Source organism: Billgrantia campisalis (assembly GCF_022341425.1).
GTDB classification, from domain to species: domain Bacteria; phylum Pseudomonadota; class Gammaproteobacteria; order Pseudomonadales; family Halomonadaceae; genus Halomonas; species Halomonas campisalis.
In genome coordinates this window covers 1-54,899 of the sequence record NZ_JABFUC010000005.1, presented here as the reverse complement: position 1 = coordinate 54,899, position 54,899 = coordinate 1, and the positions used below count along the sequence as shown (strand labels likewise).

Genomic DNA, 54,899 nt, shown 5'->3' with positions numbered 1-54,899 from the left:
CGGCAACGTCAACGTCTCGAAGTTCGGCCCGCGCCTGGCCGGGGCCGGCGGTTTCATCAATATCAGCCAGAACGCCCGCCGAGTGGTGTTCATGGGGACCTTCACGGTCACCAGCGAGGCCCTCGAGATCGTCGACGGCCAGCTGCGCCTGCCCGAGGGCGGCCATCCCAAGTTCGTCGCCGAGGTGGAGCACCGCACCTTCAGCGGCGAACTGGCCGCCGCCGACGGCAAGCCGGTGCTCTACGTGACCGAGCGCTGCGTGTTCGCGCTGACCCCGCAGGGCATCGCCCTCACCGAGATCGCCCCGGGGGTAGACCTCGAGCGCGACATCCTGGCCCAGATGGCCTTCACGCCCTTGATGCCCGAGCCGCCACGGCCGATGGACGAGCGCATCTTCCGCGAGCAACCCATGGGCCTGCGCGAGGATCTGCTCACCCTGCCACTCGCCCAACGCTTCCACTTCGACGCCGCCGAGGACATCTTCTTTATCAACTTCGAAAACCTGAAGATCGCCTCCCACGCCGACATCGACGCCATACGCGACACCGTGGAGCGCCATCTGACACCGCTGGGCCGCCGCGTCTACGCCATCGTCAACTACGACCACTTTCGCATCGACGAGGCGCTGCTGGACGCCTATACGGCCATGGTCAGCGACCTGGAGCGGCGCTTCTATCACCAGGTCACCCGCTATACCACCAGCAGTTTCATGCGTAAGAAGCTCGGTCACGCCCTGGAAGCACGCGCCGTGCCGCCGCATATCTATGAGAGCGCCGAGGAAGCCCGGGAGCATCTGAAGGACCCCGACTGAGGCTGGGGGCGGCCGAAGAATGCGCCGGCAACCCAGCGGCAGGCAAGCTGGCGATTGCTGCCGGGGCCGCGAGGGTCCACCCTAAAAGGACCCTAAGCCGCCCTCAAGTGCCAGGATATCAAGCACATGGATGATGTCGCCAGCCAGTTCATCGCCGCCAACGAGACCGCCATCCAACTGACGGTGGCGCTGCTGCTGGGCGCCCTGATCGGCATCGAGCGGGGCTGGGTGGCGCGCGGCAAGAAGTCGGGGGAGCGAGTGGCCGGGATACGCACCCACTCGCTGGTGGGGCTGCTCGGCGGCATCGCCGCCCTGCTCGCCGAGACCGTCACCGTCTGGATCCTGCCGCTGGCCTTCCTGGCCGTGGCGCTCATTGCTCTGGTGGCCTACCGGGCACGCATGGAGCAGAGCCAGGACTACAGCATCACCGGCCTGGTGGGGCTGCTGCTGACCTTCTGTTTCGGTGCCGTGGCCGTCGCCGTGGATCTGGTGCTGGCGACCGCCTGTGCGGTGGTGACCGCGGTGGTGCTCGACAACAAGCAGGAGATCCACGGCCTGTTGAACAAGCTGCAGGCCCATGAGCTGGATGCCGGCCTCAAGCTGCTACTGATCAGCGCCGTCATGCTGCCGCTGTTGCCCAACCGCGGCATGGGGCCCGGCGAGGTACTCAACCCCTACGAGATCTGGTGGCTGGTGGTGCTGATCGCCTCGATCTCCTTCGTCGGCTACTTCGCCATTCGCGTGGGCGGCACCGAGAAGGGCATCCTGTTCACCGGGCTGTTCGCCGGGCTCAGCTCCTCCACGGCCCTGACCCTGCACTTCGCTCGCCAATCCCGCCGCAACCCGGTGCTCAGCCCGATGCTGGCCGCCGGCATCCTGCTCGCCTGCGGCACCATGTTTCCCCGCATCCTACTCTACGCCACGGTGATCAGCCCCGGCCTGGTCCCCCAGCTGCTGCTGCCGATAGCGCTGATGGGCCTGACGCTCTACGTGCCGGCCCTGGTGATCTGGTATCGCCAACGGCAGGCCCTCAAGGTCGACCATCCGCTGAGCCAGAACCCGCTGGAGCTGCGCGTGGCGCTGCTGTTCGGCGCCCTGCTGGCGCTGATCATGGTACTCGGTGAATGGCTGCGCGAACTGCTGGGCGAGGCCGGCATCTATCTGCTGGCCGCCTCCTCCGGCCTGGCCGACGTGGATGCCATCACCCTGTCGCTGAGCCGCATGTCGCTGACCACCATCGATGCCAGCACCGCCGTGCTGGGCATCATCATCGCTGCGGCGGTGAACAACCTGGTCAAGGCGGGCATGGCGATCACCGTGGGCACGCCGCCGGTCGGCCGACGCGTCGCGGTGCCGATGCTGCTGTCGCTGGTGGTGGGCCTGACCGTGGCCTGGCTAGTCTGAGCCCGCGGCAAGACGGCGGCAGGCTCAGTCATGGGCCGCCGCCAGCAGCCGCGCCCCGAGACGCCGCGCCAGCCCCACGGCGCCGTCGCGCATCACCGCGTGGTGGCTCCAGGCGAACAGCGGTCGCGCCACCGGCGCGATCAGGTTCATCCAGCGCCGGGTCGTGAAGACCCGCCACTCGTAGCGCACCTGGGTCACCGCCCCCTCCTCGATCAGCCGCCATCGCCCAATGCCCTGCACATCGCCGCTGGCCTCCCCTTCGATCAGCCAGGGGGACTCCACCCGGGTCACGCGGATATCGAAGCGCAGGCGATAGCCCAGGCGGCTCTTCCACACATAGCGATAGACCCGCCCGACGCCGCGCTCATCCCCCGGCGCCAGCTGCTCAACCGCGGTGACGCTGGGCCACCAGGCCGGCCAGCGGTGTGCTTCGCTCAGCACGCGATAGACCTCCTCGATCGGCGCCTCGAACCGCCAGGTGGTCACGAAGTGATAGCGTGTCACAGCTGCCGGGAGCCTGTCAGGGCAAGAAGTGGTCGGGAGGCAGCGCCGGGTCAGCTGATAGGCCGCTGACCTGCTCGACGCGCTCAAGCGCCGCCACCAGCGGGTCGGCGTCAGGGTTCACGGCCATGGTCAGGCGCTATGCCTCTTGTTCTGGCTCCTCCTCATAGGGGAAGGGGCGCGCCCAGACTTCATCCGGCTCGTGGCGCCGAAGAATCTCTTCCGCCTCCGGCTTGGAGGTGTCCGGGATGATCACCTTGACCTGACTGGTCTCCTTGTCGAAATAGAGCTTCTCGCGGGGGAAGCCCTCGGCCACCAGCTCATCGAAGGCGTTGCGGGCCTTATCAATGCTGTCATAGCTCGCGGTAACCGTCTGCGTCATATCATCCTCCCAAGGATTCTGAACATGGCTGAGTGATACCACTATCGCGCTGTCGCACCTGTCGCCGACGCCACTGCATCCGCGCCGGTCTGCTCCCAGCATAGAAGGTTATCGCCACCTCAACAGACAATGCCGATGCGTCAAACCGTCACAAGCGGGCGCCGATTCGGCTGCGACCGGCTCACATCGCCACCTCCACCGGACTGGCCAGACGTTCGAAGGCGCTATAGGCCAGCTGCATCACTTCGCTGTGGCTGCCGGCATTGAAGGCAATCAGATCCGCCTGGGTCAGGTGCGGCGAGACGAAGACCTCCATGCCGAAGAGATTGCCGAAGGGCGGCATGGCGCCCAGCTCGCACTCCGGAAAGCGGTCCTGGAAGTCCGCCTCCTCCGCCAGTTCGACGGCCCGGGCGCCGGTGGACTTGCCCAGTCGGTCCAGGTCGACCTGGTCGGTCGCCGGCAAGACCGCCATGGCCAGTCGACCGTCGATCTTCACCATCACGCACTTGGCGAAGTGCCTGCCGGGCACATGCACCGCCTCGGCCACCTCCTGGGCGGTATAGGCCTCGGAGTGCTGCATGATGACGTATTTCACGCTCTGCTCATCGAGATGCTGTTTCACTTTCGCCATGGACATGACCGTTACTCCCCGCAGTTGCTGATCACATGGGAACTCACCATAAGGATAGTCAGCCTCGGCGCCGAGCGGAGTACTAACTCAGCCAGATGCCGCCCGAGGCCTCCAGCGGCGCCACCAGCTCGTGGAAGAAGCGCAGCGCCAGCGCCGGCTCCAGCCAGAACATGAACGCCACGCCCCAGGCACCGCCCCACAGGTGGGCGCTGTGGTTGACGTTGTCGCCCCCGTGGCGTTGGGCACGAAAGGAGTAGACGATGTAGGCGGCGGCGAACAGGATCGCCGGCACCGGGATGAAGAACACGAACAGCAGCGACCAGGGCCGCAGCAGGATGTAGGCGAAGAGCATCGCCGAGACGGCACCCGAGGCGCCCAGGCTGCGAAAGCGGGGATTGCGACGCTGCCTGAGGTGGGTCGGCAGGATCGCCACCAGCAGGCCGGAGAGATAGAAGAGCACGAAGCCCAGGGGGCCGATGCGCGGCGTCAGCACCAGCTCCATCACCGTACCGAAGAAGTAGAGGGTGATCATGTTGAAGAGCAGGTGGGTGCCGTTTGAGTGTATGAAACCGTGCCCCAGCAGCCGCCACCACTGTCCCCGGGCAACGCCGGGCGGCCAGTAGATCAGCGCATCGAACAGGCGCGGCCAGCGCCACGCCAGCAGGCTCACCGCCGTGGTGACGGCCACCAGTGCCAGGGTCATGCTCATGGGCGGCAGGGTCGACAAACGGTCATCGCGTCTCCTTGAGCGCTTGCTTGATGAGACGTTGCTATCGCCACTTGTGACAGGTCAGGCCGCACTTGGTGCCCCAGGCGGGGCGGACGGTGTGCCGGACAGCCGACACACCGTTCGCTGCCGGCTCAGGATGCCCGCGACTCCGCCGCCGGTGCGGCATCTTCCTCGTTCATCTTGCGCGCCATCTCCTCGCGCTCGGCGGCTTCGTCGGCCAGCGAGCGCTTGGGCAGCACCAGGTTGAGGGTGAAGGCCACCCCCGCCGCCACCACGATGGGCGAGCCACCCACCACCAGCTGCAGCATCTCCGGGAAGGCTTCGATCGCCTCGGGCACCGCATAGATGCCCATGCTCAGCGCCAGCGCCAGGCTGGCGATGGTCATGTTGCGGGCCGACAGCTCATCCTTGGTGATCAACTGAATCCCGGTCATGGTGATCATGCCGAACACCGTGATGGTGGCCCCGCCCAGCACCGGGTAGGGAATGGTGGTCATGATGGCGCCGAACTTGGGCATCAGCCCCGCCACCAGCATGAAGACCGCCGCCAGCGCCAGTACGAAGCGACAGGTCACCTTGGTCATGGCCACGATTCCCACGTTCTGGCTGTAGGAGGAGGTCGGCATGGCGCCGAACAGCGAGCCCACCGCCGTGGTGGCGCCGTTGCCCATCAGCCCGCCAAACAGCTCGCGGGTGGTCGGCTCACGATTCATCCCCCCCACCGAAGTGGCCGACAGGTCGCCGATGGTCTGCACCGAGTTGACCACGCAGATGATCACCACTGAGATGATCGCCGCCAGGTGGAACTCCAGCTCGAAGGGCATCAGCCGCGGCGCGCTGACCCAGCCGGCATCACGCACCGGGCTGAAGTCAACCATCCCCAGCATCAGCGCCAGCACATAGCCCACGCCGATGCCGCAGATGATTGCCGCCAGCTTCATGAAGCCGCGGGCGAACTGGGAAACGCCCAGCACCACCAGCAGGGTGACGATGGCCACCAGCCAGTTGCGCGGGTCGCCGTAGTCGCTGGCACCGACGCCGCCCGACATGTAGTGGATGGCGATATCGTAGAGCGACAGGCCGATCACCAGCACCACGGTTCCCGCCACGATGGGCGGAAACAGGTGGCGAATCCGGGTGATGAACAGCCCCACCAGCATCATGGTCACCCCGCCGATGATCTGCGCGCCGAGGATGCCGCCGATGCCGTACTGGGCGCCCACCGCCACCAGCGTTGGCACATAGGCGAAGCCCACGCCGAAGATGGTCGGCAGCCTGGCCCCGAAGCGGCCGATGCCATAGAGCTGGATCAGGGTGGAGATACCCGCGGCGATCAGCGATATCTGGATCAGCAGCATCTGCTCGGCGAGGCTGCCGCCCACCGCACCGATCACGATGATCGGCACGGTGACCGTGCCCATGATCATCGCCAGGATGTGCTGGAAGGAGAGCGGCAAGGCCTTGCCCAGCGAAGGCTTGCCGTAGAAGTCGAAGACCGACTGGTTGGGTTGTGTTGTGCTCATCTCAGGTCTCGTGGCTTTTTATGTATACAATATTAGTCAACAAAGCATCCTAATATAAACAATATAAGTACACAATTTCTGTATACATAAAGCGCGCCCCATGCCGTCGTTCAGCACTCCCCGAGCCGCCAGTCGTTGTCGGTCAGCGCCTCGCCGCCGGCCGGGGTGACACGCACGGTGTCGCTGATGCCGATGCCCCACTGCCCGGGCAGGCGCAGGCACAGCGGCAGGTGAAATACCATGTCGGCGACGAACTCGCGCTGCTGACCGGCGGCAATGAAGCCGCTGCCCTCGACCCAACTGGGCGGGAACTGGGCGCCCACCGCATAGCCGAACACTCCGGAGAAGAACAGCCGCTCGGCGTGGGGGGCGAGCACCCGCTCGGCGGCGCGGGCGGCAGCGTCGAAGCTGTTGCCCGGGCGCATCGCCTCGAGCAGCGTCTCGTAGAGGTCGCGACACAGGTCACGAACCGACTGCATCTCGGGGCTGGCGCGGCCGGCCACCGCGGTGCGCATCATCGGCGCCGTGTAGCGCTGATAGGCCGAGCCGAACTCCAGGAACACCGGGTCGTCCGCCTCGATCAGGGTACGCTTGTGGTTGACGTGGATGATGCTGATACGGCGCCCGCTGGTGACGATCGGCTGCAGGCTCATGAACTCCCCGCCGGCGGCGAGCATGGCCCGCGCCCCTTCGGCGGCCACCTGGTTGTCGGTCACCCCCGGGGCGATCACCGCCTCGGCGGCGGCGAGGCCGGCCGCGGTGATCCGTGCGCTCTCGCGCAGGCAGTCGAGCTCCGCCGACGACTTGACGATGCGCAGCCGGTCGAGCAGCTCCCCGCCGTCGTCGCGAAAGCGCTCGGCGCCCAGTCGCGCCTGCAGGGCACGGATCACCCCGAAGCGCAGGCCGGCGCCGAAGGCGTCGATACCGATGCTGCGGTAGCCCGCCAGGGTCTCGGCCAGCGGCGCAATCACCTCGTCGATCCCCTCCCAGCGATAGCCTAGTATCTCGTCGACCCGGGCGGTGACCACCGCCGGGCCGGTCTCGATGGAGGGCGCCTGAAGGACCAGCCGTTCAGACGCGACCACCAGAGCCGTGTGCACCGACACCTCGAAGGTGTGGTAGCCGGTCAGGTAGAAGATATCGGCGGGGTCGGTGAGCAGCAGCGCCTCGAGCCCCGCGGCCTGCATCGCGGCCCGAGTCCGCGTCAGGCGGGCATCGAACTCCGCGGCGGGAAAAGGCAGCTCGGCCCCCTGCAGCTGGGCGGCCAGGGCGTGGCGGTAGGCGTGGTGATCCATGAGGCGGGCTCCGGAGAGTGGCGGGGTGGTGTCGGCAGTGTAGCCATGACCCCCGTCATGCCGCCCGAAATCGGCGCGAAATAAGGCTGTTCGCGTCTCCCTGTGTTTCGTAGAATCCCGGGCGTGTTTGACGTGACAGGACAACGATATGGGCAGGGCCTTTCAGAACCGCAAGGAATCCATGGCCAAGACGGCCGCCGCCAAGACCAAGGTGTACAGTAAGTACGGCCGCGAGATCTACGTGGTCGCCAAGCAGGGCGGCACCGACCCCGCGGGCAACCTTAGCCTGCGTGGCCTGATCGAACGGGCCAAGAAGGACCAGGTGCCCAGCCACGTGATCGACAAGGCGCTGGACAAGGCCAGCGGCGTGGGCGGCGAGGACTTCTCCCCGGCACGCTACGAGGGCTTCGGCCCCGGTAACTGCATGGTCATCGTCGACTGCCTCACCGACAATCCCAACCGCACCTTCGGTGACGTGCGCGGCTGCTTCAACAAGGCCAAGAGCAAGCTCGGCACCCCGGGCAGCGTCAGCCATATGTTCGACCACTGCGCCATCCTCGCCTTCCCGGGCGACGACGAGGAGGCGGTGCTCGAGGCGCTGATGGAGGCCGACGTCGATGTCACCGACATCGAGAACGAGGAGGGCCGGATCACCGTCTTCGCGCCCCACACCGAGTACGCCAAGGCCAAGCAGGCGCTGATCGATGCCTTCGGCGAGCTCGACTTCGAGGTCGACGAGATCCAGTTCGTGCCCCAGACCACCACCCCGGTGGAGGGCGACGACGTGGCGATGTTCGAGAAGCTGCTCGACACCCTCAACGACCTGGACGACGTGCAGAACGTCTTCCACAACGCCGAGCTGCCCGAGCAGTAGGCGAGCGCGGCATCATCGCCGCGGCAGCTGACTCAGCTCGTCCAGGAAGGCCTCGATGCCGCTGGAGTAGTCCGGTTCGCTGTCGAGAAAGCCGGTGTTGTGGCCGCCACGGATCTCCAGCAGCCGCTTGGGGTCGTTGGCGGCCCGGTACACGGCCTCGCCCTCAGCGAAGGGAATGATCTCGTCGTCACGGCTATGGATCACCAGCAGCGGTGCCTCGATCTGTGCCACCCGCGACTCGGTATCGTAGTCGAGACGGGCCAACCAGCGCACCGGCAGGAAGGGGTAGAGCCGCTGGCCGAGCCGGGGCACCGAGCGGAATGAAGACTCCAGGATCACCGCCGCCGGCTGCTCGGCGCCATCCCGGGAGGCGGCCAGCTCCGCCGCCACGGCGGCCCCCAGCGAACGGCCGAAGAGCACGATCTCCTCGGGGGGCAGCCCCCGCTCCTCGACCATCCAGCGCCAGGCCGCCCGGGCATCCAGGGCGGTGCCGGCCTCCGACGGGCTGCCCTCGCTGCGGCCGTAGCCGCGGTAGTCGAGGATCAGCACCGACAGACCGAGCCGGTGGAACTGCCGGATCGAGTCCAGGCGGTGGGAGATATTGCCGGCGTTGCCGTGGAAGAACAGCAGGCTGCCGCGCGCCGGCTGGGCGGGCACCCACCAGGCGTCCAGGGTCAGGCCGTCCTCGGTTTCCAGCGCCACCTCCTCCCAGGGCAGGCCCCGGTCGGCGGGGGTACCGACATGCTCACGGCCCACGTGGGGCAGGTAGAGCAGCCGCTCCTGAAAGGCCCAGGCCAGCGACACCACCAGCAGGTAAACCACGGCGATCCAAAGCAGCCAGCGTAGTAGCATATGCTCTCCTACCGCTCTCGTAGGGCGCCGCCGGGCACTCAGCCGACAGCCACCACCAAGCGTAGCCACAGCCACAGGGCCACGACCAGCGAGTAGAGTGCCGTCAGGCCCAGCAGCCCATTGAGCGCGGCGCCATCGCGGCGCTGCATCTCGCGCACCAGGCCCAGCGCCGCCAGGCCGGCCGCCAGCCACGCCCCCCACCCCCAGGCCGGCAGGCCCAGCGGCAGCGTAGCCACCAACGGCCCCGCCGTCAGCAGCGTGAACAGCCGGCGGGTCGCCACCGGCCCCAGGCGTACCGCCAGCGTGATCTTGCCGGCGCGGGCATCGGTATGACGGTCGCGCAGGTTATTCACCATCAGGATAGCGGCCACCGGCATCCCCATCAGGATACTGGCCACCACCGCCTGCGGGCCAATCGGGCTCTGCTGAGCCAGCAGGCTACCCAGCACCGCCACCGGGCCGAAGAAGAGCCACACCGCCGCCTCCCCCAGCCCGCGGTTGGCATAGGGCCGCCGCCCGCCGCTGTAGCCGAGCACCCCAAGCAGCGCCAGGCCGCCCAGCGCCCACAGCAGCCAGTGGCCGAAGACCGCCAGCCATAGCCCCGTTGCCACGGCAATGCCCAGGGTCACGACGAGGCCCACGCGCAGCTCACTGGCGCTGAGCCACCCCGCCTGCAGGGCGCGGGTGGGGCCCAGGCGGTCGGGCTGGTCCACCCCGGCGAGACCGTCGAAAAGGTCGTTGGCCAGGTTCACCGCCAGCTGCAGCGCCAGCGCGCAGATCAGACAGAGGAGCGCCGTGGACCAGGCGAAGTGGCCGGGCATCACCAGCCCCTGGCCCAGCGACACCGGCCCCAGCGCCGCGGGCAGTGTACGCGGGCGCAGCGTATGCACCCAGATGGCCATCCTGTTCATTGCGTCGTCATTTCCCTTTTCGTCCCTGAAGATGCGCTGCCGGTCGTCGGCACGCGAGCCATGGGGCATACTCTGTGGCGTGTCGAGGGTTACCGCAAGGAGACAGGATGTCCGCCGACTGGTTATCGCAGGTGGCACTGCCCTGGGTGCTGGCCAGCGTCATGATGGCGATGGGCCTGAGCCTCACCGGCACCGACTTCGCCCGCACTTGGCGCCATCCCCGCCGGGTGCTGCTGGGCACCGCCCTGCAGCTGCTCGCCCTGCCGCTGCTGGCCTGGGCGCTGGTGCTGCTGCTGCCCCTCTCCCCGCTGGCGGCGGCCGGCCTGCTGCTGGTGGCCCTGGTGCCGGGCGGGGCCACCTCCAACATGTTCAGCTACCTGGTGCAGGGCGACCTGGCCCTGTCGGTCACCCTCACCGCCATCGCCGCGGTGCTGGCTCCCTTCACCCTGCCGCTGATCATGGGCTGGAATCTCGAACTGCTGGGGCTCACCGCGCTGGGCTTCTCGCTGCCCTACTGGCACACCGTCGGCCAGCTGCTGCTGGTCACCCTGCTGCCGGTGCTGGCCGGCATGCTGCTGCGTCGGGCCCTGCCGGCAGCCTGGCGCGAGCGGGTGCTGCCCGCAGTCAAGGGGGTCACCGGGGTGGCGATGATCACGATGGTGGTCGCGCTCTTCGTCGGCCATGCCGGTCGGCTGCCGGCCCTGATCAGCCTCGAGACCCTGGCCGTGCTGCTGCTCTGCCTCTCGAGCATGACGCTGGGGCACATGGTCGCCCGTCGGCTGCGCCTGCCCCATGACAGCGTGCGCGCCATCACCGTGGAAGTGGGCGTGCAGAACGCCGGCGTGGCAATGATGGTGGCCTTCGCGCTGCTGCAGCAGCCGGCCATCGGCCTGGTACCGCTGCTCTACGGCCTGCTGATGAACGTGCCGGTGTTCCTGTGGATGTTCACCTGTCTGTGGCGGGACCGACGCCCAGTGTCCGCGACCGCACGGAGATACTGACCGCCGCCCGCGCTACTCCGGGGCCTGGTCGCCAGGCGCGTCGCAGTACTCCATTCGCGACCAGAGGGGCCCCTGCAGGAGATCACAGCCTTGCCAGCGCAGGTAATCGGCCTGCTCTCGGGTCGCCACACCGCCGGCGATGACCTGCTGCCCCAGTTGGTGAGCCATGCCGATCATCGACCCGATGATCGCCTGATGGTGGGGGGCGTCGAGGCAGTCTGCGATGAACGGCTGGTGGATTTTGATGGAGTCGATCGGAAAGTGGTGGAGGTACTCGAGACTCGACCGACCGCTGCCGAACTCGTCGACGGTGAGCCGCACGCCGAGCGCCTTGAGCCGCTCGAGCATGGCCGCGGCATGCCGGGGGGCACGCATCAGGCCGCTCTCGCTCAGCTCCAGCTCCAGCATCTCGCCCGGCAAGCCGCTATGCTCCAGGACCTCGACCACCCGGTCGACGATCTCGCCCCCTAGCAGCTCGGCGGTCGGAATCTGCACCGCCACCCGCAGGCCGATGCCCGCCTCGATCCAGTCCTTGGCAAGACGGCACGCCCTCGCCAGGACCCATCGGCCGATGATGGCCGCCTGCCCCGTCTCCTCGGCGACCGACATCCAGCGCGCGGCCTCCACCTTGCCGAACCGGCTCGACTGCCAGCGCGGCTGGGCCAAAATGGCCATCACCTGACCACTGCGCGCACATAGGGTGGGCAGATAGTAGAGCTCCAGCTCACCGCGCGGCAGGGCCTCGCGGAGTTCGCTACGCAGAGCGAGGCGATCGAAGTCGTCGTCGCACAGCTCGGCGGTAAACACCTGGTAGCGGCGATGACCGAGACGCTGGGCATGACGTCGGGCGCGATTGGCATGTCGCATCAGTTCGTGGACCGTACGCCCATGCTCGGGAAACAGGCTGATGCCGATACAGCAGCTCGCGACCACCCGCTGGCCTCCCAGTTCAACGGGCTGGCTGGTCCAGTCGAGCAGGCGTTCGGCGACCTTGCTCAGCTCACACCGCGACGCGATACCCGGCAACACCACCATCATTTCGTCGCTGTCGAGGCGACTGACGATCCCGGTGGCAGCCAGGCAGCGCTTGATGCGCTGGGCGGTCTGGTGCAGGAAGTAATCGCCCATTTCCCGGCCCAGTGACTCGTTGATCGCCTTGAGCTGGTCGATGTCGACATGCAACACGGCCACCCTGCCGCTCTGGCCGGGCGGGTCGACGATGAGGTCCGCCAACCGCTGCTGGGCATGTCGGCGCGTCGTCAGGCCGGTCACCCTGTCGTGGCGGGCGTGCTCGGCCAGCTCCATCAGCATCTCGCCGCATAGCCGCTGCACGGCGGCCAAGTTCTGCTCGGCCTGTTGGCGGGAGGCGCTCTCGTGGTCGAGCGCCTGGACCTGCTGCTGCAGGCGGGAGACCTCGCGCAGCTGCTGACCCGGTGCCAGCCGGCTGTAGCGCTCGGCCGGCAAGACATGGGTGTGATGGTCGCAGATGGCATCGAAGGCCGCCTGGTCGGCGGGCCGGTCGAAGTGTTGCAGGGAATAGCCGCACAGCAGGGTCAGCGGCAGGCGGTGGCAGGCCGCATGCCAGAGCGCCTCCAGCTGCACCGCCGCCTCGGCGTTGCCCCGGGCGCAGAGCAGGTCGACCAGTTCGCCGAAGGCGCGGATCGGCGGAGAGCCGTCGGCCTCGATACCGCTGAGGAGGTGCCGCTCGAACAGTGCCGCCTCCGGCATGCCATCGCGCATGATGGCCTCCAGCATGAGGTCGGCGTCATATACCACGAGTTGCCCGCTGGCCATGGCGGCGTCGGTATCAAGCCCCCCGGCCGACAGACGTTGCAGCACGTCCGCCAGGTGGGGGGCCGTCAACAGCACCAGCAGGCGTTCGCCGGCGTCGGCCCCGGCCTTGAGATAATCGGCCACGACCTCGGCGAGAAAGGCGTCGTCCTCGTAGAACTGGACGATATGATCATGAGACTGGCACTGAGGGGCAGCTGACACGGGAGACCCTTACGCGACGAGGAGATGTCACTCAATCAACTCAATCGCGCTACATTAGAGCTATAAGAAGTGAACCCATCGAATTATTATTCGATGGCTCGCCCCCGTGAATATCACGCCCTCGGCCTGCAGTCAAAGTCGCATCAGGAATACGTCTTTCTTTCACCGTGGGATTCCCGCCACTCCTCGGCGGCCTCCTCGACCCCGGGTTCGTCGCCGCGGTGGCGGGCCGCCTGGCGGTAGGCCTCCTCGTCGCGCACGTCGTCGATCACCGTCATCAGCTCGTCGACATCGACCGGCGCGGTGTCGTGCACGAAGCAGCCGGTCAACTGGCTCTCCGGGTGAAGCTCGCCGGCTTCATAGAGCGCCCAGATCTCCTTGCCATAGTCGGTGGCCAGAAGCTCCGGGGCGAAGCGGCCGAAGTAGCGACGCATGTTGTCCACGTCGCGCTCGAACATCCACTCGGCGCTGTTGTTGCCGGCAGCGTCCACCGCCTGGGGCAGGTCGATGATCACCGGGCCATCGGCGGCCAGCAGCACGTTGAACTCGGAGAGATCGCCGTGGATCAGGCCGGCATACAGCATCTTCACGACGTCACTGATGATCTTGGCGTAGTGCTCCCGGGCCTGCTCGGCGCTCAGGGTGACGTCGTCCAGGCGCGGCGCGGTGAGGCCCTCGGCGTCACTGATCATCTCCATCAGCAGCACGCCGTCGATGAAGCCGTAGGGCTTGGGCACCCGCACCTCCGCCGCGGCCAGCCGGTAGAGGGCGTCGACCTCGGCGTTGAGCCAGGCCTGCTCCTGCTCCTTCTGGCCGTAGCGGGTCTTCTTGGCCATGGCCCGGGAGCGGCGGCTGTTGCGCTCGCGGCGGCCCTCCTGGTACTGCACGGCCTGCTTGAAGCTGCGCTGCTTGGCCTCCTTGAAGACCTTGGCGCAGCGCCGCTCCCCGTGGGAGCGCACCACGTAGACCTGAGCCTCCTTGCCGCTCATCAGCTGGCTCTCGACCGCCTCGATCAGGCCGTCGTCCACCAGCGGCTGCAGTCGCTTGGGTATCTTCATCTCTCCCCCTGGGGTTCGCCGATGCGCCTCACTGGCTGACGCGCCGGGCGCGGAAGCTGCGCCCCTTGATTCTGCCGTCGATCAGTCGCTCCAGGGCCTGGGCGGCCACCTCGCGCTGTACGGCCACGTAGGCGCTGTTGGCCAGCACCTTGATCTTGCCCACCTGGTCACCGGCCAGGCCCGCCTCGCCGGTCAGGGCGCCGAGGATATCGCCGGGGCGCACCTTCTGCTTCTTGCCGCCGCCGATCTGCAGGGTCGCCATGGGCGGCACCAGGGGCTCGCGGGCCAGCACCGATCGGGGCGGCAGCGTGGCCTCCTCCAGGGGCTCGCCGAGGAAGTCGCTCAGCCGCGCCAGCCGGTAGGCCTCGCCCTCGCCGACCAGGGTGCAGGCGATGCCGGCGCTGCCGGCTCGGCCGGTACGCCCGACCCGGTGTACGTGGACCTCCAGGTCCCGGGCGATGTGATAGTTGAACACCGCGTCCAGCTCGGCGATATCGAGCCCGCGGGCCGCCACGTCGGTGGCCACCAGGATCGAGGCGCTGCGGTTGGCGAACAGCACCAGCAGCCGGTCACGGTCGGCCTGCTCCAGGTCGCCGTGCAGCGCCAGGGCGCTGAAGCCCGCCGCCTCGAGCGCCTGGGCCACCTCGTCGGTCTCGCGCTTGGTGTTGCAGAACACCACGCTGGACGCCGGGCGGAAATGCAAGAGCAGCCGGCACAGCCCCTCCAGGCGCGCCTCGTCGCCGTCGGCGACGCGGTAGACCCGCTCATGGATGCTGCGGGCGTCGTGGCTCTCGGCCACCTCCACCGTCAGCGGGTCGCGCATCAGCGCCGCGGCCACGGGCCGCACGGCGTCGGAAAAAGTGGCGCTGAACAGCAGCGTCTGGCGGCGCGCCGGGGTCTGGGCAACGATCGCCTCCAGGCTCGCCTGAAAGCCCATGTCGAGCATGCGGTCGGCCTCGTCCAGCACCAGGGTCTCGAGCCCGTCCAGGGTGAGCGAACCCTTGCGCAGGTGCTCCTCGATCCGACCCGGGGTGCCCACCACCAGATGGGCACCGTGGGCCAGGGAGGAGAGCTGTGGACCGAAGGGGGCACCGCCGCACAGGGTCAACACCTTGACGTTGGGCAGGCCGCGCGCCAGCCGGCGCAGCTCGCCGGCCACCTGGTCCGCCAGCTCCCGGGTCGGGCAGAGCACCAGCCCCTGCACCGCAAAGCTCGCAAGCGTCAGCCGCGAGAGCAGCCCCAGGCCGAAGGCCGCGGTCTTGCCGGAGCCGGTCTTCGCTCGAGCGATCACGTCGCGGCCGGCCAGGATCGGCGGCAGGCTCTCGGCCTGGATCGGCGTCATGGCGTCGAAGCCCAGCGAGGCGAGGTTATCGAGCAGTTCCGGCGCCAGCGGCAGCGAGGCGAAGGCGGCATCGGGGAAGGGATCAGACAAGGGAACATCCTGCAGACAAGGGGGCAATGGCCGGGTAGAGCGAGTCGGAGTCGACAGCGGGCGGCGGCGAAAGCCGGGCGGCATGGGCCGGGAAAGCGTGGAAGGCCTGCAGGATAGCAGAAAGGCGGCGGGGGCGCTTGACTATCGCCCTGCAATCGCACGCCCCCGGTCGACGCCAAAGGCTTACACCCCGTCGCGTTCGATCGCACGCTCGATGTTGTGCGAATGCACCCGACGATCCCCCTCGTAGCCATCCATCTCCGCGCGCAGGTAGAAGTGGGTGGCATCCGAGGTAAGCACCGTGCGGGTGCGGACGGTCACCGACCAGTCGCCTCGCGACAGGGTGCGCTGCCCCTCGGTTTCGCCGCGCACGCTGCGGTAGTCGTTGCCGGTGTGGGAGTAGCGCTCCACCGTGCGGATGCGCAGGGTGAGGTCGGGGCCAGCGAGATAACTCTCCCCTTCGTCCTTACGCACCTCCAGCACCGAGCGGTCGGCCGCCAGGTCGCGCAGCACGTTCCAGGCATAGTCGCGCGGGATTCGCTGGGTCACGGCGCCAGCCGGGGCGCCGCGTGCCGGCCCCGGATCGCGGAGGGCGTCGTCGCCGCGGGTATCGTCACGCACCGGAAGCGAGAGGGTGCTGCCGGCGGTATCGACCGTCAGCCGCGTCGGCACCGGTGCCGGCCAGACCACGGGCCAGTAGGAGGTGGAGACCGATACCCGGATGCGGTGACCGGCCGGAAAGCGCTGACCGATATCGTTGAGTTCCACCCTGACGTCATGAAAATCGCCCGGTGTCAGCGGCTGGGGGTCGGCATGGCCATTGCGATGGGCCAGGTTGAGCACACCATAGCTCACCCGGGTGGCCTCGTCGTTCTCGGCGACATCCGAGAGCCGCACCGCCACCATGGCGACGGGTTGGTCGGCCGCCACCCGCAGCCTTACCACCGGCGCGCCGAGGATCTCCAGCGGCGCCTCGAGAGGCTTGCTGTCGAATACCAGCGAGCCACCGTCCTCCTCGCGCTGGTCGTGGGGCAGGTCCGGGGTGGCCGTAAAGGAGCACCAGCGCCCGGCAAACAGCCCCACCGAGAGCGGCGACTGAATCGACAGCCGGCCGCTGTCCGCCTCATGGCCCGGCCCGCCGACCCGGCCGCGGCTCAGGGGATGGACCCAGTCGCGGATACGCGGCGACGGCCAGGCGGGCTCACCCACCCATCGCCCGGGCCGGGTGCGCAGATTGGTCTCGGGGCGAGCGCTCTCCTGCATCCAGGCACGCAGCATCGGCTCGGCCTCCACGCCGCTCTCGACCCCCTTGAGCCAGCGATCCCACCAGCGTACCGCTTCGCTCAGAAAATCGATGGCCGGTCCCGGCTGTCCCTGGTGGGGATACTTGTGACCCCAGGGGCCAATCAGCCCCTGGCGCGGCACTCGGAGCCCCTCCAGCAGGCGCAGCACGGCGTTGGAGTAGCCATCGGCCCAGCCCGACACCGCCATCACCGGCACCTGCACGGCGTCAAAATGCTCATTGACGGAGCCGTGGCGCCAGTAGTCGTCGCGGCGCTGATGGGACAGCCAGGACTCGAGCCAGAAGCCGCTTCCCGCCATGCGCTTGTGCCAGGTCTCGCGCCAGCTCTCCCCCACCAGAGCGGGATCCGGTGGCAAGGCCGTATGGCTGTACATGGTCGAGGCCCAGGACAGGTTGTCGGCCAACAGGCAGCCGCCCATGTAGTGAATGTCATCGGTGTAGCGGTCATCCGTGGCGCAAACGGCGATCACCGCGCCCAATTCCGGCGGCTGACGGGCGGCGAGCTGCAGGCCGTTGAAGCCACCCCAGGAAATCCCGATCATGCCGACGCGGCCGTTGCACCAGGGCTGGTCGGCGATCCAGCGCAGCACCGCCTCGCCGTCATCGAGTTCCTGCGGCAGGTACTCATCGGTCAACAGCCCTTCCGACTCACCGCTGCCGCGCAGGTCAACGCGCAGGCAGGCATAGCCATGGCCGGCAAACCAGCCGTGCATGATGTCGTCGCGGCTTCGCGTGAAGTCCCGCTTGCGGTAGGGAATGTATTCGAGAATGGCCGGCACCGGGGTGGTCTCGGCGGCTTCCGGAATCCAGGCGCGCGCCGCAAGCCGGGTTCCCTCCGGCAGGGGGATCCAGAGATTCTCGATGCGGCGTACCTGATAAGGAAAGTCGTGAACCGTTTCCATTCAAGCACCTCCTCAGCAGGCCTTGTCGAACTCGAAGGTCAGCAATCGGCCGACCTCATCGAACTTGTCCAGGAGTTCGGCTTCCTCCTCGGCGCCGATGAACACCAAGGCTAGACAGAAACTGTAGCTGTCCTGATCCATCAGCTCTGAGAGCTGGCCTCCCTCCTCGACCTGAACCTGGATGGTGGCACCGGGCACCTGCCGCTCGACGCGCCGGATCTCATCGGCATCGGGGACCTGGCGGAGGCGGGCATCGCCATAGGTGCGCAGGAAGAACTTGCCGGCGATGGGATACTCACCCGCCCCCTTGGTGAAGTCGGGCGCGCGCCCCAGGGCCAGGTCCACCGCCACCTGATGGTGGGAGCTGCCGTCGACCTTCTCGAAAAGGTCGCAGTGGGACTCGGAGATGCGCGTATTGACCTCGAGCAACCAGATGCGGTCGCTCTCTTCGTCCCAGAAGAACTCGACGTTGAAGGGGGCGTTGTCGTAGCCGATGTGGCGCATGAAGCGCCGCGTCACCGCTTCCATGCGCTCGAGCACGCGCTCCGGCAGCGTCGAGGGGTACTGGTAGCGGCCGAAGGTGGAGCGGTTAGCGTGACGCAGCGAGTCCACCGCGCCGTAGACCTCGATGCGCCGCTGGTGCCCGTAACCCTCAAGGGTGCACTGGCGGCCGTCGATGATGCCCTCGGCGATACAGTGGCCGCCCCCCACTTCGGCCACCTCCGAGGGGCGCGCCACCTTCTCCAGCAGGTAGTCGAAGGGGGCCTGGAAGCGACTGATCTCGTCGCGCATGCGCGTCACCCCGGCGTGGAAATCCGCCGGACCATCGACTCGGAAGCCCAGATAGGAAGAGAAGGACTTGATGGGCTTGATCCACATCGGGTAGCCCACCTCGCGCTCGAGGCGCTCGAGGGCGGCGTCGTCGAAGGGATCGAAGGCGGCGAAGGGCGGCACGCACTCGGGCACCACCTTGGCCTGCTCGACCCGCGCCCAGTACTTGTGCTCACACTTGAGCACCGCCGACAGCGACGCCGAAGGCAGGCCGAACTCCTCGGCGAGAATCGGCACGATGGTGCTCACCGGAAAATCGATGTAGTGGACGATGCCGTCGACCGAGCCCGGGAAATCGCGCAGCCGCTGGCGGGCATTCTCGAGGATCTCCTCGATGGGATAGTGGCGGCGCTCCACCAGCTCGCGGCGGTCGAGCAACTGATGGAAGTCAATCGCCTGGCTGCCGCGTAGCTTCTCCAGCTTGCGGCGGTTGAAGTCATTCAAGCCGAAAACGAACACATTCTTGGTGGCCATCGCACTGCCCCCCCCCCTGATGCCATTCCGACACGTTGATAATGACTAGATGCAGTCAACGGAATGGCACTTCAAGGCGGCATCCGCGCCAACGGTGGCCTGGCTCGGCGTCATGGCCTCGAAGCCCAGCGAGGCGAGGTTATCGACCCGTTGCGGCGCCAGCGCCTTCGAGCACCTCGGCAATCGCCTTCGCCTCCAGCGTCTCCTGGGTCTCCAGCGCCGACGCCAGGGCGTCCAGGGCGGCGCGGTGCTCCTCAATCAGCCGACGCCCGTGCGCCTCCAGCTCGGTCAGCAGGCGGCGAATCTCCTCGTCGACCAGGTTCGCCATGGCCTCGCTGTGCTCGCGGGCCTGGGCCATCTCCTTGCCGAGGAACACCTGCTCGCGGCTCTGGGCAAACATCACTGGCCCCACCCGCTCGCTCATGCCCCAGCGGGCCACCATACGCCTTGCCAGCTGAGTGGCCTGCTCCAGGTCGTTCTCCGCCCCGCTGCTGACCTCGCCGAAGACGATCGATTCGGCCAGGCGCCCCCCGTACATGACGGTGATGCGATCACGCAGGTAGGCCTCGCCGTGGTTGTAGCGCTCCTCGTCCGGCACCTGGGCCGTCACCCCCAGCGCCTGGCCGCGCGGCAGCACGGTGACCTTCTCCAGGGGGTCGGCCTTGGGCAGCAGATAGGCCAGCAGCGCATGTCCCGCCTCGTGGTAGGCGACGATGTGGCGCTCCTGGTCGGAGAGCCCCACATCCTTAGCCTCGCCCAGCAGCAGCCGGTCGCGGGCATCGGCGAAGCAGGCCCAGTCCACCGACTCCTGCTCGCGGCGGCCGGCCAGCAGGGCGGCCTCGTTGGCCAAGTTGGCGAGATCCGCCCCGGAAAAGCCGATGGTGATCGCGGCCAGGCGCTCCAGGTCGACATCCTCGGCCAGCGGTATCCGGCGGGTATGCACCTCCAGGATAGCGTGCCGTGCGTCGCGGTGGGGCCGCTCCAGGGTGATCTTGCGGTCGAAGCGCCCGGGTCGCAGCAGCGCCGAATCCAGCACGTCGGGCCGGTTGGTGGCCGCCAGCACCACCACCGACTCCTCCGCCTCGAAGCCGTCCATTTCCGAGAGGATCTGGTTCAGGGTCTGCTCGCGCTCGTCATGACCGCCGCCCATGCCGGCGCCCCGGGAACGGCCGATGGAGTCCAGCTCATCGATGAAGATCACCGCTGGCGCCTGCTCCTTGGCCTGCTTGAAGAGATCGCGGACCCGCGAGGCCCCCACCCCGACGAACATCTCGATGAACTCCGAGCCACTGATGCTGAAGAAGGGCACCTCGGCCTCGCCGGCCACCGCGCGGGCCATCAGCGTCTTGCCGGTGCCGGGCGGCCCCATCATCAGGATCCCGCGGGGGATCCTGGCGCCCAGCGCCTGGAAGCGATCGGGCGCCTTGAGGAACTCGATCACCTCGACCACTTCGCGCTTGGCGTTCTCCGAGCCGGCCACGTCGTCCAGGCGCACCTCGCTCTCTTCGCTACGCACCCGCCGGGCCTGGGACTTGCCCATGCTGAACATACCGCCCCCCGACATGGCACGCTGCTGCATGCGATTCCAGAACCAGAACAGCAGGGCTAGGATCAGGATCCACGGCAGCGCCCCCACCAGAATGCGCTGCCACCAGGGCGGATCCACCGGCCGGGCCGCGATATGGATGCCCTGGGCCTCCAGCCGCTCCAGCAGCCGCTCGCTCTCCACATCCGGCCGCGTGGTCTCGAAGGTCTCGGCCTCGCCCACCTCCAGCGCCTCGCGGCCTGACTCGGTGAGGTGGCCCTCCACCGACTGGCCGCGCAGGACCACCCGTTCGACGTGCCCGGCATCGACCGCCTCGAGGAACTCGGTGTAGCTGAGTTCGACCTGAACCTCGCGCTGGGCCGCATCGAGATAGAAGACCAGCAGCAGAATGGCGAAGGCGAACCACACGAACAGCAACCACTGCGGACTCTGTGGCTGCTGTGACGGCTGCGGTCCAGCGCCTGACGGCGGCGACTCCCAGTCGAGCGGAGAAGGCGGCTTGCCGGGAGTCTTCGACGGCTTGTGCGGATCGGATTTCGGCATGGCGCACTCGGCATCCAAGGGTGTGCATAACAACATGCCGATCCCCGGGCGGCATGACAAGACCAAGCCGGCAGGGCCCCCTTCTCCGCTCCCCACCAAAGCCAGTAGACTGGTCGCCTCTCATTCCAAAAAAAACTGACCCTTCCCCTGTCGGCTGAGCCCCCTCCCTCCCACTGAGGATGTCATGTTGTCCGCCCACTCCCTTCGCTGCCACTCCCCCTCGGCCCGACTGCTGTGGCCCCTGCTGCTGTTGCTGGCGCTCTGGCTGCCCGCCCAGGCCCACGCCCAGGATGAGGCGCCGGCTTCCCTGGAGGCGCTGGAATCCGAGCTCGATGCACTACCCGAGTTCGACGTCACCCCGGGGACGCGGCTCGAGCCAAGCGAGCAGGACGACGCCCTGCGCCAGCTTCGCGATATCCAGCGCTCGCTGGTCGAGGTGCGCAGCCGCGGCGAGATACTGCGCCATCGCCTGCAGAGCCTCGAAGCGGACGAGGAGGAGTACCAGCAGATCCGCGAGCAGCTCGAGCAGCTCGAGCAGCAGCGCCGCAACCTGCGCGAGATCTTCGAGGACGTGGCGATCGGCGGGCTCGATCGCTCGATTCTCACCGAGCAGGTCGAGCAGGAGGACTTCAACTGGCAGGACGAACTGCTCTCGATCATGCGCCCGCTGTTCAGCGAGATGCGCCAGCTCACCGAGCGCCCGCGCACCCTCGAGCGCCTGCGTCGGGACCGCGCCCTGATCCACCAGCGCCTCGGGGTGATTAACCAGGCCCTGAACAATATCGAGGCCTTCGCCGAGGCCGACCACGACGAGGCCACCGCGAGTCGCCTGGAGGCGCTGGCGCAAGCCTGGCGGGACCGCCAGGAGGACCTGCAGCGCCAGCAGGCCATCGTCCAGCTTCAGCTCGACAACCTGATGGAGCGGGACGAGAGCATCTACGAGCAGGGCCAGCGCGCCCTGCGCGAGTTCTTCGTCGGCCGCGGCCTGACCCTGCTGGTCGCCATCGGCGCCTTGGCCCTGACCATTCTGGTGCTCCAGGGCGGCATGAACCGCCTGCTGCGCTACCGCGAACGCCGGGGCATACCGCGTCGCGGCATGCGCACCCGGCTGTTCCTGCTCGGCTATCGGCTGGTGGCCGCCCTGCTGTCAGTCATGGTGTTCATGATGGTGCTCTACGCGGCAGGCGACCTGGTGCTGTTCTCCCTGGCACTGCTGCTGATCGTGGCCCTGCTGTTGAGCTTTCGCACCTACCTGCCGCGCTACTTGGCCGAGGCACGGCTGTTCCTCAACGCCGGCCAGGTGCGCGAACGCGAGCGGGTGATCTACGCCGGCATTCCCTGGCGCGTGCGGGCCATCGGCTTCTACTCCTGGCTGGTCAACCCGGAGCTGGAAAACGGCCGCCTGCGCCTGCCGCTCTCCGAGCTGGCGACGCTGATCTCGCGGCCGCTCAACCACGACGAGCCCTGGTTTCCCACCCGCGCGGGCGACTATGTGCTGCTCGAAGACGGTACCTTCGGCCAGGTGGCGCGCCAGTCCCCGGAGGTCGTCCAGCTGCGGGTGCTGGGCAACCTGGTGCAGTACGACACCGCCGGCTTCCTCGCCGCCCGACCGCGCAACCTCTCCCGGGACAGCTATCTGGCGGTGGTGATCTTCGGCATCGACTACCGGCACCAGAGCCTGCCAGTGGCCGAGGTGTCGGCGATCTTCCGGGAGGCGGTGCTGTCCCGCCTGGCCGACTCCGAGGTGGCCGAGTGGGTGGAGAGCGTCAGCGCGGAGTTTCGCGAGGCGGCCGACTCCTCGCTCGACTACCAGATCATGGCCACCCTCAGCGGCGAGGCCGCCGCCTACTATTTCAAGGTCAACCGGCTGATCCAGGCGGCCTGCGTGCAGGCCTGCAACGAACACGGCTGGGGGATTCCGTTCAACCAGCTGACCATCCATCAGGGCGAGGGCTTTGCCCGGCTCAACGGACCGGCCGGCTGACGGCCCTCGGGCGGCGGCGCCACGCCGTGCGGCTGCCCCCGTTACTGCCCGGCGAGAAACCCCTGGTAGGCCTCCCAGGCGTCGGCCACGCCGGCCTCGAGGAAGCGTGCCCCGTGCTCGACGCTGGCCAGCGACGGGTCCGACCCCATGCGGCCGTCGGGAAAGCGGCGGCGGAAGGTCTCGGCATCGCACAGCGCAGTGCCGCTAGGCGCGATGCGCGGCGACATCGCCACCCGCTTGACCGCCTCAGGCCGGGCGAACCAGGAGAGCGACACCTCGGAAGCCGTGGCATGACTCCCCTCCGCCTGGCCATAGAGCGAACCGGCGAGCTCGCGCACCCGCGGGCCGGCGAACCAGTTGCACAGCGAGAGGTGCAGCTCGCCACCGGGCGCGCCGTCGCGCTCGGCATAAATCTCGGCGAAGGCCGCATTGACGGTGGCGATATTGCCGCCGTGGCCGTTGAGCAGCATCACATGGGTGAAGCCGTGGCGGGCCAGCGAGGTTACGGTATCCCGCAGCACCGCGATCAGCGTACTGGGGCGCAGGCTGAGGGTGCCGGGAAAGGCCAGGTGGTGCTGGGCCACGCCCAGGCTCTGGGTCGGCGCCACCAGCACCTCGTACCGCTCCCCCAGCGCCCAGGCAATCGCCTCGGGGCAGATCGCATCGGTGCCCACCAGGCCATTGGGGCCATGCTGCTCGGTGGAGCCGATGGGCACGATGATGCCGGTGGAGCGCTGAAGGTAGGCCTCCACCTCCTGCCAGGTGGCCAGCTGCAGTTTCATGACGACTCTCCTCTGTGTGCGGGAAGAGGCGGTCGGGCCTGACCGCCCCCCAACCTCAAGGCTCCCGAGGCAGGTCCTGCTGCCTGAGCCACGGCACCCGGCGAACGATGGCCTCCAGCGCCTTCTTCAGGGCGAAGAGGCGAATCACATACGCCAGGGCCAGGCCCATGACGATCGAAAACAGCATGCCCAGCCCCACCCGGAACATCAGCGCCGTGAAGAAGGCGGTCATCACCGCGGTGGCGATCTCCTCGAGGTGGCCTTTCATCCACTCTTTGTGCTCAGTCTTGATCATCGCTCGAATCTCTCTGTCTCGGTTGTCGGTTGGCAGGCTCAGCGTCCGGCGCTATCGCTGCCCATGACGCCGCCCTTGGCCCAATTCTCGGCTTCCACCTCGCTGAAGAACACCTGGACGCTCTGCGGCTCGGCGCCGTAGACCTCGACGAAGGCCTCGGTCACTCGACGCGCCAGCTCACGCTTCTGCTCCAGATCGCGGGGAAACTGCTGGATGGTCACGATCGGCATGCTCGACTCCTGATGGCAAAGGCCCTGATGGCAAAGGCCCGTATGGTCGATGCAAAACCGCCCTGTCGCAACGTCTACGACTCCGCCGATGCCTGCCAGGCCATCATCCGCGAGGCTCATACTCGGCAAGGCACTCATCAGAGCCCATCGCGAACTCGCGGCAGATCCAGGGGCGCTGCGCGTAGATGCGGCAGCGCAAGGTGTCGCGGTCCAGGGCGGCACACCAGCCATCCGCCAGCCGCGCCATGACCTGCCCGCCCCAGGCATCGGTGGCGATATAGCGCTCCGGCACCCCGGTGTCGGTGACCAGCATGACCTCGAGGCGACAGCAGCTGGCGCGGCAGCTGGAGCAGGTCACTCCCGCCGTCGGCAGATTTTCCACGGCAATTTCCCGCAAGCCCCCTCCTTTCCGGCACCCTAGTGCCAGCCAATGCGAGATACCCTGAAGCTCCCGACAGTAGCGTATTGCCACCACCATGGCGAGAGAAGCCGTAGCGGCCAGTGCGCGTTATGCTGATGTAGGGAGCGTTCACGCAAAGACGACCTGATGGAGGGTCCGAGATGGCCGATACCACGCCGCGACTTAAGCGCATCAAGGAGCAGATCCGTGAACTGGCGAGCCTCGCCGCCAGCGACCAGGCCGAGGCCGCCCGACGACTGGCCGAGGAGCTGAACGCCGAGCTGGACCAAGCCCTGCAGGAGAGCACGACGCGGCCGGCCAACGCGGCCCCGCCCCGCCACTCCCCACCCAAGGCGCCACGCGACGATGTGGCGCGCTGCCCGATCTGTTCGCTACGCAGCTTCCGGTTCCAGAAGGGCACGGTACGCGAAAGCCCCAAGGAAGAAGGCCGTTATGAAGGGTTCTACCGCTGCCAGAGCTGTGCCCACGAAGCCTGGTGCGATATCGGCTGACGCCGGTCGACTCCGCGGCGACCCGTAGATGAGATGAGGAGCCCTGTATGCCACGACATCTTGGCGCCGGCCTCACCGGCCTGCTGCTGGCCTGCCTGCTGCTGGCCGCCCCGCCGGCGCTGGGCACCGCAGACGAGGCGCCACGCCCCAGCATCGGCCTGGCCCTGGGGTCGGGCGGCGCCAGTGGCCTGGCACACATCGCCATCCTGCAGGTGTTCGATGAGCTGGAGATCCAACCCGACCATATCGCCGGCACCAGCATCGGGGCGGTGATCGGCGGACTCTATGCGGCCGGGCTCTCCGCCGACGAGATTCTCGATTTGTTCGACGATTTCGGAGGCTCACCGCTGGACGCCCTTTCCGAACTGGCCGGCAACAGTGAGCTCGGCATCACCGACCTGGTACAGCTTGGCCTGGGTGAAGGCGGCCTGCTCGATTCCAGCGGTTTCCTGCATTTTCTCGCCAGCCACACGGAGGTCAGGGAGTTCAGCGAACTGCGCATTCCCCTCTCGGTGGTCGCCACCGACTACTGGAGCGGCGAGAGCGTGGTACTCGATGAGGGCGAGCTGTTCCCGGCACTGGCGGCCAGCATGGCGGTCCCCGGGCTGTTCAAGCCCAGCCGCCGCGACCATCAGCTACTGATCGATGGCGGCACCTCCAACCCCTTGCCCTTCGACCTGCTGCAGGGCCGAGTCGACCGGGTCATTGCCGTGGATGTTACCGGCAGGCGCGAACCGGTGGAGGGCGAAGTCGCCGGCATAACGGATCTACTGTTCAAGACCTTCGAGATCATGCAGCAGTCCATCACCCGCCAGATGGTGCGCCACCAGCCGCCCGACCTCTACCTCCAGCCGGACGTGGCTGGCGTGCGCCTGCTGCACTTCAACCGGGTCATGGACGTGCTGGCCCAGGCGCAGCCCACGGCCGACGAACTGCGCGAACGGCTGGAGGCCTGGCAGGCAGAAACGGCCCAGCCAGGGATCAGGCAGGATAGCGACGATCAGCTGTCGGAACAGAAAGGCCCGACCTGATAGAAGCGCCGACAGCGAAACTCGGCCTCACAGGTGGCCAGCTGCGACTGATAGCGGTTGGCACGCGCCTGGACGCGGCTGGCGGCCTGCCTCACCTGGGGCTTGCCGCGGTAGCTGCCTCGCCGATAGCCGCCGGCGCCCTCGTGGTAGGCAAGATAGAGCTGCTCGGGATTGTAGAGTGAAATACCCAGCTGCCGATGGGTGCGGGCGTTGTACCAGCCGATGAAGTCGGTGGCATGCTTCATATGGGTCCGGCGAGCCAGGGTGCCGCCCGCGTCGTCCCGATACTCCCCCCACACCGGGTCCAGCGCCTGGGCATAGCCGCGGGCGGAGGAGGGGCGACTGCCGGGAATAAAGCCCAGGATTCGCTTGCGCGGCGGACGCGCATGGCTGCGAAACGACGACTCCTGCTGAATGAAGGCCATCTGGGTGGCAATCGGCGTGCCCCATTTGGCCTGGGAGTCGCGGGCATAGTCGTACCATCTGGGCTGTTCGCGAAAGACCTCGCAGATATTGCGCTGATCCTCCGGCGGTGCCGGTGCCATCATGGCGCAGCCGCTGACCAGCAGCCCGAGCACGCCCACGCTCAACCCGCGCAGCGCGCGATACCACCTTCCCGGCCCCTTGATGCCGCTCGGCTCCCTCGCTGTCATCCCACTCCCCCTAATCCCCCTGACCGCCTTGCCCAGCCTGAGCGCCCACAGGATACCGGATCGGCCGATTCAGCGGGCCTTGCGTTCCGCGCCAGACCAATAATCTTGCAGAAGCTAATCAAGCATGACTTGACATAGAAATAAATGCTGCACTGCAGCAAGAAAGCGCCTACGCTGGTGGTGGTAGTCCCTATAGGAGGGCCCGCACCATGAACATCTCAACGATCCCCAACCGCTCTTTCGATAACGAAGTGCTACAGTTCTGGGCCGCCCAGGCCCTGCTGCAGCGCGCCGCCGCCGACGCCGTTGCCACCTACCTGGGCTGACGTCCGACACTCCCTGCCAGCGCCTGTCAACAATACGTCCCTGAATGCCTGGCAGCGGATGCCCACCGGGCGGTATAGTGAGCGTGCAAGAGATTCTGACACGGAGTAGCCACCACGATCGATCATTCTATCCAAGCCAGCACGGGAGGTTCACATGAAGGTCTATAAGCCTGAGTGGCAGTGCACGTTTAGCGTAAACGAAGGCGTGGAAGCGTCAGCCAGCTGGAGGGAGCGTATCGCTTGGCAGATACGTGCATTAGCCGACAAGCTGGATGGCGGCGGAAGAACGATCAAGATTGACTGCAGCGTCACCCCGCAGGTCAGTCGGGAGGAAATCGACACCTGCCTGGGCAAGGGATTCGCATTGACCCAGAGCCTGCTCACCCAACTAGCCCACCAGGCCGCCTGCGAAGACGTCATGCGCGACGCCAAGGCCGAACTGTTCGAGCCAGAGCAGCAGCCCTGACGGCAGGCCCCTGCGTATCAGCAGGCTCCACCCACACCCCATTCGGCCCCGGCCGAATGGGGTGTTTTCATTATCGGCCTGCCCGGATCAGAACAGGCTCATGCGCGTCATCACCCCGTCGCGCCGAATCAGCCAGTGATAAAGGGCGCCGGTGATGTGCAGGGCCACCAGCCCCAGGATTGCCCAGCCCAGCCAGCCATGCCATACGAACAGCCGCTCCGACAGCTCCTCGTTCACGCCGACCACCCCGGGTAGATGCCAGTGCAGGAACTGCACCGGAAAGTCCCCGCTGGCGGTGGCCGCCCAGCCCAGCATGGGCTGGGCCAGCAGCGCCACATAGAGCAGATAGTGCACCGCCGTGCTGAGAACGCGCTGAAAGGGGTGCAGCGGCGGGTCGTGGTCGGGCACCACGAAGAGCAGCCGGGTGATCAGGCGCAGCGTCATCAGCGCCAGTATTGCCACCCCGAAGCTCTTGTGCGAGGTATAGAGGAAGTCGGTCCCGGCGCGGCCAAAGCGCTCCATGGCACCCTCGAAGCCGAGGAAACCCAAGGTGAGGCCGCTGGCCAGCGACAGCAGCAGCAGCACGGCGACCAACCAGTGCAGCACGCGATGAGGAAAGGCGTAGCGATCCGTCTCAGACGTCTCTGACATAGCGTTCTCCCAAGGCAACGAGTCAAGGCATGGCTTCAGCCTAGCCAATGCCGCCGCCTGCGCCTGTCTGCACGGCCATTTTTTCTTCAACGCCCCGCCACGGAGAGACACCAATGAAGGGAAAGCCGTGCCCAGCAAGGGAAAATTCGACACATTGTCGCCATATTGCACCGATCTCCGCCTATCTCCAAAAGGCTTGCCACCCCCAGCGAAGCCGGTTACCATGGCCTCGCCCTTGAAATATACTGCATTGCAGCATGCAATAGCTGCATCATGAGATCCGTGAGGTAACCCTATGGGAACCCGATCGCGCCTGTTCCTAAGCTGCTGCCTGTCGGCGGCGTTAGCACTCGGCACCCATGCTGCCCTGGCCCATGAGATCGAGGCGGACCCCCAGGAGGGCATCGCCTCCTTCTACAGCGACTATTTCCAGGGGAAGACCACCGCCAGCGGCGAACCCTTCGACCAGCAGGCGCTGACCGCCGCCCACCCCGACTTGCCCTTCGGCACCGAGGTAGTGGTGACGCGCGTGGACAACGGGCGCAACGTGACGGTCGTCATCAATGATCGCGGCCCCTTCGTACGCGGGCGAATCATTGACCTCTCCAAACGCGCCGCTCGGGAACTCGGCATGATCAGTCGCGGCGTTGCGCCGGTGGTCGTCACCGCCGTGCAGTGATCATGAGCCACGTGCGGCCGCGGCAAGGCGGCCGCAAGGGCTATGCCGGCAGGGCCTGGCGAATACGCTCCGCCGCCTCGGCCAGCGCCTCGGACTCCGCCTGGGCGAGCCCCTCCACCCGGATATCCTGCATCGCATCGATCGGCACCAGATGGATGTGCACATGAGGCACCTCCAAGCCGACGACCAGCATGCCGACCCGCTCACAGGGGTAGGCACGCTTGAGCGCCTTGGCCAGGGTCTGGGAGACCCCCATCAGGTGAGCGGTGAGGTCGGCCGGCAGATCGTCCCAGTGATCGACCTCCTGACGGGGAATCACCAGCAGGTGGCCCGGCTTCATGGGGTTCAGGGTCATGATCGCCACACACCGATCATCTTCCCAGACGAAGTGCCCCGGAATCTCGCCCTCGATGATGCGGGTGAAGATGCTTGCCATATCGGTGACCTCCAGACGGAAATGGGTAATATGCCACAGTCCGCGTCGGCACGGTCACCGTTGGCGTCATCACCTCGCGATCTCGATGCCCCGCAGCCAGCCGTAGACGGCTCCCAGCACCAGCCCCAGCACGATATGCCCCAGCAGAGTGGAAATGGGTGCTATCACCCCGAACCCCATGCCGAAAAAGCCCGATCCAGCCAGGGGGAACACCGTGACCATCACCACCACCCAGGTGAACAGGCCGAACTCCAGCCCACGTCGCGTATAGGTCTTGCCAGGCATATGGGATTCCAGCAGCGCGAACAGAGTGCCCCAGATCAGCGTGCCCACCAAAAAATGAATGGTCCAGCCCACGAAAATGCTGTTGGGCGTCCCCAGCACCCTCTGAGACGTCAGGTTCATGATCTCGATGGGGTTGTACCAGGGCATGAGCCCTGCTGACAGACGCAGGATCAGGAACAGGGAAATGACCAGGGTGGCCACGAATCCGGCGACCATCCCTTTACTCAGGTTAGCAATCATAACGCTTCTCCCAACCGGCGAGTGTAGTAGCAGTATAGGCAGGCTCTGATAAACACAGTATAGGCAGGCTCCCTGCGGCTGCTGGCCCGACTGATCACGTCACCGGTGACGCGGGCATTGCCCTGCTCCAGTCACGGATCAGTGGCACCGGCCGGCACCCGCATACACCACATGCCTACCCACGTTTCTTTTCTAAAATGAAAGTACTATCGGTCGTTCAGGAGGGCGCGGTCCATGGGATCAAACGTGGAGCGAGACGAATTCACGGCGTCCGAAGCAAGGCTGTTCGATGAGCGCCTACAAACCAGCCTCACCGTGCTGCAGGAACTGTTGCGCCAGCCGGGCTTCGGTAGCGGTGAGCTGAGCCTCGGCGCGGAACTGGAAACCTATATCGCCGATGGCGATGGACACGTTTTGTCCATCAACCAGCAGATCATGGAGGATCTGCAGGACACGCAGATGAAGCCGGAGTTGAATCGCTTCAACATCGAATACAACCTGACACCGCTGCCACTGCCGGGGCAGCCACTGCATGCCCTGGAACAGCAATTGCTGCAGGCCATCGCGCGGTTGCAGGAGGGCGCGGCGGCGCACCAGGGGCGCATCATCTCCATCGGCATACTGCCCACCCTGCTGCCCGACGAACTCGGGGAACACGCGATGACCGACCTGCCGCGCTATCGGGCACTGGAGCAGTCACTCCGGCGGCTGCGTGGCGAAGAGGATTTCACCGTCGAGATCCACGGCGACGACTCCATCCGCGTCTCCAGCTCCCATGTGGTGCTCGAGGGCGCCAATACCTCTTATCAGCTGCACCTGCGGGTGGAGCCGGAGCGCTATGCCGATACCTTCAACACCCTGCAACTGGTGACGCCGCTGGTCCTGGCGGTGGCGGCCAACTCCCCCCTGTTTCTGCAGCGGCGTTTGTGGGATGAGACCCGTATCGCCTTGTTCAAGCAGTCGGTGGACTGTCGCATGCGCGGCACTGGTCGCTGGCGCCAGCCGTCACGGGTGACGTTTGGTGAAGGCTGGGTACGCCGCAGTGCCTGGGAGCTGTTCGCCGAGGCCGTCGCCCTGCACCCGCCTATTATCCCCCTCAACAGCGACACCCCCCCGGAAGAGTGGCAGCCTGGCACAGGCCCGCCGGCGCTGTCGGAACTGCGGATGCACATGAGCACCGTGTGGCCCTGGAATCGTGCGGTCTACGACCCCGCTTACGGTGGCCATCTGAGGGTGGAAATCCGCGCCCTGCCGTCGGGGCCAACACCCTGCGACATGGTCGCCAATTCTGCCCTGATACTGGGCCTGGTGCTGGGCCTGCGCGATGAGGTCAACGAACTGCTGAGCGCCATTCCTTTCCGCTACGCGGAGTACAATTTTTACCGCGCCGCCCAGTCCGGACTGGATGCTCGGCTGTTGTGGCCCCATCGCAAGCACCACCGAATGGTGGAACTACCGGTGGTGGAGTTGTTGGAGACGTTACTGCCCTACGCCCGCTCCGGGCTGCGCTCGGCAGGAGTGGCGGGGGCCGACTGTGACCCCTATCTGGCGATAATCCGCGATCGTCTGGCGGCGCGCACCAATGGCGCCTGCTGGCAGCGCCGCGTGCTGGAGCGCCTCGAGCAGCGAGGCGCTTCACGGTACGACGCCTGCCGCCTCATGTTGCGGCACTACTGTGAGGCAGCGGCGAGTAATCGACCCGTCGCCAGCTGGCCAACGGAGGTGTGAATCGTGCCAGAGTCTCTCCCCGTTATCACCGACCCCCCGGTCGACCACAGCGATGTGGTGACCTGGGTGCAATCGCTCGGCGGCCCTGTGTGGATCGAGCTGTCCGGGGTCGATAACGACCGCTGCCGGGTGATCACGACCCTGCTGCACGGCAATGAACCCTCCGGCATTCTGGCACTGCATCGCTGGCTGGCCGAGCGGCCGCAGCCGCAGACACGGCTGGCGGTGCTGGTGGCCAATGTCGCCGCGGCACTGGCGCCGCCACACTTCACTCAGCGCATCGCACCGGGCGGGCGAGACCTGAACCGCTGTTTTCGCCCCCCCTACGAGGATGCCTCCGGTATGCTCGCCGAGGCGATAACCCACGACATCATGGCGCGGGCGCCCGAATGCGTGATCGACCTGCACAACACCTCGGGCAACGGCCCCTCCTTTGCCGTCGCCACGCACTGCGACCCATGCATCGAACGCCTGGCGGGACGCTTCTGCGACAAGCTGATCGTCACCGACTTTCGGCTGGGCAGCCTGATGGAGCTCCCGTTCGCCTTTCCGCTTCTCAGCCGGTGCCCCATGTTCACCCTGGAGTGCGGGGGCGCTCTGCAACCCGCTGCCGTGGAGGTGGCGGGTGCCGTGTACCGGAAGCTGGCCGAGTGGCCGAGCGTGACGGACCTGTCACCCAATCCCGCGCTTGAAGTCCTGGCTCATCCGCTGCGCGTGGAGCTGAAGCCGGGCGTCCGCATTGCCTACGCACACGCGCCGCAGCACGGGGCTCAGGTGACGCTGTGGTCGCGCATCGATGCGTACAACCGCGGCGTGACCTCGCCGGAAGTCTGCCTCGGCTGGCTCGGCGAGGGCGGCCTGGCGAACCTCCAGGCGCGCGATGCCCGGGGTGAGGAGCGTATCCGGCAGCTGCTGTGTGAGCGCGACGGGAAACTCTACCCCCGCCGCCCCCTGCGTCTGTTCATGGCCACCACCAATGCCGAGATCGCCCGCAGTGACTGCCTGTTCTACGCGGTGCCCTACTGAGGGTGGGCCCCCTTGCCCGGTGCCCCATACCGCTTTCACCCACCGGCCAGCCGGAACAGCGGGATCAACCCAAACCACAGCACATAGCCCAGCGAGGCGGCCATCAGGCCGTCGATGCGCTCGGGCGGATGACTCAGGCGTAGCTGGCGCACCAGCCACCAGGCCAGCCAGGCACCGTGGGGCACCACCGCCAGGCCGATGCCGGCATAGGCGCCTGCCGCCAGCCCCGAGAGCGACCAGACCAGGGCGCAGCCGGCGGCCAGCAGGGTGGCAACGAGCGCCACCCGCAGGGCGCCACGATGCCCCAGGCGCACCGCCAGGGTGCGCTTGCCGGCGCTGGCATCGGCCTGGCGGTCGGGAATGCCGGAGAGGGTGATGGAGGGGAGGATCGCCAGCAGCAGCGGCAGGCTCAGCAGCCACGGCAGCGGGTCATGCCAGGCGCCGCCGAGGAAGACATAGCCGCACAGCAGTACGCCGATGCTATGGGTGACCGCCACATCGAGCTCGCCCAGGCCGCGATAGCTGAGCATTAGCGGTGGCGCCGTATAGCCGATGGCAAGCAGCGCCAGCATGCCCAGCACGGCGATCACGGTCGCTGGCGCTGCCGGGGCCATGATCAGCAGCCCGACGGCGCTTGCCGCCACGCCCAGCAGGGCGATGACGATGCCCGCCCTGACCTCGCGCCGGCTCAGACGCCCCTCCACCAGGACCCGCGAGCCGCCGGTGAAGGTGCTGTAGTAGCGGTTGAGGCGATCAGTGCGCAGGTCGACCAGTTCATTGACCAGCACGGTGGCCACCTCGAGCAGGAACAGGCAGAGGTAACCAAGCCAGAACACCGGGCTGGCGAACACCCCGCCGCCCGGCGACGCGGCAAGACCGCCCATCGCATAGGCCACCCAGGTCATGGGGTAGAACTGCAGACGCAGGGCGCGCAGCCAGGCCCCGGCCTTGTCGGCCAGCCGCTCCCCCGGGGTGAGCCGGCCGCGGGCCAGCCGCTCCCCCTCCCGGTGGGCGCGCGTGACCCAGGCCTGACGCTGGCGGGGGCTGGCATCCTTGACCGAGCCGAAGGCGAGCGTCCGCACCGGGCGAACGCCGCAGAACCCCAGCGTGGCGCGCGCCATGGCATTCCTGCCCGGCTGACGATAGAGCAGGCGATGGATCAGCGGCGGCGTGTCCATGGTGGTGATGAGCTGCGCCGACCGGCCGTCGAGCAGCCCCTGATAGCCGATCCCGCCCTCGCAGGTTTGAAACGCGAAGCCGGGGGCCATGATACGGTCGAGGAAGCCCTTGAGCAGCGCCGGCACCGAGCCCCACCAGGTGGGATAGACGAACACCAGATGATCCGCCCAGGCGACGAGCTCCTGGGCCTGCTGCAGGTCCGCCTCGAGGGGCTGGTCATTGGGCGAAGGGGTGTGCACGTGGGGGTCGAAGGCCAGTTGAACGCCGACCGCGGCGATGACCGCGGCGATGACCGCGGCGATGACCGACGGAGTTGAGCAAGACGGGCGCCTTACTCCACGGGCTCGAGCTTGTCCTGGGTCCGGGTCGCGAAGTCGCTGGCGTCGTGACGCTCGTGGAGCTGCATCGCCGGGTCGCCGGAGGTGCGGTTGACCATGCGACCGCGCTGCACCGCCGGGCGGACATCGATCTCTTTCGCCCAGCGCTGCACGTGCCGGTACTCCTGCACCTGCAGGAACTCGGCGGCGTCGTAGAGCCGGCCCAGCACCAGCTGGCCATACCAGGACCAGTTGGCGATATCGGCCAGGGTGTAGTCGTCGCCGGCCAGGAAGCGCCGCTCGGCCAGGCGACGATCCAGCACGTCGAGCTGGCGCTTGGCCTCCATGGCGTAGCGGTCGATGGCGTACTCAATCTTCTCCGGCGCATAGGCATAGAAGTGGCCGAAGCCACCGCCGAGGAAGGGGGCGCTGCCCATCTGCCAGAACAGCCAGTTCAGCGCCTCGGTGCGACCGGCGTGATCGTCGGGCAGGAAGGCGCCGAACTTTTCCGCCAGGTAGAGCAGAATGGAACCGGATTCGAACACCCGGGTGGGCGGCGCGGTGCTGTGGTCCATCAGCGCCGGGATCTTGGAGTTCGGGTTCACCTCGACGAAGCCGCTGCCGAACTGTTCCCCCTCGGTGATACGGATCGGCCAGGCATCGTACTCCGCCCCCTTATGGCCCAGCGCCAGCAGCTCCTCGAGCATCACCGTGGCCTTGACCCCGTTGGGGGTGGCGAGCGAGTAGAGCTGCAGCGGGTGCTTGCCCACCGGCAGCGCCTTCTCGTGGGTCGGCCCGGCGATGGGCCGGTTGATGCTGGCGAACTTGCCGCCGCTGGCCTTCTCCCAGGTCCAGACCCTGGGTGGCGTGTAGTCGTGTCCTTGGCTCATAGAAGCCTCCTATTCCGGCGTCTTGTCAGGCGTCGTGGCCAAACACTGCCCCGACAAGGCAGCAAGGCCTTAAAACTTCATCCGACAAACGATAGCCTGTTAAGGTTTCATTGGCTAAGCCACCACGCCAGGGCATCGATAAAATATATTCGAAATCCTTTGACCCACACCGCCAAGCATGACACTGTGGTGCCAGTTGGTTAGCAAGTAAGCATAGTTTCAGAAGCATCGAATTCTTTCGGCAGCCTGTAATTGTATTTCTTGTTGTACCCGCTACTCATCTGGGTAACACCAGGATTGATTGCAAAGCGCTTAGCGCGAGAGGATTTTCATATGTCGACTGGCACAGTCAAGTGGTTCAACGATTCCAAGGGTTTTGGCTTTATCTCACCGGCTGACGGCGGTGACGACGTTTTTGCCCATTTCTCCGAAATTCAGGCTGAAGGCTTCAAATCCCTGCAGGAAGGTCAGAGCGTCTCTTTTGACGTGACCCAGGGTAAGAAAGGCCTCCAGGCTTCGAATATCAAGGCACTCGCCTGACCTAAGGGTCATACGAGTTCTCGAACCCATAGGGTTCGACATCAGGGCCCGCCTAGGCGGGCCCTGATGCGTTTTATTCACCCGCCAATTGATATATTCGCCCGCCTGTTCGGCCCCAGGAGCCTACTCCCGTTTACCCACCAGCCAGTGGGTCACGCCGAGCGCCAGCACCACCGCCGCAATGGCCAGCATCTCCTCGGCCGACACGGTTTGGATATCCAAGATAATCACCTTACGGGCGATGGCCATCAGTGCCGTGGCGATAACCAGGCGGATGGGCAGGACATTGGTGCCCAGGTAGAGCCGAATATTGATGAATATCTCCACCGCTATCAGCACCACCATAAAGGCACCGAAGATCACGAAGATATCGCCGACCTCAAACAATAGCAGCGGCGGCGACAGGAACTTGGTGTAGAGCACGTAGATGACATCCAGCACCCCCCAGATGATAACCAGCACCATCAGCACCGCCAGCAGCTTGATGGCAAAGCGAATGACGACATGCAGCCGCCTGATCAACGGGTCTTCATGCTCCTCGGGCAGTTCGTCATGCAGCAGCTGTGGCACGCGGTGAGGAGTCTTCTCGTCATGCTCCATGGCGCATCTCCGGCGTAAACCCGGCGGCAGAGAGGTTCGCGGAATGCGAGCGCCGGTCAGCAAGAAGCTTATGGCGAGCCTGATACCGACGCCAGGCCTTAAAGCCCACTGGCAGCAGGTCGATGCCGCCCAACCCCTCAGGCCAGGCCGCAGCAGGCCTTGAACTTGCGCCCGCTACCGCAGGGACAGGGCGCGTTTCGGCCGGGCTTGAGTCGGTGGACGGCCGGGTTGCCATCAATGTAGAACCAGCGCCCCGCCTCGCGCACGAAGCGCGAGGCCTCCTCCAGCACCGACCAGCGCCTCCCCTCGCGGAAGGTGGCACGGAAATGCACCCTCCCCCGCTCGCCCTCCACGCCGCTCTCGAGCACCTCGAGACGCTTCCAGAGGGTCGCAGCGTCCGACGCAAGGCTCGAGGGCCGGGTGCTCGGGTGCCAGGTCGCCAGCAGGTAGTCGGGGAGGTCGAGCACGAAGGCGCTGTAGCGCGAGCGCATCAGCGCCTCGGGAGTCGGCGCCGGCTCGCCGGCGTGATAGCGCCCGCAGCAGTCGGCCAGCGCCTGGCCGCTGCCGCAGGGACAGGCTGTGCGGTCGGGCTGTGTCATACGAGACAAACCTCGGTATCGTGATGGGGGCTTTCAGAGCCGGATAGTACCGCGCAGATAGGGGGCCACCTGGCCGGTGAGGATGACCCGGTCGCCCCGACATTCACATGTCAGCTGCCCTTGGCGGGCACCGCCCTGCCGGGCCGTCATCGTCATCTTGCCCAGTCGCTCGGCCCAGTAGGGCGCCAGCGTGGTATGGGCCGAACCGGTCACCGGATCCTCCTCGACGCCCACCTTGGGCCCAAACCAGCGCGAGACGAAGTCGAATTCCCGCCCCGGCGCCGAGACCGCCACACCGCGCCCCGGCAGCGCCGCCAGCCTGGCCATGTCCGGCGCCAGCGCCGCCACGGTCTCCTCGTCCTCCACCGCGACGAGAATATCATCGGACATGACGACGTCACCTTGCGCCAGTCCCAGGGCGGCCAGCACCGTGTCGGGCTCGGCCATCGGCTCGGCCCGTTTGGCGGGAAAATCCATCGCCAAGCCTGCCTCGCTGCGGCTGACCCTCAGCTCGCCGCTGCGGGTGGCGAAACGCAGTGTCTCGCCCCTCTCGCCCAGTTCATTGAAGATCACCCAGGCGCTTGCCAGGGTGGCGTGACCGCACAGCTCGACCTCCACCGCCGGCGTGAACCAGCGCAGCCGATAGCCCTCCCCCTCGCGCACGAAGAAAGCGGTCTCGGAAAGATTGTTCTCCGCCGCAATGGCCTGCAGCGTGGCATCGTCCAGCCACTCGGTCAGCGGGCATACCGCCGCGGGATTGCCCTCGAAGGGACGACGAGCGAAGGCGTCCACCTGATAGAGATCGAGTTTCATAGCATCCTTGAAGCCTGTGTATGGGGGAATATCCATCGAGGGGGCACGATCAGCGCGGTGATCGTCCACAGAAACGATGCTATCGCCCCCTTGGCACAGGCACCAGCGCCAGCGTTCTGATCCCGGCGCACGGCGGCTTGATTCACGCCAAGCGGCCTCCCCCAGGAGCCTGGTCGAAAAATTATCTATCCATCCATTATGTTTTGGATAAAAATCTCAATTTTTATATATTTCATAGTCATATCATCTTAATTATCAGCATACTACCGATTTTCTGGGAAGTGCTGCTAAACTCCTTGGATGACAGGCTCCGCCCCGCGGCGGAGTTTTCTGTACCCTCTGTATCCATCGGCTGGGAGACCTTCATGGCCCGCAATATCATCGTTCTTGGTGCCGGCGTGGTCGGCGTATCTGTGGCCTGGCATCTGGTGCGTCGCGGTCATGACGTCACGCTGGTGGACCGCCGCGAGCCGGGGCTCGAGACCTCCTTCGGCAATGCCGGCATCATCCAGCGTGAGGCGGTGCGCCCCTACGCCTTCCCGCGTGATATCGGCACCCTGCTGCGGGTGCTGCCCAACCGCGAGGTGGATATCCGCTACCGCCCCACCGGCATGATGAGCGCGGCGGGCCCGCTGCTGAGCTACTGGTTGAACTCGAGTGGTAAGCGCTACGAGCGCATCGTACGCGAGTGGGCGTCGCTGATCATGCGCTGCCAGGATGCCCACGCGCCGATGATCGAGGCCGCCGGCGCCGAAGCGCTGGTGCGCAAGGGCGGCTGGCTGGAGCTTTACCGCACCCGCAAGGCGTTCGAGGAGTGCCAGAAAGAGGCCAGAGAGAACCACGAGCGCTTCGGGGTCGAGTTTGAGGTGCTTGACGCCGAGGCGCTCTACGCCAAGGAGCCGCATCTGGGCAAGGGGCTGATCGGGGCGATCCATTGGACGCAGCCCTGGATGGTCTCGGACCCGGGCGGCCTGGTGCAGGCCTACGCCCGCAGCTTTGCGGAGCAGGGCGGCCATGTGAAGCAGGCCAGCGTCGAGGAGGTGCTCCAGGTAGAGGGGGGCTGGCGAGTCAAGACCAGCGAGGGGCCCCTGGAAGCCGAGGAAGTGGTGGTGGCCATGGGGCCCTGGACCGGTGAACTGCTGTCAAGAATGGGCATGAACGTGCCGCTGTTCGTGAAGCGCGGCTACCATATGCACTACTCTGCGGAGGAGGGGGCCGAGCTCAACCACTGGGTGATGGACGCCGAGAAGGGGTTCCTGCTCGAGCCGATGCGCGCCGGGATTCGCCTGACCACCGGCGCCGAGCTTGCCGACCTGGACTCGCCGCCCCAGTACAAGCAGCTGGCCGCCGCCGAGAAGGCGGCACGCAAGCTGTTCCCGCTGGGCAAGCGTCGCGACGGCCAGCCCTGGAAAGGAGCACGGCCCTGCATGCCCGACATGAAGCCGGTGATCGGTCCGGCCCCCGACAAGGCGGGGCTGTGGCTCGCCTTCGGCCACGGCCATCAGGGCTTTACCCTGGGTCCGGCCACCGGCGAGCTGCTCGCCCAGATGATGGATGGCGAAGCGCCCGCGGTGGATATGGCCCCGTTCCGCCTCGATCGCTTCTGAATGTAAGACCTCTCCGAAAACGGGCGCCCTTGCGGCGCCCAGGAAAGGTCTTCGACGCCCATGCCCCCTCAAGGCCGACGCATGGCGGCGACCAGGGCGCTCGCCCCGATCAGGCTGCCGGCACCGGTGCGATGCAGGATGCGGCGCAGCCGGGCGCTCAGAATCCGGCCGCCGCTGGTCGCCAGGAAGGTGAAGGCAAGATCGCTGAGCACACCGATGACCAGAAACGTCGAAAACAGGATGGCCAACTGCGGCAACAGCGGCTGGCTGGGTGCCACGAACTGGGGCATGAAAGCCATGAAAAAGGCCAGGCTCTTGGGATTCAGCGCAGTGACCAGAAACGCCTTGGCCGTGCCGAACCGGATATCCGCGCCCGACGGCTCAAGATTGCCCAGTTGACCGGCTTCGCGCCACATCTTGATGCCCAGGTAGAGTAGATAGGCGGCCCCGAGCCACTTGAATAGCTGGAACAGTTCGGCGGAGGCCATCAGCAGTGCGCCGACCCCGGCGAACGACAGGGTCATGGCCAGCAGGTCGCCCAGAAAGAAGCCGGGCAACATGGCCAGAGCGGCGCGTCGACCACGGTTGACCCCGGTGGTGACCAGCAGCGCCACCGCAGGGCCGGGGGACACGATGATCAACAGGGAAGCCAGGCAGAAGGAGAGCCAGAGTTCCAACGGCATAACGCGTTCCTCGCATAACGTTCAATGGACCATATCCGTGGCAATCAATAAATCGCATGATCATAAAGAATCACTGCCGCCGCCGAGAAAAGCAACGCGGCCAACCCTCGGCTCGATTGGCCTGAGCGCCGCCTACTGTCCTACCCTGGCGGGAACTCAAGGATGACGACACCTGGCTGAGGGGCCGGCGAACAGGGGCTGCTGCGCCGCTTGCACCAGCTCGACTTCTGCCAGCTCGCCGGCACTCCCTGGCTTATCCGGTAATGACGCCTGGCTATCGCGTTTCCAGCAGCGCATCGACCAGCTCGGCCAAGCTCGCCTCGCAGCGCGCCTGGGGCGCTCGCGCCTCATCCCCGGGGCGATACTTGCCAGAGCGGATCAGGCAGGCCTGCAGGCCGAGCTCCATGGCGGCGGCGACGTCGCACTCCACATCATCGCCCACCATCAGCGCCTCACCGGGTGCCACGCCGATCTCGTCGAGCACGGCATGAAAGAAATCCCCCGAGGGTTTTCCCAGCACCTTCGCCTCGATGCCGGCGGCGTATTCCAGGGCACGCACGAAGGGCCCCGCGTCCAGGTGCAGGGTGCCCGCCTGGCGAAAGTAGCGGTTGGTGCCCACGGCAAGCAGCGGCGCACCCTCCAGCAGCAGCCGGAAGGCCTCGTCGAGGTGGGCATAGTCCAGGCGCTGCTCGGCATCGCCGAGCACCACCGCATTGGGCTCTCCCTGGGGCAGGTCGGCAAACTCCGGCTCGAGCCGCTTATGGATCAGCAGGTAGGGATGCAGCCCGCTGCGCTCGAGATAGCGGCGGATGGCCCCCGGGGCGGTGAACACCTGCTCGGGCGCAGGGGCGAAACCCAGTCGCTGTAGCTCATCACACACCGCCGCCGAGGTCTTGCGCGAGGTGTTGGTCAGAAAGCGCAGCGCCAAGCCGCCGGACTGCAGCCGCGCCACCGCGTCCACGGCGCCCGGCAGGGCCTCGCCGTCCTCGCTCAGCACGCCACTGATATCGAGCAATACCGCCTTTAGCATCACCGTCTCTCCCCGTCGCTTGCCAGCAGGATTGCCTCCATTGATGCCCGAGCGCGCGGCGCTGTCAATCCACGCCTGGTGGCGCCGGGCCTCAGGTGGCCTGCCCTCTCGCCATGGCCGCCACCTCCTCGGCCTTGCCATCGGGAGGGAAACCTTAGCGGTCGAGGGCGCCCTCGACCCGATGGGCCGCGTCACCTCCCTCGCGCTTCGTCACAGCAGAGGCCCAGCCATGCTTCCCCGCGACATCGACTCGGCATGAGTCAATATTTGCTAAAGCTTCTTTCCCTTGTGTCGATATGGTGCTCTTCGTACCACCACTCGGGCACTGAACGAGTCGAGGGTACAACCGGCCTGGATGCCCCCGTGGAACCGCTCCAGCGATAACACCCCATACAAGGATGCATAGCCTATGAACCGACATCGCAACCTGCCCGTCAAGACGATCTTCCTGATCCTCTTCGGCGTGGTGTTCAGCCTCTCTAGCCTGCTGTTGGGAGCCGTCTACGGCGCTCGAAATGCCGACGACGCCGTGGATGCTGCTACCGCCGCCCGCTACGACGCCTTCCTGCTGGCCACCGAGCTGCGCCAGAGTTCCGATAGGCTCACTCAGTTCGCCCGCACCTATGTGGCCACCGGGGAGGGGCGCTGGCGAGACCACTACCAGGCGACGCTGGATATCCGTGACGGACGGGCACCGCGCCCCGATCAGTACGTGCGGGGCCACTGGGACTACCTGGCCGCCGGAGAGCCCTCGCCGCGCACCCTGGGTCCGGCCGTGGCCCTGCTCGACCTGATGCGCCAGGCGGGCTTCAGCGAGGCCGAGCTGGAGGCTCTGGCCGAGGCGGAGCGTCGCTCAGGAGCCCTCGCCGAGCTCGAAGGAGACGCCATGACCCTGGCCGAGCGGGCCCACCGCGGGCTGCCCCACGGCGACGCTGCGGCCTTCGAACAGCTTCTCCAGGCCATGGAGGTGGTCAACGGCGAGGCCTACCATGCCCACAAGGCGAACATCATGGCCGCCATCGATACCTTCTATGACCTGCTCGACCGGCGCACGGCCGACGCCGTGGCCACGGCGACCCTGGCATACCAGCGCTGGAGCCTGGCGGCCCTGGGACTGGCCATCGCCCTGGTCGTGGCGGTCGCCGCGCTGCTGGCCTGGGGCTATCGCGGCATTCTGGGACAGCTCGGTGCCGAGCCCTCCCGGGTACGCAGCCTGGTGGGCCGCATCGCCGATGGCGACCTTTCCCAGCATATCGATCTCGGTCGCGCCAAGGCCGGCAGCCTGCTGGCCGCCCTGGCCGAGATGCAGACATCGCTCCAGCGAGTCGTGCGCTCGGTACGCGACGGCAGCGAAGGCGTGGCGATCGCCGCCAACCAGATCGCCGTGGGGAACACCGACCTCTCTCAGCGCACCGAGGAGCAGGCCGCCAACCTGCAGCAGACCGCGGCCTCCATGGAGCAAATCGCCCACACCGTTCGCAGCACCAGCGAGAGCGCCACGCAGGCGGAATCCCTCTCCGGCAGCGCCAGCCAGGCCGCCGCGGAGGGGGGCCAGGTGGTGACCCAGGTGGTGGCCACCATGGAGGAGATCCAGAGCGCCTCGCGTCGCATCGCCAACATCATCGGCGTCATGGACGAGATCACCTTCCAGACCAATATCCTGGCCCTCAACGCCTCGGTGGAAGCCGCCCGAGCCGGAGAACAGGGACGCGGCTTCGCGGTGGTCGCCGGCGAGGTACGCAAGCTGGCCCAGCGCAGCGCCGAATCGGCCCAGGAGATCCGGGAACTGATCCAGAACAGCGTGGCCAAGGTGGAAACCGGCAGCGGCCTGGTGAATCGAACCGGCAAGACCATGGAGGAGATCGTCGAGCGCGTGAACCGGGTGAGCCAGGTGATCAGCGATATCCGTGCCGCCACCGCCGAGCAAACCGCCGGGCTCGGTCAGGTCAATACGGCCGTGTCTCAGCTCGACGAGGTCACCCAACAGAACGCCGCCCTGGTGGAAGAGGCCGCGACCGCCGCCGAGAACCTGGATCGGCAGGCCCACCAGTTGGTCAAGGCGGTCAGCGCCTTCCGGCTCGGGGAGGGTACCGCCACGGCGCTCGACGCCTCGCCCAGCCGTCAGGAGGTGGCGATCCTCGAGCACCGCCCCGCCGCCCTGGCATCCTGACACCAGGCGCAACGAGGGAGGGCGACAAACGCCCTCCCTCCACCCGGGCACACCGCCGCCCCGGATACGCAAGCGCCCGCTCCTCCGGGGCACATCCGGTCGGTGAAAGGTATCCTTCGGACACAGACATCGCGGTGCCAGGGATCCCCTCCCTGGAGGGGATCAGACCGTCACTTCTCGCGTGTCCTGGCTCCCGGCGTGAAGTCGCCAGCGTCGTGGCGCTCGTGCCACTCCATGGCCGACTCGGGCGAGACGCCCTGGGCCAGGGCCGCTTCCCGCTCGACGGCCAGGGCACGCTGGAAGGCCGCGCGCTGCTGCAGGCGCTCCCAGTAGGCGGCAACGGCGGGCTTGAAGCGCTCGCTCAGGCCGATATGGCTGGCCAGCAGCAGCGCATAGCCCACCGAGACATCGGCGGCGGTGAAGCGCCCGGCGCAGAGGAAGGGCTCCCGCGCCAGGCGAGGCTCCAGGGTGCGCAGACGTGAGAGGCACCAGCGGGCGTAGTCCTCCACCACCTGGGGCTGGCGCCGCTCCGGCGGTTCGAAGTGGCCGTAGCGCAGCACCAGGGTCTGGGGAAAGGTCAGGGTCGCCTCGCCGAAGTGCAGGAAATTCAAGTAGTCGCCATAGGCCGGGTCGCTCGGCGCCACATCCAGGCCCGACTCCGGGTGGCGGGAGGCGAGGTACTGGCAGATCGCCGCCGACTCGGTCATGGCCACCTCGCCGTCGAACAGCGCGGGCACCGTGCCCAGCGGGTTGATCTCGAGGAAGGCCGCATCGTGCACCCGGGGCGGAAAGGCGTGCATCACCAGCTCATAGGGCAGCCCCAGCTCCTCGAGCAGCCAGAGGGGGCGGAAGGAGCGAGCACTGACGCAGTGGTGGAGTCGAATCATGGTGGCGTTCCCATCGGCAGACATCAGGGCATGGTGCCCTGACCGTGCCGGATGCGAAAGGCACCGCCCCCCTGCCCCGCCAACGCTACGCCGGCGGCTTAGCCGAGCCTGGTATTGCCCTTGGCATCGATGGGGAAGCCGGGGTTATACGCCACCTCCCAGAGGTGACCGTCGGGGTCGGCGAAATAGCCGGAATAGCCGCCCCACTCCGCCCGGCTGGCCGGCTTGACGATCCGCCCGCCGGCCCGCTCCGCCTCGCTCAGTACGCTGTCCACCTCGGGCTCCGAGCGGACGTTGTGGGCCAGGGCGATGCCGGAGAAGCCGCTGCCCTTATCCCCCACCCCGGCATCACGGGCCAGGGCGACGCGGGGAAAGAGCGACAGAATCAGGCCGTTGAGCTGGAAGAAGACCACCTCACCCTCCACCGCCATGCCCACCTCCCAACCCAGGCCCTCCTCATAGAAACGCCGCGCCCGCGCCAGGTCGCCGACGCCCAGGGTGATCAAACTGATGCACTGCTCCATCGCGGGTCCTCCCAGCCAACCCCTGTTGATAGGAACACCATAGCCGTCGGACGAGATTCAACGCCACGAAATCAGCCCGCTTCAGGCCGTGCAACCAGCATTCCAACTACTGTCATGAAACAGCAGGAGGGTGATATGCCGTGTAGTCGTCACAGGTTCGGACTCCTTGCGCCAGGCCAGCACCCAGCGATTGGACCACTTCACCACGCAGCAGCTCGCGCGCGTCGCCGTCGGGGGCGAGATCCGGCCCGTGGGCGATCTCCCAGCCGTTGTCGGCGAACCACGCCAGGCAGAGCTGTTCCAGCTGGCTCTCACTGATCATGGCCTGGCTCCTCCGTGATATAGGCCTGGTGGGGGTGATTGGGCTTGGTCGGGTACAGCAGTTTGAGCCGTCGAGCCCTGACCATGGGCTGCAGATAGTGCTTGCGCAATGACTCCGCCGAACGATTGAGCAAGCGAGTCAATTCATCCAACCGTAATGGACGCCGGCAGCAGAGGGCCAGGATTACCTCCTCCACCTTGGCCTTCGGCGCCTTGCCCTTCTCGGCGACGGGCCTCGCCAGCTCCTGTAGCTCCTCCCAAGGTCCGGAGCTAATGCCCAAAGGTCCGGAGCTAATGCCCAAAGGTCCGGAGCTCACGCCCAAAAGTCCGGAGCTCACGTCCAAAGGCTCAGAGCTAGCCTCCAAAGGTTCAGAGCTGGAGCCTGATCCCCCGTCTGCCATCTCCAGCTCCATGAAGACATCCTCCAGGTGCGCGTCCGGCAGGAAGTACACCGTACCCCGGCCGGCCCCATCGCGCAGCATCAGCCCCTTCTCCACCAATCCCGACAGGAGCTGGCTCAGATCGCGAGGATGGATATCCAGGATGGACATCATCCGGCGGTGATCCACTGCCTTTTCGATGGAAGCGGTCACGAGTACCAGACGCTCTTTGTCGGTCAGTCCGGAGAAGAAAAGCCGAACATGTCCGGTCGCTTGACCACCAGGATCGAGGCCCGCCCGGTGTAGTCCGCATGCACCAGGGTGTTGACCAGGGCCTCACGCAGCGCCTTGTGCACCAGGGTATCGTCCTGGCGCTGGTCGCCCTCAAGGGCGAAGGGCACCTTGAGGTCGGCGGTCAGCTTGCGGATCACGCGACGATAGAAGTCAAACACGTTCCCCGACCAGCTGCCATCCAGGGTCAGCCGATCGACCCAGCGCAGCTCCGCTTTGGGCTCGGGGCGTTCCTGGTAATCCAGCATGTAGTTGGGGAATGCCTCGATGATGGCGACCTGCTGGCCGAACATCAAAAGTCCGGCACGCGTCAGCCCCGAGCGCTCGGTTTCCCGGTCCTTGCGCCAGCCACCGATCTGATAGAGAAACGCCTGGGCATCCAGATGGTTCCAGGGATGGTCGGGCTGCCGATTGGCATACAGCTGGCGATACTGGTTGAAGCTCTCGACGTCCAGGTCATCCAGACCAAAGCCCCGCAGGACCTCATTGTCACGGCTGTCCTCAACCTGCTCGGCCAGCATGCGACGCACCTGCTCCTCACCCAGCAGGTGATCGGTGCTGCTGAAGCGGCGATAGGTCCCGGTCAGGGGATTGCCGCGCAGATAGACCGGCCGCTGCTTGCGGGTGGCCGCCGGCACATGGACATGCACGACGGCCTTGCCATCGATCTCGAGGATACGCACCCAGCAGTCGCGCAACAGGTTGACGCTGACCTTCTGGGGATTATTGAGCCCGGTCCAGAGCTCGTCGATAACCTTCTGAGGATCGGCGACGCCGGCCAGCTCGAAACGGTCACCGGACTTCTCGCGCACCCCCAGGAGGATATCGCCTCCCTGGGTGTTGGCGAAGGCGCTATAGGTCGGCCAGAACTCCCTGGGCAGCGCCCCCTTGCCGTCTCGCCCCTGAGCCAGCTTGCACTCCACGTCCACGCTCTCGCGCAGGACGGCGATGTCCTCCAGGGAGTCGATTTCAAGCATCACCGTCTCCCTCGGTCAGGGCTTGCTCATCGTAACCCTGCAGCAGGCTCCAGGAGCGAGCATAGTCGCTGATCACCCGGGCCACCGCCTCGCCCTCGGCGGACACCAGGCCCTGATTGGCCAGGGTGCGGCTGAGCAGGTCGACCGCCCGCTCGAACTCCACTCCGCGCTCTTCCAGCCGCCGCTGGTTCAGCGTATAGCCCTGCACCAGATGCTCCTTGAGCACCCGCGTCGCCCACTGACGGAACTGGGTGGCTCGCTTGGAACTGACCCGGTAGCCGACCGAGATGATGGCATCCAGGTTGTAGTGCTTGATGCGGCGCCGAACCTGGCGCTTCCTCTCCTGGCGAACGACTAAGAAATCCTTAGTAGTTGCCTCCTCGTCCAGCTCCTCGCCATTGAAAATGTTCTTCAGGTGCATCAGAACGTTTTCCGGGGTGGTGTCGAACAGCTGTCCCATCTGCGCCTGGCTAAGCCAGACGGTCTCCTGGTCCAGTGCAACCTCAAGCTGCGCCTGACCATCCGCAGAGGTGAAGAGCTGAATATGGGAGTCAGTCATGGGCCAGCGCCTCCCTCAGTCAGGCTTCTGCCAGCTTGCCGACCTCGGGGGCCTGGATAAAGGCCGAGAGTCGCTTGCGAGTACCGGCCAGATACAAGCCTCATGTGATGAACCCTATCCATATACGGCATCCTTGACCGGAATGACAAACCAGCTTACCCGGCTGTGCCGAGCCAATGCCACAGCCCTGCCACCCTGTCGCACCGATACCGGCCCCAGCCCGAACCAATCCAGCGTGCCGACCGAGAGCGTCACCGGCGACGCCGCCACGGTGACGGCCTGTATCATGACCGATTATCGGACCTGTAAGTCAGGAGGGCCTCTCCCTCATTTCCTCTCGCCGAGGTGACGATGGTACGCTGAATCGCGCTGCCACGGTTTCCACCACCGCCTGGAGTCCACGCATGGAACGCGACGCCAGCACCAACTGCCCCTTCTGCCATCCGGAAAGTACCCGGGTCATCGCCCGGCACGCGCACTTCTTCGTGTACCAGGATGGCTTCCCGGTTTCTCCAGGGCATACCCTGGTGATTCCCTTTCGACATGTCGGTACCCTCGCCGAGCTCACTCAGGAAGAGCAGACAACCCTCTTTGCGGCTGTAACGGAGGCCCAGAAGTTACTCGACGAGAGCCATCGGCCGGATGGCTACAATATCGGCATCAACCAGGGGACGGCAGGAGGCCAGACCGTCCCGCACCTCCATGTGCATGTGATGCCTCGCTATCAAGGTGACCAGCCAGACCCACGGGGCGGCGTTCGCTGGATCTTTCCTGACAAGGCGGATTACTGGTCATGACGATACAGCCGCCCCCTTGTGGCGAGGTCGATACCCACGCCTTCAGCCAGCTTTTCAACAGCACGACCAACTCCTACAAGCTGGTGTTCTTCCAGGCCCTGCTCAACACCCTGCTGGAGAGAGAAAAAAGCGGTGCCCGCGACACCACCATCGAGCTACGGGAACTGGCGACCGAGATGCTGGCCCTCGCCTGGTACCCGCATAACTTCTTCCGACTCTCATTCGGCCTCCAGGACCAGACCGGCAGAGTGCTCGACCGACTGGATTTCAGCCTGGATGAGCGAGCGCTAACCAACCCGAACACCCACGCTCGGCTCAGACAGGCGATTGCGGACCAGTACGAAGCGATCCAGGCCGACAGCCTGCTGCGCTTCGTGCCGTACCGGCTGCTGTCTCCTTTCGCCCCCTGGTCGGTATGTAAGAACAGGGTATCAGAGGGTACGACACTCATCCTGACACTGGGGGGTGGTGCTGGTGGTGCTGGTGGTGCTGGTGGTGCTGGTGGTGCTGGTGGTGCTGGTGGTGCTGGTGGTGCAGGAACGCCCCGATGATCTGCTGCTGCATGCCTTCTTCCTGGTCACCAATCTCAGCAAGTTCGACTGGCCGCCGGAAAGGGTCCTGGCACTCTACCGCAAGCGCGGCAGCGCCGAGGCGCACATGGGCGAGGTGAAGTCGGCGCTCGACGTGCATCTCTCGTCGACGGATCGCGGCGCCTCCACCGTCCAGGATGTGATGGCCCGCAACGAGGTGAGCCTGCTGCTGAGCCTCTACGCCTATCAGGTCCTGCACGGTCTACGCTGCCTGCTGGAGCGGTAAACCCGCCAAGGCTGGAGCCTGATACGGATGCGCGAGCAGGTGCTCAAAGTCGCTGCCACGCTGTCGTTGCACGCCCGGGCGATACCACAATCGACCCAAGAACAAGACGGCCACCACGATGGCCGGCGATCACTGCTGCTCTGATGGCCGAAATTGATTCCTAAAAGTTATAGAACAGCGAAGAAAACGCGCTGTTCGGACATTGGCCGGCTGACTCTCACGTCGCAAATGCTGCTCCTGATGGCTGCACTATAGCCTGTGCAGCTCTGGAGGGGATCACTTCATCACGATGCTCAATCAGCGCCCTCATGAATGAGGCGGGGTAAATACCATCACTGTAAACATGGCACCAGCTGATGGTTTTGATTTTACTATCACTACCTGAATATCCACACCAGAAAGATTAAGAAAAAACGTCCAGGCAACGATAACGCAACTTATTTTAGGGAAATAAAGAATCACAAGTCTTGTTCTGAAAATGAAAACAAGGGCGACATGCATTACCATTAAACCTTCTATTAATCGTTTACATGATTGAGGAAAAAATGTCTATCAGTCAGATATCAAGAACAGAGCTTGGCATTGAGGATAATCACTCGGTACCTGAGAAGTTTCATACAGGCACTTGGCAGAGAGATGCATTTGATAGCTTCAAGAGCACAATGACCAGTGAGGACCACCCATTCCCTTGCATCTTCGGCGTACACGGATTAAAACACAATCATCTAAGATATATCTTCCACGAAGCAATCGACATTAAAAAGCTTGCCAAGCAGCTTAGAGCATATCTCAAGCATTCACGGTCTTATGGGAACAATACCTCTTTGGTGCTCTTTACCAACACAGATAAAAGGCTTGAGCTGGACCATTACTTTACTGCATTCTGGAATACCCTCAAGGCGCTGGCAGAAACTGATGATCAACCCTGGCCTAGAGACATTCCAGTCGATATATCCCATAAAAACTGGGAGTTCTGTTTTGCGGGCGAACCTATTTTTGTGGTTTGCAATACACCATCTCACGTACTGAGGTACAGCAGGCATTCGCACCACTATATGATCACATTCCAGCCACGATGGGTCTTTGACAACATTTTAGGGACTCCTGCGCAAGCTAAAAAGGCGTTCTCAAAGGTTAGAAGCATATTACAGAAATACGATGTCACGCCGATCTCTCCCGATTTAGGTGTCTATGGCCAAGAGGGCGTACTGGAGTCAAGGCAATATTTCCTTGACGATGTTAACAAGCCGAAAGAATGTCCATTCAAGTCACTTAAGGGGTTATCATGAGCTCATATTACAGTGGTTCCGTCTCGCAACTCGATCTGAGCAAGCTTGCAATGCTACTGCCTGACCAAGGGTGCATCGAGCTGCAACAAGACAAGCCCTGCCATACGCATGATTGGCATCAGCATGATATCAATGAAACTCTGATCATCATTAAAGGCCGTATCATCTTTAGCATCGGGGATGATGTGATAACCTGTGGACCAGGCGAATATGTAATGCTCCCAGCAGGAACTCGGCACAAATCAACCTCATCAGAATTTGGGTGCATTTATGCTATTTGCTTTCAGGATGTGCGCAAAGCGCTTTATCAAGAAATGAGAGAGCAAAATCATGACTGAGCTTCAGAAAACGCTTTCCGTATGGCGAGGAACCGCCCTCTTCATAAATATTGTGCTAGGAGCGGGCCTATTGGTTCTCCCAGGACTAACCGTACAAAAGATAGGTGATCTATCATTCGTATCGTGGTTGGTATGTGCATTGTTGGCTACCCCTTTTTTCATCATATTTATAATTTTGGGAAGCCGGTACCCAGGTCCCGGTGGTATAGCTACCTTTGTGCAGCAAGCTTATGGAAAGCTTGCATATATCATTGCGTCATTCATGCTTCTCGGCGCAGTGGTTCTCGGTTTGCCCGCTATTGCTCTGACAGGCGGGTACTATGCCAGCTCCACCTTTGGTGGATCTTCGCACCTTTACGCTTTGACCATCCTCGCTGGAGTATTGGTCTTGAATCTGCAATCCGTAGAGTTGGCGGGAAAATTAAACCAATGGCTATCGTGGGTGCTCGTCGCCTTTCTAGTGGTGCTTGCGCTTTTCTCATTTTCACTCGTATATGGCGAGCCTACACATAGCCAGATTTCGTTGCCATCGAATATGGCGGAGCTGGAGATGATATGGCTAGTTATACCAATGATCTTTTTTGCCTTTACCGGATGGGAGGTGGGTGCAAGCATCACGGGAGAGTTCAAGGAACCAAAGAAAGACTTGCCAATTGCTATGTGGATGTCATTCCTATTGGCAGTTTCCTTATACCTGGTCATGGCCTATGTGGCACAAAGAGCGGATTTGAACGGAAACTACACATCACCTTTCACGGCAATCATCAACAATCATGTCGGCTCTTATGGCAGTCTTCTGGTAGGATTGGTTTCAATAACCTTGATCTATGCCAACCTCTGTGCCGCCACTTGGGGCGTATCGAGGATGGTTTATTCTCTTTCCAAAGAGAGGATTGCTCCCACTTACCTTCATGCGCTGACGAAAGGCCAGCCTTATTACTCTCTCATTACAATTATCGCGGTATTTTTTATCATCGTCATTCTTGATTGGGTTGGGCTCTTGGGTATTGAAAGGTTGCTCACCTTGGCAGGGCAAAATTTCATTATACTGTATGGGTTTTCAGCAATGGCATTGGTGAAATTAGCACAACGATGGACCGAGAGAGTGATAGCCATCTTGGGATTAGCTGTTTGCGCAGCCATCGTTATACTTCAAGGAGGAGGCGTGCTATATCCACTTCTGATCGCGACCTTATCGACTATGATCTATATCTTTAAGCTCGGGGTCGTAACGGCTGATGTTCAATGAGTTCAATGTTAGAGTGGGCTCAGGCCCACTCCTTTATTACAGGGGCAATGATGACATTTCTGACCTTGGGATGATTTGTCAGGAAATATTTCAGCTCCATAAGCTCTTCAAGATTGCTGTACTCAACATCAAGAATTAGATCCAGCTCCCCATAGACCGAAGATTTCTTTCTTATGATGTTGAAATTCGAGACATCGCTAAGGATGTCTTCACACTGTGAATCGTCAGCATGCTGAATTATGACAAAGCCACGCAGTTTATCTCCATCGTTTTCTTCTGCTGCGACAATGGCGCTGTAGCCTTTAATAATTCCGGCTGACTCAAGTCGATTAATTCTTTTTTCAACAGCTGTTCTTGACCTATTCACCTTCCGGGCGATATCCGATACTTTCTCTCTAGCATTGATTTTCAAGACCTCTATGATCTGACTGTCTATATCGTCCTTAAAATTCATTCTCCTGGGTCTCCTAAGTGCCTATTCAAAATTAATCACGTGATCAGTTCCACAGCCACCGAGCAGGCGGTGTACCTCATCACAAAGTCGGTCAAACGAGAGGTACGCACTCAGTGGCAGCCACAGGGAAAACGCATGAAAACTGTCACACCGCGAGAATGTCCGCCAGATACGTCTCATCCAGCGCCGCTTTCTTCTGTCCTGAATCCGTGATGCCGGCGCCGACACTGTCCCTACCACCGCCAACGAGCATTTGTTGACCTCCGCTCCCGTCTCCACTGCCCGATGCATGCCGGTGATGGCCGACCATCGCTGCCTCTGCTGGCTTCGACGGCCCGTTTTAGCCGGCATCTCCATCTGGCGGGCATGCTGAGGCTGGCTGCCGGCAACCGACAGCAGGCTACCTGAAGGCGTTATCCGACAGCGGATCAGCATGGGGTGCCTCGGGGATAGCGCAGGCGGCTTCGCAGGGTGTGTAACACCGTCATGCGCCCGATTTCCTGCCCGAAGTCGAGGAGGATCTGTCGCGCCTTGTGGATCACCAGGGCCGCCCGATGCACCAGCTCTTGTAGCACGGTGCGAATCCGGCGCCGCTTGGCGGGATGGCGCACGGGGCTCAGCTCGCCGGTCATGCCCAGCTGCCCCATCAGCCGCAGGATGTTGTAGGCCAGCTGGGCGAGATGCAGGATCAGATCGTTGGTGGCGAACTTGCCCGAGGGCAGTCGCTCCAGGTCGAGATCAGTCTTGATCTCACTATGGAACTGCTCGTGGGTGGCATGCGCCTGATAGCGCTTGATCACCGCCTCCGGCGCCTCGTCCAGGCTGGTCCACCAACCTTCCAGCTCATAGTCCGGTTCGAGCAGCAGTTGGCCATCGCGATCGGCGGTGCGCTCCACCAGGCGCATCACGCGCTTGACGACGTATTCGATCTTGTTGTCATCGTGGATCGAGACGGCCTGAGTCCACAGCGCCTGGCGCTTGCCAGGGCGCAGCTCTTCCCAATAGTCCGCCGCCACGGCCAGCCAGGTGTCCTGATCGGCCGACGCCGAGCCGCGCGGGTTCCATTTGACGAGATAGTCGAGCCGACGGCCCGCGTCGGCAAAGGCCTGCCGCTGCTGTTCGAGAAGTGCCAGGTGCGCCTGGCTGTCGAAGCCGCTGTCCTCGCGCAGCAGGATAGGTTGCTCGGTCAGACCCTGGGCTCGGGGCAGCACCCGCTCCAGGAAGGCGTTGCTTTCCTTCATGGTGTGCTGCTTGCCGGGGCGCAACTCCAGTCCCAGACACCAGCCTTCGTTGCCCAGGTAGGCGGCGATCGGGGTATAGCCGTCGACCTTCTGGTAGGTCCGCGAGACGCCTTCCTTCTTCGAATTGCTGTTGTCCATGACGAAGGTGTCGATGTCCAGGCAGACGTGTGTCGTCTCGGCGGTGATCGGTGCCTCGACCAGTGACAGCAGGGTGGTGGACCAGGCAGCGGTGCGTGCCTGCAGGTCGTTGGCGGCGAGCTTCTCCAGCCGCTGTCGCAGCGTAGCGGTGCTCGGCACCTTCTGCAGGGTCAGCAGCTGTTGGAAAGGCTTGTCGCGGCGGAAGTTCTCGATGGCGTCATAGTCGCTCATGCCCAGACACAGCAGGCCCAGGTAGCTCTTAACCACATCGCTGGTGCGCATGCCCAACGTGGTGGGGAAGCGCCCGTCGATGCTGTCAACGCCGGCGATCTCGAAGCACTGCCCGATGATCGACAGCCCGGTGTGGCTGGTGAGGGTGCGGCGACTGGCGCGGAACTTGACGTTGGGCATGGCTCTGTCTGGGTGAAGGCGATATCGACTATATTGCCATGCAGGTCAGTGGGTTAGAAGCCCTTCAAGGGGCCAGCCTCACGGATTCAGGGCAAAGTAAAAAAAGAACAAAAACAAAAACCTATAAAAATATGCCGGCCTAAGGCTACTCCGCTGCTTCCCAGCCTTCCGCATGACCCAGGCTGCCTTCCGCTTCCTCGCCACCCCCTTCGGGATCGCTCTTCCCCTCAACCGGGTCTCGCCGGTGCAGCTTGGGCGGCGGCGCCACCCAGGCACGCAGGCGCTGGCCTACCTGCTCATAGAAATGCGGTACGGCCTTCTCCAGTTCCTCGATAAAGACCTTGCTACCGGCGAACCGATGGGCAAGATCGGCCATATAGAAGACCTCGAAGGCGCTCGGGACCACAGTCGTGGCAGGAGAATCCAGCGCCGTGGCATCTTCGAGCACCTGAGCCAGGGCTGCTTGGGTCTCTTCGGCACGGCCGGGGCGGATCGCCTTTACAAACATGCCCTCGGGCTCTGCCTTGGTGAGTTGGCGCGCCAGCCAGTTGACCCTGGCCGTGCTGCGCTTCTTGTCCTGTGGTGCCGCGAGTCGCATCGAGCAGACGATCGTGCGCTTGGTGAGATCGGCAGTGACCTCCAGGTCCGCGGCGGCATCCGGCACTTCCAGACAGCAGCACAGCACCTTTTCCTTCGCCAGGACTTCACAGTCGTCCTTGAGGCGCTTCACCGGGTCGGTGCGATGGGCACGGGCCAGCTTGAGCTTGACGGGTCGGCCCAGTTTGCGGCTCATCACCAGGCAGAGATCACGCTGTTCCTGGTGCCAACTCGAGACAGTGTTCTCCACCTCTTCGGTACCCTTGCCCAGCAAGGCCCCGCTCTTTACCTTGCCTACCACCTCCTTCCACTTGTTAATGGCCAAGTAAAGTGACCCAGTACCGGCCAACGCTTTTGACCCACCCCCGAGGTGGCAGCGTTGCCACCGTCCACCTACCGTGTCGGCTCAGCCAAGGGTCGGGACGGAGACGTGAAGGACTGGGGAATGATTCACAAGATCAAAGCGTTACACGATGACG

Annotated in this window: 57 protein-coding genes and 1 pseudogene (1 of these 58 running past the window's edge); 20 read left to right on the top strand and 38 right to left on the bottom strand. The window is 65.0% G+C overall.

Annotated features, from left to right (window positions below):
- Nucleotides 1-811, top strand: the final stretch of a protein-coding gene (locus tag HOP52_RS07415; RefSeq protein WP_309674584.1) for an acyl CoA:acetate/3-ketoacid CoA transferase. The gene continues 1,169 nt to the left of window position 1, outside the view; only the last 811 of its 1,980 coding nucleotides appear in the window; its start codon lies off the left edge, out of view; it ends in the stop codon at nt 809-811.
- A 126-nt stretch (nt 812-937) separates the two neighbouring features.
- Nucleotides 938-2,215, top strand: a complete 1,278-nt coding sequence (locus HOP52_RS07410) for an MgtC/SapB family protein (protein WP_238976738.1) — start codon at nt 938-940, stop codon at nt 2,213-2,215.
- A 24-nt stretch (nt 2,216-2,239) separates the two neighbouring features.
- On the opposite strand, the gene HOP52_RS07405 is transcribed toward HOP52_RS07410, so the two are convergent.
- From HOP52_RS07405 to HOP52_RS07380, 6 genes are all read right to left on the bottom strand, one after another.
- Nucleotides 2,240-2,719 (bottom strand): SRPBCC family protein, encoded by a 480-nt coding sequence (locus HOP52_RS07405; RefSeq protein ID WP_238976737.1) that lies wholly within the window; start codon nt 2,717-2,719, stop codon nt 2,240-2,242.
- Nucleotides 2,720-2,855: 136 nt separating this feature from the next.
- Nucleotides 2,856-3,098 (bottom strand): hypothetical protein, encoded by a 243-nt coding sequence (locus HOP52_RS07400; RefSeq protein ID WP_238976736.1) that lies wholly within the window; start codon nt 3,096-3,098, stop codon nt 2,856-2,858.
- A 181-nt stretch (nt 3,099-3,279) separates the two neighbouring features.
- Nucleotides 3,280-3,735, bottom strand: a complete 456-nt coding sequence (locus HOP52_RS07395) for an aminoacyl-tRNA deacylase (protein ID WP_238976735.1) — start codon at nt 3,733-3,735, stop codon at nt 3,280-3,282.
- A gap of 76 nt (nt 3,736-3,811) precedes the next feature.
- Complete coding sequence (locus HOP52_RS07390) at nt 3,812-4,456, bottom strand: rhomboid family intramembrane serine protease (protein ID WP_238976734.1); 645 nt, start codon at nt 4,454-4,456, stop codon at nt 3,812-3,814.
- A gap of 134 nt (nt 4,457-4,590) precedes the next feature.
- Nucleotides 4,591-5,982, bottom strand: coding sequence for a uracil-xanthine permease family protein (locus HOP52_RS07385; RefSeq protein ID WP_238976733.1), 1,392 nt, complete (start codon nt 5,980-5,982; stop codon nt 4,591-4,593).
- 110 nt (nt 5,983-6,092) lie between these two features.
- Nucleotides 6,093-7,277: a M24 family metallopeptidase gene (locus HOP52_RS07380; protein ID WP_238976731.1), complete on the bottom strand. Its 1,185-nt coding sequence runs from the start codon at nt 7,275-7,277 to the stop codon at nt 6,093-6,095.
- 148 nt (nt 7,278-7,425) lie between these two features.
- Here HOP52_RS07380 and HOP52_RS07375 point away from each other — a divergent pair, with 148 nt between their 5' ends.
- Entirely contained in the window at nt 7,426-8,151 is a 726-nt protein-coding gene (locus tag HOP52_RS07375) for a YebC/PmpR family DNA-binding transcriptional regulator (protein ID WP_238976730.1), read from the top strand.
- Between the two features lie 12 nt (nt 8,152-8,163).
- Here the strand turns inward: HOP52_RS07375 and HOP52_RS07370 are convergent, their stop codons facing one another.
- Nucleotides 8,164-9,003, bottom strand: a complete 840-nt coding sequence (locus tag HOP52_RS07370; RefSeq protein WP_238976729.1) for an alpha/beta hydrolase — start codon at nt 9,001-9,003, stop codon at nt 8,164-8,166.
- A 38-nt stretch (nt 9,004-9,041) separates the two neighbouring features.
- Complete coding sequence (gene menA / locus HOP52_RS07365; RefSeq protein WP_238976728.1) at nt 9,042-9,914, bottom strand: 1,4-dihydroxy-2-naphthoate octaprenyltransferase; 873 nt, start codon at nt 9,912-9,914, stop codon at nt 9,042-9,044.
- A 107-nt stretch (nt 9,915-10,021) separates the two neighbouring features.
- On the opposite strand from menA, the gene HOP52_RS07360 reads away from it, so the two are divergent.
- Nucleotides 10,022-10,915, top strand: coding sequence for a bile acid:sodium symporter family protein (locus HOP52_RS07360; protein ID WP_238976727.1), 894 nt, complete (start codon nt 10,022-10,024; stop codon nt 10,913-10,915).
- A 12-nt stretch (nt 10,916-10,927) separates the two neighbouring features.
- Here the strand turns inward: HOP52_RS07360 and HOP52_RS07355 are convergent, their stop codons facing one another.
- The 6 genes from HOP52_RS07355 to ftsH form a co-directional block, all read right to left on the bottom strand.
- Entirely contained in the window at nt 10,928-12,910 is a 1,983-nt protein-coding gene (locus HOP52_RS07355) for a putative bifunctional diguanylate cyclase/phosphodiesterase (RefSeq protein ID WP_238976726.1), read from the bottom strand.
- 143 nt (nt 12,911-13,053) lie between these two features.
- Nucleotides 13,054-13,968: a PA4780 family RIO1-like protein kinase gene (locus tag HOP52_RS07350; protein ID WP_238976725.1), complete on the bottom strand. Its 915-nt coding sequence runs from the start codon at nt 13,966-13,968 to the stop codon at nt 13,054-13,056.
- A gap of 28 nt (nt 13,969-13,996) precedes the next feature.
- Nucleotides 13,997-15,400: an ATP-dependent RNA helicase DbpA gene (gene dbpA / locus HOP52_RS07345; protein WP_238976724.1), complete on the bottom strand. Its 1,404-nt coding sequence runs from the start codon at nt 15,398-15,400 to the stop codon at nt 13,997-13,999.
- Between the two features lie 183 nt (nt 15,401-15,583).
- Nucleotides 15,584-17,605, bottom strand: coding sequence for a CocE/NonD family hydrolase (locus HOP52_RS07340; RefSeq protein WP_238976723.1), 2,022 nt, complete (start codon nt 17,603-17,605; stop codon nt 15,584-15,586).
- Between the two features lie 12 nt (nt 17,606-17,617).
- Nucleotides 17,618-18,910, bottom strand: coding sequence for an ATP-grasp domain-containing protein (locus HOP52_RS07335; protein ID WP_238976722.1), 1,293 nt, complete (start codon nt 18,908-18,910; stop codon nt 17,618-17,620).
- Nucleotides 18,911-19,049: 139 nt separating this feature from the next.
- Nucleotides 19,050-20,999 carry an ATP-dependent zinc metalloprotease FtsH gene (gene ftsH, locus HOP52_RS07330; protein WP_238976721.1) on the bottom strand — a complete coding sequence of 650 codons (1,950 nt, stop codon included), beginning with the start codon at nt 20,997-20,999 and terminating at the stop codon, nt 19,050-19,052.
- 184 nt (nt 21,000-21,183) lie between these two features.
- Here ftsH and HOP52_RS07325 point away from each other — a divergent pair, with 184 nt between their 5' ends.
- Nucleotides 21,184-22,983: a coiled-coil domain-containing protein gene (locus HOP52_RS07325; protein WP_238976720.1), complete on the top strand. Its 1,800-nt coding sequence runs from the start codon at nt 21,184-21,186 to the stop codon at nt 22,981-22,983.
- A 41-nt stretch (nt 22,984-23,024) separates the two neighbouring features.
- On the opposite strand, the gene HOP52_RS07320 is transcribed toward HOP52_RS07325, so the two are convergent.
- Genes HOP52_RS07320 through HOP52_RS07305 form a run of 4 tightly spaced genes read right to left on the bottom strand, consistent with a single transcriptional unit; the run spans nt 23,025 to nt 24,672 of the window.
- Nucleotides 23,025-23,765 carry a creatininase family protein gene (locus HOP52_RS07320; protein WP_238976719.1) on the bottom strand — a complete coding sequence of 247 codons (741 nt, stop codon included), beginning with the start codon at nt 23,763-23,765 and terminating at the stop codon, nt 23,025-23,027.
- Nucleotides 23,766-23,820: 55 nt separating this feature from the next.
- Nucleotides 23,821-24,060 carry a hypothetical protein gene (locus HOP52_RS07315; protein ID WP_238976718.1) on the bottom strand — a complete coding sequence of 80 codons (240 nt, stop codon included), beginning with the start codon at nt 24,058-24,060 and terminating at the stop codon, nt 23,821-23,823.
- 38 nt (nt 24,061-24,098) lie between these two features.
- On the bottom strand, nt 24,099-24,410 hold the full coding sequence (locus HOP52_RS07310) for a tautomerase family protein (protein ID WP_238976717.1): 312 nt from the start codon (nt 24,408-24,410) through the stop codon (nt 24,099-24,101).
- A complete protein-coding gene (locus HOP52_RS07305) occupies nt 24,394-24,672 on the bottom strand; it encodes a YkgJ family cysteine cluster protein (RefSeq protein WP_238976716.1) in 279 nt (92 codons plus the stop codon). Before HOP52_RS07305 ends, HOP52_RS07310 begins: the two co-directional genes overlap by 17 nt.
- A 179-nt stretch (nt 24,673-24,851) precedes the next feature.
- Here HOP52_RS07305 and HOP52_RS07300 point away from each other — a divergent pair, with 179 nt between their 5' ends.
- Both HOP52_RS07300 and HOP52_RS07295 read left to right on the top strand, forming a co-directional pair.
- Nucleotides 24,852-25,202: a hypothetical protein gene (locus HOP52_RS07300; RefSeq protein ID WP_238976714.1), complete on the top strand. Its 351-nt coding sequence runs from the start codon at nt 24,852-24,854 to the stop codon at nt 25,200-25,202.
- Nucleotides 25,203-25,249: 47 nt separating this feature from the next.
- Entirely contained in the window at nt 25,250-26,233 is a 984-nt protein-coding gene (locus HOP52_RS07295) for a patatin-like phospholipase family protein (RefSeq protein WP_238976713.1), read from the top strand.
- Here HOP52_RS07295 and HOP52_RS07290 read toward each other — a convergent pair.
- Entirely contained in the window at nt 26,203-26,886 is a 684-nt protein-coding gene (locus tag HOP52_RS07290) for a transglycosylase SLT domain-containing protein (RefSeq protein ID WP_238976712.1), read from the bottom strand. The genes HOP52_RS07295 and HOP52_RS07290 overlap by 31 nt on opposite strands.
- A gap of 480 nt (nt 26,887-27,366) precedes the next feature.
- Here HOP52_RS07290 and HOP52_RS07285 point away from each other — a divergent pair, with 480 nt between their 5' ends.
- A complete protein-coding gene (locus HOP52_RS07285) occupies nt 27,367-27,678 on the top strand; it encodes a hypothetical protein (protein ID WP_238976711.1) in 312 nt (103 codons plus the stop codon).
- 87 nt (nt 27,679-27,765) lie between these two features.
- Here HOP52_RS07285 and HOP52_RS07280 read toward each other — a convergent pair whose 3' ends face one another.
- The gene (locus HOP52_RS07280) at nt 27,766-28,329 is read right to left on the bottom strand and encodes a cytochrome b (protein ID WP_238976710.1); all 564 of its coding nucleotides are present in this window, start codon (nt 28,327-28,329) and stop codon (nt 27,766-27,768) included.
- Nucleotides 28,330-28,624: 295 nt separating this feature from the next.
- Here HOP52_RS07280 and HOP52_RS07275 point away from each other — a divergent pair, with 295 nt between their 5' ends.
- Nucleotides 28,625-29,008, top strand: a complete 384-nt coding sequence (locus HOP52_RS07275) for a septal ring lytic transglycosylase RlpA family protein (protein ID WP_238976709.1) — start codon at nt 28,625-28,627, stop codon at nt 29,006-29,008.
- Between the two features lie 40 nt (nt 29,009-29,048).
- Here the strand turns inward: HOP52_RS07275 and HOP52_RS07270 are convergent, their stop codons facing one another.
- Both HOP52_RS07270 and HOP52_RS07265 read right to left on the bottom strand, forming a co-directional pair.
- Nucleotides 29,049-29,444: an HIT family protein gene (locus HOP52_RS07270; protein ID WP_238976708.1), complete on the bottom strand. Its 396-nt coding sequence runs from the start codon at nt 29,442-29,444 to the stop codon at nt 29,049-29,051.
- A gap of 69 nt (nt 29,445-29,513) precedes the next feature.
- Nucleotides 29,514-29,969, bottom strand: a complete 456-nt coding sequence (locus HOP52_RS07265) for a DUF6789 family protein (protein WP_238976707.1) — start codon at nt 29,967-29,969, stop codon at nt 29,514-29,516.
- Between the two features lie 234 nt (nt 29,970-30,203).
- On the opposite strand from HOP52_RS07265, the gene HOP52_RS07260 reads away from it, so the two are divergent.
- Together HOP52_RS07260 and HOP52_RS07255 are read left to right on the top strand one after the other, a co-directional pair.
- Nucleotides 30,204-31,697: a glutamate-cysteine ligase family protein gene (locus tag HOP52_RS07260; RefSeq protein ID WP_238976706.1), complete on the top strand. Its 1,494-nt coding sequence runs from the start codon at nt 30,204-30,206 to the stop codon at nt 31,695-31,697.
- 3 nt (nt 31,698-31,700) lie between these two features.
- On the top strand, nt 31,701-32,723 hold the full coding sequence (locus HOP52_RS07255; protein ID WP_238976705.1) for a M14 family metallopeptidase: 1,023 nt from the start codon (nt 31,701-31,703) through the stop codon (nt 32,721-32,723).
- Between the two features lie 35 nt (nt 32,724-32,758).
- Here HOP52_RS07255 and HOP52_RS07250 read toward each other — a convergent pair whose 3' ends face one another.
- Nucleotides 32,759-34,141, bottom strand: coding sequence for a UbiA family prenyltransferase (locus HOP52_RS07250; RefSeq protein WP_238976704.1), 1,383 nt, complete (start codon nt 34,139-34,141; stop codon nt 32,759-32,761).
- Nucleotides 34,142-34,233: 92 nt separating this feature from the next.
- Entirely contained in the window at nt 34,234-35,109 is an 876-nt protein-coding gene (gene yghU / locus HOP52_RS07245) for a glutathione-dependent disulfide-bond oxidoreductase (RefSeq protein WP_238976703.1), read from the bottom strand.
- A gap of 333 nt (nt 35,110-35,442) precedes the next feature.
- Here yghU and HOP52_RS07240 point away from each other — a divergent pair, with 333 nt between their 5' ends.
- On the top strand, nt 35,443-35,649 hold the full coding sequence (locus tag HOP52_RS07240) for a cold-shock protein (protein WP_238976702.1): 207 nt from the start codon (nt 35,443-35,445) through the stop codon (nt 35,647-35,649).
- A gap of 123 nt (nt 35,650-35,772) precedes the next feature.
- On the opposite strand, the gene HOP52_RS07235 is transcribed toward HOP52_RS07240, so the two are convergent.
- The 3 genes from HOP52_RS07235 to HOP52_RS07225 form a co-directional block, all read right to left on the bottom strand.
- Nucleotides 35,773-36,249 carry a phosphate-starvation-inducible PsiE family protein gene (locus HOP52_RS07235; RefSeq protein WP_238976701.1) on the bottom strand — a complete coding sequence of 159 codons (477 nt, stop codon included), beginning with the start codon at nt 36,247-36,249 and terminating at the stop codon, nt 35,773-35,775.
- 137 nt (nt 36,250-36,386) lie between these two features.
- Nucleotides 36,387-36,848 carry a YchJ family protein gene (locus HOP52_RS07230; RefSeq protein WP_238976700.1) on the bottom strand — a complete coding sequence of 154 codons (462 nt, stop codon included), beginning with the start codon at nt 36,846-36,848 and terminating at the stop codon, nt 36,387-36,389.
- A gap of 33 nt (nt 36,849-36,881) precedes the next feature.
- On the bottom strand, nt 36,882-37,661 hold the full coding sequence (locus HOP52_RS07225; RefSeq protein WP_238976699.1) for a PhzF family phenazine biosynthesis protein: 780 nt from the start codon (nt 37,659-37,661) through the stop codon (nt 36,882-36,884).
- A gap of 365 nt (nt 37,662-38,026) precedes the next feature.
- Between HOP52_RS07225 and HOP52_RS07220 the strand changes: the two genes are divergently transcribed.
- Nucleotides 38,027-39,268: an NAD(P)/FAD-dependent oxidoreductase gene (locus tag HOP52_RS07220; protein ID WP_238976698.1), complete on the top strand. Its 1,242-nt coding sequence runs from the start codon at nt 38,027-38,029 to the stop codon at nt 39,266-39,268.
- 68 nt (nt 39,269-39,336) lie between these two features.
- On the opposite strand, the gene HOP52_RS07215 is transcribed toward HOP52_RS07220, so the two are convergent.
- On the bottom strand, nt 39,337-39,951 hold the full coding sequence (locus HOP52_RS07215; RefSeq protein WP_238976697.1) for a LysE family translocator: 615 nt from the start codon (nt 39,949-39,951) through the stop codon (nt 39,337-39,339).
- A 274-nt stretch (nt 39,952-40,225) separates the two neighbouring features.
- On the bottom strand, nt 40,226-40,981 hold the full coding sequence (locus tag HOP52_RS07210) for a TIGR01458 family HAD-type hydrolase (RefSeq protein WP_238976696.1): 756 nt from the start codon (nt 40,979-40,981) through the stop codon (nt 40,226-40,228).
- Nucleotides 40,982-41,390: 409 nt separating this feature from the next.
- Here HOP52_RS07210 and HOP52_RS07205 point away from each other — a divergent pair, with 409 nt between their 5' ends.
- Nucleotides 41,391-43,151 carry a methyl-accepting chemotaxis protein gene (locus HOP52_RS07205; protein WP_238976695.1) on the top strand — a complete coding sequence of 587 codons (1,761 nt, stop codon included), beginning with the start codon at nt 41,391-41,393 and terminating at the stop codon, nt 43,149-43,151.
- A 170-nt stretch (nt 43,152-43,321) separates the two neighbouring features.
- Here the strand turns inward: HOP52_RS07205 and HOP52_RS07200 are convergent, their stop codons facing one another.
- From HOP52_RS07200 to HOP52_RS07175, 6 genes are all read right to left on the bottom strand, one after another.
- Nucleotides 43,322-44,038: a glutathione S-transferase family protein gene (locus HOP52_RS07200; protein WP_238976694.1), complete on the bottom strand. Its 717-nt coding sequence runs from the start codon at nt 44,036-44,038 to the stop codon at nt 43,322-43,324.
- A gap of 98 nt (nt 44,039-44,136) precedes the next feature.
- Nucleotides 44,137-44,562: a VOC family protein gene (locus HOP52_RS07195; protein ID WP_238976693.1), complete on the bottom strand. Its 426-nt coding sequence runs from the start codon at nt 44,560-44,562 to the stop codon at nt 44,137-44,139.
- Between the two features lie 112 nt (nt 44,563-44,674).
- Nucleotides 44,675-44,884 (bottom strand): hypothetical protein, encoded by a 210-nt coding sequence (locus tag HOP52_RS07190; protein ID WP_238976692.1) that lies wholly within the window; start codon nt 44,882-44,884, stop codon nt 44,675-44,677.
- Nucleotides 44,874-45,476: a hypothetical protein gene (locus HOP52_RS07185; RefSeq protein ID WP_238976691.1), complete on the bottom strand. Its 603-nt coding sequence runs from the start codon at nt 45,474-45,476 to the stop codon at nt 44,874-44,876. The genes HOP52_RS07190 and HOP52_RS07185 overlap by 11 nt, the downstream gene beginning before the upstream one ends.
- A gap of 23 nt (nt 45,477-45,499) precedes the next feature.
- Complete coding sequence (locus tag HOP52_RS07180) at nt 45,500-46,531, bottom strand: AlbA family DNA-binding domain-containing protein (RefSeq protein WP_238976690.1); 1,032 nt, start codon at nt 46,529-46,531, stop codon at nt 45,500-45,502.
- Nucleotides 46,524-47,090 (bottom strand): virulence RhuM family protein, encoded by a 567-nt coding sequence (locus HOP52_RS07175; RefSeq protein ID WP_238976689.1) that lies wholly within the window; start codon nt 47,088-47,090, stop codon nt 46,524-46,526. Before HOP52_RS07175 ends, HOP52_RS07180 begins: the two co-directional genes overlap by 8 nt.
- 404 nt (nt 47,091-47,494) lie before the next feature.
- On the opposite strand from HOP52_RS07175, the gene HOP52_RS07170 reads away from it, so the two are divergent.
- The 6 genes and pseudogenes from HOP52_RS07170 to HOP52_RS07145 all read left to right on the top strand — a co-directional run bounded on the left by HOP52_RS07170 (nt 47,495) and on the right by HOP52_RS07145 (nt 51,579).
- The gene (locus HOP52_RS07170) at nt 47,495-47,887 is read left to right on the top strand and encodes an HIT family protein (RefSeq protein ID WP_238976688.1); all 393 of its coding nucleotides are present in this window, start codon (nt 47,495-47,497) and stop codon (nt 47,885-47,887) included.
- Nucleotides 47,884-48,438 (top strand): hypothetical protein, encoded by a 555-nt coding sequence (locus HOP52_RS07165; RefSeq protein ID WP_238976687.1) that lies wholly within the window; start codon nt 47,884-47,886, stop codon nt 48,436-48,438. The genes HOP52_RS07170 and HOP52_RS07165 overlap by 4 nt, the downstream gene beginning before the upstream one ends.
- Nucleotides 48,407-48,787: pseudogene (locus HOP52_RS07160) on the top strand (transposase); the annotation flags it as partial. The gene HOP52_RS07165 and the pseudogene HOP52_RS07160, both read left to right, overlap by 32 nt.
- A 461-nt stretch (nt 48,788-49,248) precedes the next feature.
- Entirely contained in the window at nt 49,249-49,992 is a 744-nt protein-coding gene (locus HOP52_RS07155) for a YqcI/YcgG family protein (protein WP_238976686.1), read from the top strand.
- The gene (locus HOP52_RS07150) at nt 49,989-50,330 is read left to right on the top strand and encodes a cupin domain-containing protein (protein ID WP_238976685.1); all 342 of its coding nucleotides are present in this window, start codon (nt 49,989-49,991) and stop codon (nt 50,328-50,330) included. The genes HOP52_RS07155 and HOP52_RS07150 overlap by 4 nt, the downstream gene beginning before the upstream one ends.
- Nucleotides 50,323-51,579, top strand: a complete 1,257-nt coding sequence (locus HOP52_RS07145; RefSeq protein WP_238976684.1) for an APC family permease — start codon at nt 50,323-50,325, stop codon at nt 51,577-51,579. Before HOP52_RS07150 ends, HOP52_RS07145 begins: the two co-directional genes overlap by 8 nt.
- A gap of 19 nt (nt 51,580-51,598) precedes the next feature.
- Here the strand turns inward: HOP52_RS07145 and HOP52_RS07140 are convergent, their stop codons facing one another.
- The 3 genes from HOP52_RS07140 to HOP52_RS07130 form a co-directional block, all read right to left on the bottom strand.
- Complete coding sequence (locus HOP52_RS07140) at nt 51,599-52,033, bottom strand: Lrp/AsnC family transcriptional regulator (protein ID WP_238976683.1); 435 nt, start codon at nt 52,031-52,033, stop codon at nt 51,599-51,601.
- 428 nt (nt 52,034-52,461) lie between these two features.
- Nucleotides 52,462-53,823 (bottom strand): IS1380 family transposase, encoded by a 1,362-nt coding sequence (locus tag HOP52_RS07135; RefSeq protein ID WP_238976682.1) that lies wholly within the window; start codon nt 53,821-53,823, stop codon nt 52,462-52,464.
- A gap of 145 nt (nt 53,824-53,968) precedes the next feature.
- Nucleotides 53,969-54,745 carry a hypothetical protein gene (locus tag HOP52_RS07130; protein ID WP_238976681.1) on the bottom strand — a complete coding sequence of 259 codons (777 nt, stop codon included), beginning with the start codon at nt 54,743-54,745 and terminating at the stop codon, nt 53,969-53,971.
- Nucleotides 54,746-54,899: the final 154 nt, after the last annotated feature.

What these genes read in the sequence shown, in the direction of transcription:
- HOP52_RS07410 (WP_238976738.1), top strand. Translation starts at nt 938, where the DNA reads ATGGATGATGTCGCCAGCCAGTTCATCGCCGCCAACGAGACCGCCATC.
- HOP52_RS07400 (WP_238976736.1), bottom strand. Translation starts at nt 3,098, where the DNA reads ATGACGCAGACGGTTACCGCGAGCTATGACAGCATTGATAAGGCCCGC.
- HOP52_RS07395 (WP_238976735.1), bottom strand. Translation starts at nt 3,735, where the DNA reads ATGTCCATGGCGAAAGTGAAACAGCATCTCGATGAGCAGAGCGTGAAA.
- HOP52_RS07385 (WP_238976733.1), bottom strand. Translation starts at nt 5,982, where the DNA reads ATGAGCACAACACAACCCAACCAGTCGGTCTTCGACTTCTACGGCAAG.
- HOP52_RS07380 (WP_238976731.1), bottom strand. Translation starts at nt 7,277, where the DNA reads ATGGATCACCACGCCTACCGCCACGCCCTGGCCGCCCAGCTGCAGGGG.
- HOP52_RS07375 (WP_238976730.1), top strand. Translation starts at nt 7,426, where the DNA reads ATGGGCAGGGCCTTTCAGAACCGCAAGGAATCCATGGCCAAGACGGCC.
- HOP52_RS07370 (WP_238976729.1), bottom strand. Translation starts at nt 9,003, where the DNA reads ATGCTACTACGCTGGCTGCTTTGGATCGCCGTGGTTTACCTGCTGGTG.
- menA (WP_238976728.1), bottom strand. Translation starts at nt 9,914, where the DNA reads ATGAACAGGATGGCCATCTGGGTGCATACGCTGCGCCCGCGTACACTG.
- HOP52_RS07360 (WP_238976727.1), top strand. Translation starts at nt 10,022, where the DNA reads ATGTCCGCCGACTGGTTATCGCAGGTGGCACTGCCCTGGGTGCTGGCC.
- HOP52_RS07350 (WP_238976725.1), bottom strand. Translation starts at nt 13,968, where the DNA reads ATGAAGATACCCAAGCGACTGCAGCCGCTGGTGGACGACGGCCTGATC.
- HOP52_RS07340 (WP_238976723.1), bottom strand. Translation starts at nt 17,605, where the DNA reads ATGGAAACGGTTCACGACTTTCCTTATCAGGTACGCCGCATCGAGAAT.
- HOP52_RS07335 (WP_238976722.1), bottom strand. Translation starts at nt 18,910, where the DNA reads ATGGCCACCAAGAATGTGTTCGTTTTCGGCTTGAATGACTTCAACCGC.
- ftsH (WP_238976721.1), bottom strand. Translation starts at nt 20,999, where the DNA reads ATGCCGAAATCCGATCCGCACAAGCCGTCGAAGACTCCCGGCAAGCCG.
- HOP52_RS07325 (WP_238976720.1), top strand. Translation starts at nt 21,184, where the DNA reads ATGTTGTCCGCCCACTCCCTTCGCTGCCACTCCCCCTCGGCCCGACTG.
- HOP52_RS07320 (WP_238976719.1), bottom strand. Translation starts at nt 23,765, where the DNA reads ATGAAACTGCAGCTGGCCACCTGGCAGGAGGTGGAGGCCTACCTTCAG.
- HOP52_RS07315 (WP_238976718.1), bottom strand. Translation starts at nt 24,060, where the DNA reads ATGATCAAGACTGAGCACAAAGAGTGGATGAAAGGCCACCTCGAGGAG.
- HOP52_RS07310 (WP_238976717.1), bottom strand. Translation starts at nt 24,410, where the DNA reads ATGAGCCTCGCGGATGATGGCCTGGCAGGCATCGGCGGAGTCGTAGAC.
- HOP52_RS07300 (WP_238976714.1), top strand. Translation starts at nt 24,852, where the DNA reads ATGGCCGATACCACGCCGCGACTTAAGCGCATCAAGGAGCAGATCCGT.
- HOP52_RS07295 (WP_238976713.1), top strand. Translation starts at nt 25,250, where the DNA reads ATGCCACGACATCTTGGCGCCGGCCTCACCGGCCTGCTGCTGGCCTGC.
- HOP52_RS07290 (WP_238976712.1), bottom strand. Translation starts at nt 26,886, where the DNA reads ATGACAGCGAGGGAGCCGAGCGGCATCAAGGGGCCGGGAAGGTGGTAT.
- HOP52_RS07285 (WP_238976711.1), top strand. Translation starts at nt 27,367, where the DNA reads ATGAAGGTCTATAAGCCTGAGTGGCAGTGCACGTTTAGCGTAAACGAA.
- HOP52_RS07280 (WP_238976710.1), bottom strand. Translation starts at nt 28,329, where the DNA reads ATGTCAGAGACGTCTGAGACGGATCGCTACGCCTTTCCTCATCGCGTG.
- HOP52_RS07275 (WP_238976709.1), top strand. Translation starts at nt 28,625, where the DNA reads ATGGGAACCCGATCGCGCCTGTTCCTAAGCTGCTGCCTGTCGGCGGCG.
- HOP52_RS07270 (WP_238976708.1), bottom strand. Translation starts at nt 29,444, where the DNA reads ATGGCAAGCATCTTCACCCGCATCATCGAGGGCGAGATTCCGGGGCAC.
- HOP52_RS07265 (WP_238976707.1), bottom strand. Translation starts at nt 29,969, where the DNA reads ATGATTGCTAACCTGAGTAAAGGGATGGTCGCCGGATTCGTGGCCACC.
- HOP52_RS07260 (WP_238976706.1), top strand. Translation starts at nt 30,204, where the DNA reads ATGGGATCAAACGTGGAGCGAGACGAATTCACGGCGTCCGAAGCAAGG.
- yghU (WP_238976703.1), bottom strand. Translation starts at nt 35,109, where the DNA reads ATGAGCCAAGGACACGACTACACGCCACCCAGGGTCTGGACCTGGGAG.
- HOP52_RS07240 (WP_238976702.1), top strand. Translation starts at nt 35,443, where the DNA reads ATGTCGACTGGCACAGTCAAGTGGTTCAACGATTCCAAGGGTTTTGGC.
- HOP52_RS07235 (WP_238976701.1), bottom strand. Translation starts at nt 36,249, where the DNA reads ATGGAGCATGACGAGAAGACTCCTCACCGCGTGCCACAGCTGCTGCAT.
- HOP52_RS07230 (WP_238976700.1), bottom strand. Translation starts at nt 36,848, where the DNA reads ATGACACAGCCCGACCGCACAGCCTGTCCCTGCGGCAGCGGCCAGGCG.
- HOP52_RS07225 (WP_238976699.1), bottom strand. Translation starts at nt 37,661, where the DNA reads ATGAAACTCGATCTCTATCAGGTGGACGCCTTCGCTCGTCGTCCCTTC.
- HOP52_RS07220 (WP_238976698.1), top strand. Translation starts at nt 38,027, where the DNA reads ATGGCCCGCAATATCATCGTTCTTGGTGCCGGCGTGGTCGGCGTATCT.
- HOP52_RS07215 (WP_238976697.1), bottom strand. Translation starts at nt 39,951, where the DNA reads ATGCCGTTGGAACTCTGGCTCTCCTTCTGCCTGGCTTCCCTGTTGATC.
- HOP52_RS07210 (WP_238976696.1), bottom strand. Translation starts at nt 40,981, where the DNA reads ATGCTAAAGGCGGTATTGCTCGATATCAGTGGCGTGCTGAGCGAGGAC.
- HOP52_RS07205 (WP_238976695.1), top strand. Translation starts at nt 41,391, where the DNA reads ATGAACCGACATCGCAACCTGCCCGTCAAGACGATCTTCCTGATCCTC.
- HOP52_RS07200 (WP_238976694.1), bottom strand. Translation starts at nt 44,038, where the DNA reads ATGATTCGACTCCACCACTGCGTCAGTGCTCGCTCCTTCCGCCCCCTC.
- HOP52_RS07195 (WP_238976693.1), bottom strand. Translation starts at nt 44,562, where the DNA reads ATGGAGCAGTGCATCAGTTTGATCACCCTGGGCGTCGGCGACCTGGCG.
- HOP52_RS07190 (WP_238976692.1), bottom strand. Translation starts at nt 44,884, where the DNA reads ATGATCAGTGAGAGCCAGCTGGAACAGCTCTGCCTGGCGTGGTTCGCC.
- HOP52_RS07180 (WP_238976690.1), bottom strand. Translation starts at nt 46,531, where the DNA reads ATGCTTGAAATCGACTCCCTGGAGGACATCGCCGTCCTGCGCGAGAGC.
- HOP52_RS07175 (WP_238976689.1), bottom strand. Translation starts at nt 47,090, where the DNA reads ATGACTGACTCCCATATTCAGCTCTTCACCTCTGCGGATGGTCAGGCG.
- HOP52_RS07170 (WP_238976688.1), top strand. Translation starts at nt 47,495, where the DNA reads ATGGAACGCGACGCCAGCACCAACTGCCCCTTCTGCCATCCGGAAAGT.
- HOP52_RS07165 (WP_238976687.1), top strand. Translation starts at nt 47,884, where the DNA reads ATGACGATACAGCCGCCCCCTTGTGGCGAGGTCGATACCCACGCCTTC.
- HOP52_RS07155 (WP_238976686.1), top strand. Translation starts at nt 49,249, where the DNA reads ATGTCTATCAGTCAGATATCAAGAACAGAGCTTGGCATTGAGGATAAT.
- HOP52_RS07150 (WP_238976685.1), top strand. Translation starts at nt 49,989, where the DNA reads ATGAGCTCATATTACAGTGGTTCCGTCTCGCAACTCGATCTGAGCAAG.
- HOP52_RS07145 (WP_238976684.1), top strand. Translation starts at nt 50,323, where the DNA reads ATGACTGAGCTTCAGAAAACGCTTTCCGTATGGCGAGGAACCGCCCTC.
- HOP52_RS07140 (WP_238976683.1), bottom strand. Translation starts at nt 52,033, where the DNA reads ATGAATTTTAAGGACGATATAGACAGTCAGATCATAGAGGTCTTGAAA.
- HOP52_RS07135 (WP_238976682.1), bottom strand. Translation starts at nt 53,823, where the DNA reads ATGCCCAACGTCAAGTTCCGCGCCAGTCGCCGCACCCTCACCAGCCAC.